Here is a 55715-nt window from a genome sequence, read left to right as displayed (position 1 = left end):
GCTGGGCGAGGTGATCGGCTGGTTTATCGGCTGGGACCTGCTGCTCGAATACATAGCCATTGTTGCCGTGGTGGCCATCGGCATCTCAGGCTATTTCGACGCGTTCCTCTCCGGACTGGGCATCCACATGCCCGTCTGGATGACCTCCACCCCGGATGAGGGCACCGGCGGCATCGTCAACATCCCCGCCATCGTCGTCTGCCTTATCGTGACGTGGATCCTGTCCCGCGGGACCAAGGCTTTCGGCCGGTTTGAACTCGTGGCCGTCGCCATCAAGGTGCTCCTGATCCTGTTCATCATTGGGTTGGGCGTCTTCTATATCGACACCAACAACTACAACCCGTTTATGCCCAGCGGGTTCGGGCCCGTCCTTGCCGGCGCCGCCACCGTCTTCTTCGCAGTGTTCGGCTACGACGCCATGAGTACCGCGGCGGAGGAAGCCACCGATGGCAAGAAGCACATGCCGAAGGCCATTATTCTTTCCCTGATCATCGCCATGCTGCTCTATGTTGCGGCCACTCTGGTCCTTACCGGCATGCAGAACTACAAGGACATCGACCCCAAGGCGGGCTTCGCCTCAGCCTTCACCGGAGTGGGCCTGCCCGTTATCGCGACGATCATTTCGGTGTTCGCCGTCCTGTCCATCCTCACGGTGATGCTGACCTTCCTCCTGGGCGTCACCCGGGTCTGGTTCTCGATGAGCCGCGACGGCCTGCTGCCGGGCTGGTTTGCCAAGACGGACCGCCACGGCACCCCGCAGCGCGTCACCTGGATTGCCGGCGTCGCCTCCGCCCTGCTGGCCGGGGTGTTCCCGATCAAGGCCGTCGCGGACCTCACCAACATCGGCATCCTCGCCGCGTTCGTCGTCGTCTGTTTCTCCGTGATTGTCTTCCGCTACAAAAAGCCCGACGCCCCGCGCACCTTCCGCCTGCCGCTGATGCCGTTCATTCCGGCCTTCGGCGTGCTGGCTTCAGGATTCCTGATGCTGCAGCTGCACTGGGAGACCTGGGCGCGGTTCGGTGTGTGGCTCGTGATTGGCCTGGCCATCTACTTCTTCTACGGCAAGAAGCACTCCCTGATGAACCCCAACAGCCCGCGCCACGAGGAGATTGTGGAGATGCACCGCCCCCTCGCCTGACCCCGCCCTCCCACCCATGGACGCCCTCTCACTTTCTTCGGGAAGTGAGAGGGCGTTTTTCGTTTTCCGGCCTTAAGTCAAGAGATCGTCTGCGGGGGATGGTTGGGTGCAGCGGGGAAGGGGCTGGGCGCGGCCGGACTAGGGAGGTTAGGGGTTTGTCGTGCCCCGAAAAGCATTGGGTTTTCTAACCTGTATTGCTTAGCAAACATCGCTTTATCTTAAGTGATTGCAAGCTCATACTGGTGAATAAGACCCCTTCACACCAAGGAAAGAACGAGCAATCATGACTCACACTGCAACGGAAATCTCCGGGCGAACTGACGTCCCGCAGGCCCGTGCCCTCGCGGCGGAAACCATCACCCTGGTGCGCCGCTGGCTCACCGAGGCCTCGAAAGTTCCTGTTGACGCTTCGGCCGAGCAGCTTGCTGGTGTGCTGAAAGACCCGAACGGCCTCGACTTCACCGTGGGGTTCGTCGACGGCGTGGTCCGCCCCGAGGACCTGAACGTCGCCGCCCGCAACCTTGCCGCCCTCGCCCCCAAGGTGCCGGCCTTCCTGCCCTGGTACATGCGCAGCGCAGTGCAGCTCGGCGGCACCATGGCACCGGTCCTGCCGCAGGTTGTCATCCCGATCGCCCGCCGGGTGCTCCGCGAAATGGTGGGCCACCTGATCGTGGATGCCACCGACGCCAAGCTGGGCCCGGCCATCGCCAAGATCCGCAAGGACGGCGTCAAGCTCAACGTCAACCTCCTGGGTGAAGCCGTCCTGGGCGAGCACGAGGCCTCCCGCCGGCTCGAGGGAACCCACACCCTGCTGGCCCGCCCGGACGTGGACTACGTCTCCATCAAGGTCTCTTCCACCGTCGCCCCGCACTCCGCCTGGGCCTTCGACGAGGCAGTGGAGCACGTCGTCGAGAAGCTCACCCCGCTCTTCACCCGTGCCGCATCCTTCGCCGGGGCCGGCAACAATGCAGGGAACAAGGCCAAGTTCATCAACCTGGACATGGAGGAATACAAGGACCTGGACATGACCATCGCGGTCTTCACCCGGATCCTGGACAAGCCCGAGTTCAAGAACCTCGAGGCCGGCATCGTGCTGCAGGCCTACCTCCCCGACGCCCTCGCAGCCATGATCCGCCTCCAGGACTGGGCCGCGGAACGCCGTGCCAACGGCGGCGCCGCCATCAAGGTCCGCGTGGTCAAGGGCGCCAACCTGCCCATGGAACAGGTGGAAGCTTCCCTCCACGACTGGCCGCTCGCCACCTGGCACACCAAGCAGGATTCGGACACCAACTACAAGCGCGTCATCAACTACGCGCTCCACCCGGACCGGATCAACAACATCCGCATCGGCGTGGCCGGCCACAACCTCTTCGACATCGCCTTCGCCTGGCTCCTGGCCAAGCAGCGCGGCGTGGAAGCCGGCATCGAGTTCGAAATGCTGCTGGGCATGGCGCAGGGCCAGGCCGAAGCCGTCAAGAAGGACGTTGGCTCCCTCCTGCTCTACACGCCCGTGGTGCACCCGGCCGAGTTCGACGTCGCCATCGCCTACCTGATCCGCCGCCTCGAAGAGGGCGCCAGCCAGGACAACTTCATGTCCGCGGTGTTTGAGCTCAGCGAGAACGAGGCGCTCTTTGAGCGTGAGAAGCAGCGTTTCCTTGCCTCCCTCGACACGCTCGACGACGAGATCCCCGCGGCCAACCGGCAGCAGAACCGCAGCCTCCCGCCGCAGCCCCTGCCGCACGATTCCTTCAAGGACACCCCGGACACCGATCCTTCCCTGCCCGCCAACCGCGCGTGGGGCCGCGCCATCCTGGACCGCGTCCCCACGTCCACCCTGGGCAACGCCGCCGTGGAAGCCGCCACCATCACGGACGCGGACACGCTGAACAAGGTCATCGACACCGCCGTTGAAAAGGGCAAGGCCTGGGGTGCGCTGTCCGGTGACGAGCGCGCCGAGATCCTGCACCGCGCCGGCGACGTCCTCGAAGCCCGCCGCGCCGATCTCCTTGAGGTCATGGCCAGTGAAACCGGCAAGACCATCGACCAGGGCGATCCCGAGGTCAGCGAAGCCGTCGACTTCGCGCACTACTACGCCGAGTCGGCGCGCAAGCTGGAAAAGGTCGACGGCGCCACGTTCGTCCCAGCGAAACTCACCGTCGTGACCCCGCCGTGGAACTTCCCGGTCGCCATCCCGGCAGGGTCCACGCTCGCGGCACTCGCCGCCGGCTCCGCCGTCGTGATCAAGCCCGCGAAGCAGGCCCGCCGCAGCGGCGCCGTGATGATCGAGGCACTCTGGGAAGCCGGTGTGCCGAAGGACGTGCTGACGATGGTTCAGCTGGGCGAGCGTGAGCTCGGCCAGCAGCTGATCTCCCACCCCGCGGTGGACCGAGTGATCCTCACCGGCGGTTACGAGACCGCTGAGCTGTTCCGTTCCTTCCGCAGGGACCTGCCGCTCCTGGCCGAGACCAGCGGCAAAAACGCCATCATCATCACCCCCAGTGCGGACCTTGACCTCGCCGCCAAGGACGTGGCGTACTCCGCGTTCGGCCACGCCGGCCAGAAGTGCTCTGCCGCTTCTCTGGTGATCCTGGTGGGCTCGGTGGCCAAGTCCAAGCGGTTCCACAACCAGCTGATCGACGCCGTCACTTCCCTGAAGGTGGGCTACCCGCAGGACCCCACGAGCCAGATGGGCCCCATCATCGAGCCCGCCAACGGCAAGCTTCTCAACGCCCTCACCACCCTGGGCGAAGGGGAATCCTGGGCTGTTGAACCGCGCAAGCTTGACGAAACCGGCCGGCTCTGGAGCCCGGGCGTGCGCCACGGCGTCCGCCGCGGATCCTACTTCCACCTCACCGAATTCTTCGGACCGGTCCTGGGCGTGATGACCGCCGAAACCCTCGAAGAGGCTATCGCCATCCAGAACCAGATCGAGTACGGCCTCACCGCCGGCCTGCACTCGCTGAACCCGGACGAGCTCGGCATCTGGCTGGACTCCATCCAGGCCGGCAACCTCTACGTGAACCGCGGCATCACCGGGGCCATCGTGCAGCGCCAGCCGTTCGGCGGCTGGAAGAAGTCGGCAGTCGGAGCGGGCACCAAGGCCGGCGGACCGAACTACCTGGCCGGCCTCGGCGACTGGACCAGCAGGGCCAGCACCGCTGATGCCCCGATCGCCAACGCTGGCGTCCGCCGGATCTCCGCCGCGGCCGCAAGCGCCCTGCAGCCGGGCGAACTCGGGTCGCTGCAGCGCGCCCTGGCGTCCGACGCCCAGGCCTGGGCCGATGAGTTCGGCACGGCCAAGGACGTGTCCGGCCTGAGCGCGGAGCGCAACATCTTCCGCTACCGGCCGCTGCCCGTCACCATCCGCCTATCCGAAGGCGCCCCGGTGGCTCACCTGGCGCGGACTGTCGCCGCCGGCGTCCAGGCAGGTTCGGCCCTGACGGTATCCACCGCCGTCGAACTTCCCGCCCAGCTGCGTGCAGTCCTCACCGGCCTGGACATCACCGTCACGGTGGAGTCCGACGCCGGCTGGCTGGCTTCAGCGGCCCGCCTCGCCAAGGCGGGCAAGCTGTCCGGAGCGCGGATCCGCCTGATCGGCGGCGACGCCACCGCGCTCGCCGAAGCCATCGACGGGCGCCCGGACGTGGCGGTCTACGCCCACCCGGTGACGGAGGCCGGACGGGTTGAGCTGCTGCCGTTCCTGCACGAACAGGCCATCAGCATCACTGCCCACCGGTTCGGCACCCCGAACCACCTCTCGGATTCGCTGATTTAGTCGACCAAAGCAAGCATTAAACGCGAAAAGTCCCGGGAGCCACGTGGTGGCTGCCGGGACTTTCGTTGTTGTTGGATGGCCCGCACGGAGGCGGCGGGCGGAGACCGTTGGAAGTTACCCCAAGTACCAGCCTGGGGGAGTCCACGACGTCGGAACGGAGTGGGCGGAGAAATCTTCGCAACGGGTGCAGGTGTAGGCGACTTCGCCCAGGGTCCTGACCGCCCCGTCACGCCGGTAAACCGGAGGGACATATGACTCAAGGTAGATAAATTCGTCCGTGCCGCACTTGTCGCACGTGGGCTTGCCTACGTACTCGGCGGCGTGGGTGATGCCGGCGCCGTAGCTGGAATGATGCGTGACCAGCGGGCGAACGGTGTTATGTCGGGGCGCAAATGCTGGGTGTAAATGGGTGTTCTCGGCTGTCGTCATTGGCTGCCTATCCCGAGTGCGGCCGCCCCATGGGCCGCGGGCGCACTCGTAATGTTGAACCGGCCACTGCTTGACCCATGGAAAAACCAGCATAGAGGAGGCCGGGTTTTTTCTCAATGGTTTTTAGGAAATGTGGGTGTGGTCAGGCGGACTTCTTGAGCGTCCGTCCTACAATGGCCTGCGTCAGGGCATCGATCACCTCGGCGTTGGCCAGCGGGTTGCGGATCAGGGTGAAATCAACGTCACCCACTGGCGGCAGGTCGAACGTGCGTGTGATGATTTTCAGGTCGTCGGGGACCAGCGAAGTGGGCATCACGGCGACGCCGATGCCGGCCCGGAGTGCCGCCAGGACGCCGCTGATCTGGCGGGTGGTGCAGGTGATCCGCCAGGTCCGCCCGCGGGATTCGAGCGCATCGATGGCCAGTTTCCGGCTGAGGCTGGGGGAGGGGTAGGCGATCAGCGGCACCGTCTCCCCGGGCATAAGGGACGTCTGCTCCAGCCCCACCCAGGAGAACGTGTCGTGCTGGACCACCGTGCCGTCCTTCACGCCGGCCACCCACTTGACAAAAACCAGGTCCAGTTGGCCCGCGTTGAGTTTCTTATACAGCTGGTCGCTCTGGCCCACGGTCAGTTCAAGGTTGATCTGGGGGTAGACCTGCCGGAACTCACGCAGGATCCGCGGGAGTCCGGTAATAGCCAGGTCATCGGCCGTGCCGAAACGCAGCCGGCCGCGCATGGCAGAACCGGAGAAGTAGCGGGTGGCAGCATCGTGGGCCGACAGGATGCTGCGGGCAAAGCCTGCCATGGCGTCGCCGTTGTCCGTCAGGCGTACATCGCGGGTGTCCCGGGTGATGAGGATGCGCTTTGCCGCCGTCTCCAGCTTGCGGACGTGCTGGCTGACCGTGGGCTGCGCCAGGCCCAGCCGCTCGGCCGCCTTGGTAAAGCTCAACGTCTCGGCCACGGCCAGGAAGGAACGGAGCTGGGCTGGTTCGAACATGGTGGACTCCTTCTGGCTACCACTGCCTGTCGTCGCAGGTCCGGCTCCCGTGCCATTATGTTTCGTAATAGTAGTTATAGACCCAATAGGTCTACATAATCACTTGGAACCAGCCTAGCGTGGGAGCATCCCAACCGGCCCGCTTCCCTGAGGACACATCCGTGGCACCCCCACCGCCAACGTCGGCAACCGTCAGCCAGCCCGTCATCGATTCCGCTTCCGCCACCGCAGCCTCCGCCCGAACCCAGCCCATCGCCGTCGTCAGTGAACACCTTCCCTGGCGGCACACCTTTATCTCCCTGAAGGTCCCCAATTTCCGCATCTTCGCGATCGGTCACTTTGTGGCCGTGGTGGCCCTGTGGATGCAGCGGATCGCGCAGGACTGGCTGGTGCTGGAACTCTCCGGCTCCGTCACCGCCGTGGGCATTACCGTGGCGCTGCAGTTTATGCCGTCACTCCTGCTGGGGCCGTGGGGCGGCATGATGGCCGACCGGTTCGCCAAGCGGAAGATCCTGATGCTGTGCCAGAGCCTGGCGGCGATTCTCGCGGCAGCCCTCGCGACGCTGTCCCTCACCGGCGCCATTCAGGTGTGGCACGTATACGTCATCGCGCTGGTGCTGGGCCTGGTCACGGTGCTGGACCAGCCCGCGCGCCAGGTTTTTGTCAACGAACTTGTGGGTCCCAAGTACCTGCGCAACGCCATCAGCGTCAACTCCACCACCTTCCAGCTGGGCGGGCTGATCGGCCCGGCACTGGCCGGACTACTGCTTACCGCCGTTGGTGCCGGTTGGGCCTTCGCCGCGAACGCGCTGGCGTGCTGCTCCACGGTGACCATGCTGCTGCTCCTGCGGAAGGACCAGCTGTTCGTCAGCACCCCGGCCCCCAAGAAGAAGGGCATGCTGCGGGAAGGGCTCCGGTACGCGCTCAGCAAACCCACCATTTACTGGCCCTGGCTGATGGCCGGGTTCATCGCCGTCTTCGCCATGAGCCTGCCGGTGCTGCTCGCCGCCTTCGCGGACCACGTGTTCGACGTCGGTGCCGGCGGCTACGGGCTGCTCAACGCACTGGTGGCGCTCGGGGCCCTCGCCGGTGCCGTCGCATCAACCCGCCGCCGGCAGCTGCGGCTCCGCTCCGTGGTGTTCTGCGCCGGAATGTACGGCCTGATGCTGTGCCTGGCGGCGCTGGCGCCGTCCATGCTCTGGTTCGGCGTGGTCATGGTCCTGTCCGGGTTCTGGTGCCTGATGTTCCTGACCGGCTCCAACCAGCTGGTCCAGATCAGCTCGAACATGGGCATCCGGGGACGCGTGATGAGCCTGTACATCATGGTGCTGATCGGCGGGCAGGCCATCGGCGGCCCCATGCTCGGCTGGATTGCCGAGCACATTGACCCGCACGTTGCACTGCTGGTGTCCGGCGGGGTGCCGGCGCTCGCCGCCGTGACCGTCGGCGTCGTCCTGGCCCGGAAAGGTGCGCTGAAGCTTCGGGTGGACCTCAAGGACCGCCGCCACCCGGTGAGGATTGTCAGCCGGGTGGCCGCGGCCTGAAGGGCTGCGGCAGACTAGGCGGACCGGTCCAGAAGAGCCAGTGCTTCCCGGACCGGCGTGTACGGAACTCCCGGCAGCCTGGTGCGTTCCGGGGCTGCATCGAAGGACATGTCGGCGGCCCCGAGATTGACGGCTCCACCCAGGACGCGGCCCCAGGGTGGCGCTACCCACCGGGCCCCCGCCGCGGCGGCCCGAAGCAGCGGAAGCGGAACATGGACTGTCCGGCCGCGGCCGTTGCGTTCGATCAGGAGGCCTGCCAGCTCGTTCAGCGGCATATTGTCCGGTCCGCCGACGTCCACCGCCTGGTTTTTCAGGCCGCCCCGTAGTGCCAGCACTACCGCGCCTGCCAGGTCCACGGCGCTGACGAAGTTGACCGGTTTGTCTCCGCGCCCGAAAACCACAGCAACGCCGCTCTTGCGAAGCGATTCACCCATGATTGCGGCGTAAGTTTCCAGGATGGTGGTGGGACGCATGATGGTCCACGCCAGGCTGCCGGCCATCAGCCGTTGCTCCGCCGCGTACTTCATCCGCGCCAGTTCCATGGGGTGTGAGGCAGACGCCCCATGCATCGAGAAATGGATGAACTGCCGGACGCCGCCCCGCTCGGCGGCTTCCATCAGGTTGATGTTGCCGTCGCGGTCCACGGCCGGCGGTGTGCTTCCGGATTGCGGGCCGAAACCACTGATGGCGGAGACGACGGCGGTGCAGCCGCTCAGCGCGCGGGTAACGTCCGCAGGGTTCCCGGCATCCCCTATCGCGACGTCCAGCCCGGCCTCTCTCAGTGGCGCCGCGCGGTGGCTGCTCCGGGTCAGGATCCGGAACGGCATTCTTGCCGCCTGCAGCGCCTGAACCAGGACGCCGCCAAGGGTTCCCGTGCCGCCTGCGAGCAGAATCATGGCTGGACCTTTCCGCGGCCGATCGGCTTCACAGGGGGAGCGTAGATCCTGTGCACCCGGCAGTCAACGGCCCGAACCTTGCAAGGACCTACGCCGTAGGAGCCTCAACGGGCAGGTGCGGGTATTCGGTCTGCCGCTGCTGGAACTCCAGCACGTCCGGGTTGCGGACTTCACCGTCGCGGATTTCGATCGCCCGGGCGATGGTCTCGTTCGAATCCCATGCCTCCGGCCCGCCGATGATCGTCTCCAGGAACGGCAGGAGCGCCTGGCTGATTTCCCAGCTGGAGGAATTCCAGAGGTAGGACGGGCTGTGGTCCACCGCGTAGTAGTTGATGTGGTCGCCGATAGTGAACATCGGCTCGGCGAACGTGGTGGAACGTGCCCAGCTGAAGCCCATGCCCTCATCGCACGAAACGTCCACGATCAGGCTGCCCGGGCTGAATGCTGCCAGGTCCTCGGTCCGCAGGTAGGTGAGCGGGTTGTTCGGGTCCTGCAGCGTGCAGTTGACCACGATGTCGCTTTCGGCCAGGAACGGTGCCAGCGGAACCCGGCCACGCTCGGTGATGACCTGGCTCAGGAAGGGGGCTTCGGCGTCGTGATCAAACTGCACGATGTTGACCGAATGGATCGGGGCGCCCACCGCGGCGACTCCGCGGTTGGTCAGCACCTGGACGTCATGGATGCCGTGCGCGTTCAGCGCGGTCACGGCGCCGCGGGCAGTAGCCCCGAAGCCGATCACAACGGCGCTGAGGCGGCGCCCGTAGTCACCGGTTGAGCCCGTCAGCGAGAGAGCGTGCAGCACCGAACAGTATCCGGCCAGCTCGTTGTTCTTGTGGAACACGTGCAGGCCAAAGCCACCGTCGCTCGCCCAGTGGTTCATGGCTTCAAAGGCAATGAGGGTGAGCTTCTTATCGATGGCCAGCTGCGTGATGGCGCGGTCCTGGACGCAGTGCGGCCACCCCCAAAGGACCTGCCCATCTCGCAGTTCGGCAAGGTCTTCCGGCTGCGGTTTGGGCAGGAGTACGACGTCGGCCTCCGCCAGCAGCGCCTCCTTGGTGGCTACTCTGCCGACGAGGGTGGAGAGGTGCCCGTCCGAGACGCCGAAGCGCTCGCCGTAGCCCTGCTCCAGGATGATGCGCTGGCGCAGTTCCGGGGCGATGCGTTCGAAATGCAGGGGATGGATGGGGAGGCGGCGTTCGTCCGGTTTGCGGGTTGATGCCAGTACGCCCAGGGTCAGCTGGCTCTGGTGGCCACTCACTTTTTCTTGGCGGTCTTGGACGTGGTGTCCAGGGAGCTGGAAGGCGCTGCGGCTGCCCTCTTGTCGGCGCGCTTTTCCTTGATGGATTTGCCGGCTTTTTTGGATGCTGCTTGACGCGGGGACTTGTCAGCCATGATTGCTCCTGTAGCGGAACCGAAAAAGGTTCCTGACTTCTGACGATACACGGCAGCACCTAACGGGCCTGGCGGGAGTGGGCGGGTGCGGCGGTGATTGTGCCTGGGCGTTCCCGGTGTGAAAATGACGCTCTGGGCGCTGCGCTGGGCAGGCTCTGGGAACTACGGGAACAGCACCATGGGATCCATCACGATTGAAAGTACCGTCCTCATTCCCTGGGGACGTCAGGAGGTCTACGCGTTCTGCGTGGACGAGAAGGCCCGCGCCGCGGTTCCCGGGCAGGATGGTGTGCGGGTGCTTTTCGCGGACCACGTGCCGGACCGCTCCTGGACCGAAACACACGAGACCGGCAGTGAAACCATCACCATCACTTGTTCCCTGTACCCGGTGGCGGACAGCACGCGGCTGACCGTAAACGCGCTATACGCTTCGAAGGGACTGGGCCGTCTGTTTTCCGCAGCCAAGGACGGTTCATACCGCAAGCAGGAGGCTGCCCGGCTTGCGGCGCTGAAGAAGGCCGTGGACCGTAGCGTGCGGAAGGCGAAGAACGTCTAGGGGCGGCAGGATTCGCTCGCCATGGAGCGGCTGACGGGAATCGAACCCGCGTATCAAGCTTGGGAAGCTAGCGCTCTACCATTGAGCTACAGCCGCGTGGGCCCCCATGTGCGCGGGGCAAAACTTAGCTTAGCGCAGATGCGTCCCCGCGCCGGCAACGGTGCCCACGGTGCGGACCGTGTCTGCCCCAAATCCTGCCGCGCGGCGTCATCCAGTAACTCTTCAATAACGTCCCCGCCTGTGGCTAGGTGCAGGACAAACCTCTGGCTACTGTGAACCCGTTAGCTGCAGTGTCATGGGGGTGGGGCGGGCTATCACCGCTGGCCTGATGCTAACCGAAGGATTCCCATGGCATTCGCAGAACACGAGGTACTCATCCCGCGTGACGCCATGGACGTGTACACCTTCCTGATCGACGGTACGAACCTGCCGCAATGGCGCACGGGAATTCGGAGCATCAGCCTGGCCTCAGGCGCCGCCAGGACCAAGGGAGCGGTATACCGGCAGACGGTGCTGGGCCGGTCCGGCCGGCCGGTTCCAGCGGACTTTGAAATCACCGAGGCCAGGCCCGGTGCCGAAATCCGATTCCAGGTCACTGCTGGCCAGACACGACCCTCCGGCGGGTATTACCTCAGTACCGAACCGGAAGGAACCCGTGTGCGGTTCGCGCTCGAGTACCAGCCCAAGGGACTCCTCGGCCTGATGAAAACCGGCATCCAGCGGGCCATGAAGGCCGAAGTAGCCCAGCTGGAGCGCCTTAGGGACCTGCTGGCCATCCGCTCGGCCGCTTAGGTTTCCGGCGGCGTTACTGCTCCCCCCTTGCTACTGCGCCAGCCGCTGGCCCGCCCAGCTGCCGGTGATGTTCGACGGCGACGCAAGCGTTCCGCCGCTCAGGTCCCAGTACTGCACTGCGTCGTTGGCCCGGCGCAGGGCCACCCCGGTGGAGTTCAGGGCGGTGACGTCGCGCAGCGGCCGGATCCCCGTGACGTCAGCCCACCCAGTGGCAACCGTGGTCCGCGCTTCGGCGCGGGGCGCCGGGGTCCCTGCTCCCCGGTAAAGCACCACGGTGCCGTCGGACCTTCGCGCCAGGAGGTCCTGGAAGCCGTCCGCGTCGTAGTCCACCATGGCCAGGCGAGTGGCCGATACTGCGGTGGCCATCAGGGTGCGCGAGGACATGTCGGCCAGGCCGACGTTCGGGTAAAGGTAGATGTTGCTGCCCTCCAGGGCGACCAACTGGGGGAGCCGGTTGTTGGCGCACCAGCCGCCAACGGCCAGCGTCATGCTCGCCCAGCCCGACGCGCCCAGCGTCACTCCGGACCCAAAACCTCCGCCGACAAGTCCGCGGTGGAGCGTCAGGCGGCCATCATTCCATTGGGTCAGGAGGTCATAAGCGCCGTCCCGGTCCCAGTCCGGGGTGAAGACCTCCTTGGCCGTTCCGAAGCCGGAACCGATGACCTTGGCTGCCCCGTAACCCCGGTCACCGGTGGCGGGGCGGCTGAGGAGCTGGCCTGACGAGTTGATGGACACGAGATCGGCAGCACTGGTGATCGCCGCGCCGGCAAGGTCCTGTGTGGGCGGCATGTGCTTGACGGCCGGATCGCACACGCTGGGCGCGGCCGGAGGGAAGACGTTCCCGTCGGTGGGGCCGCTGCCGGGCGAGGTGACGGTGCCGGCCGGGAGGGTGGTGTAACCAAAGAAGTTCACCACGCCCCACAGGGTGTACCGGCTGGGCGAGGTCTGCCAATTGCCGTCCGTGTAGGTGATGCCGGCGCCCATCACGTTGAAGCGCGGGTCGAGGAGCATGGCGTTGTGGCCCGGGGAGGTTTTCCACCATTCCACCAGCTGTGCGGCGTCCCTGTCCCAGCGGACGGCGATGACCTCACCGGCGCCGTTGGTGGGGCTGAGCGCCCGCGGGTCGGTCCAGAAGTTGGCACGGTGTTCAATGACTTCCCGCGACGCGATGTTGTTGGACCAGTCCTGCGCCAGGCCAGCCACCGTGGCGTGGTACTTCACCGGCGCCAGGCCCTTGGACGCCCGGTATTCGTTGATCTTATTGAAGACTGTCAGTACGGCAGCCGTATTGCTGTCCGGCACGAGGGCTTCCGTGGCGAGGCGTTCGGTGGTGGGGGCTTCAGCCGTGAGGGCTTCAGGGACCGCGGCTCCTGAAGCCGGAATTGATGGCTGGGCCAGTTCGGCATCCGGCGCCCAGAGCGGCGGTATGGATGCAGGCTCGGGCGGCGTGGAGTTTTCGGTTGCTGCGCCGGGTCCGCTGGGAGTCTGCGTTGAGTCAGGAGAGACGGTGCCGGACGTGGTTGGTTCCCCCGCGGGTGACGCCGGAGTGATCTCCGGTTCCACGGCCGGGGCGAGTGGAGACCCGGTACCGCTGCCGGCTCCGGGTGCCCCGCCGTCGTCCGCTGTTCCTGCGGGACCCAGGGTTACGGTCCGCGGCCCTGTGGCGCTGGCTGCGCCCACTGAAGGCTGGTGCGCCGGCGGGCTGGAATACAGGCCAGCGGCCGGGGACACCAATGCGAAGGCGCACAGCATTGCCACAACGGCGGGCGCCGCAAATTTTCTCAAAACCAACCCCAGATCAGTTCAGTTCAGTTGTACCAACCGGGAGACCATCCGGCGGCTGTCACTGAGGCAACATTAGCCCCAGTAAGTGACTGCAACAACGAAAGAATGTGCGCTGTGGACAACGCATAGTAATTTGGGAGGCGTGCTGATCAGTGACCGCGATATTCGTGCCGAAATAGACTCCCAACGCATCGTCCTTGAACCCTACGAATCCGCGATGGTCCAGCCATCTTCGGTGGATGTGCGGATCGACCGGTTTTTCCGTCTCTTTGACAACCACAAGTACGCCCATATCGACCCCGCGGAAGACCAGCCCGAGCTGACCCGCCTGGTCGAAGTGGAGAGCGGTGAGCCCTTCATCCTGCACCCCGGCGAGTTTGTGCTCGGCTCCACCTACGAGACCGTCACCCTGCCGGACGACATCGCGGCCCGCCTGGAGGGCAAGTCCTCCCTGGGCCGGCTTGGCCTGCTGACGCACTCCACGGCCGGGTTTATCGATCCAGGCTTTTCCGGCCACGTGACGCTGGAACTGTCCAACATGGCCACCCTGCCCATCAAGCTTTGGCCGGGAATGAAGATCGGCCAACTGTGCTTTTTCCGGCTGACCTCGGCCGCCGAATACCCCTACGGCTCCGGCGACTACGGCAACCGCTACCAGGGTCAGCGCGGTCCGACCGCCAGCCGCAGCCACCTGAACTTCCACCGCACGGAGATTTAGCGGTCTTCCCATCGAGGGGTGACATCTCGGCGCTAAACGCCCTTGTTAGCGCCGAGAACTCGCCACTCGCTGCGGAAGTGAGGCCGGACTCCTCCTCCACACTGTGGATAACCGGCCTGGGTCGCGGTGGCTGTGCCAACAATGGGTCATGCGGCAGCCTTCAGCCCTCCCTGACCACCTCGCGGGACGATCGTTCACCCAGGCCCAACAGGTCCAGGCCGGCGTACCGGCAGGACGTGCGTGGCGAAGCGATCTTCGTGTGACCAGCCGGGGCGTGCGCGTTCCGTGGGGCGAAGGGCAGCCACTGCGCCACACCTGCACTCTGCTGTCCGCGCTGACCCCGGGCGCAGTCTGTTGCCTCGCCACGGCGGCGCAACTGTGGGGCTGCCCTCTGTCGCTGGAACTTCAGGATGACCTGAAGATCCATTTATCAATGGTGGGCGGCGGTACCCGTCCAGTGCGAAAAGGGGTGGCCGGTCACCGGTTGTCCCTCCGCCCACAGGATATGGCAATGCTCGACGGCGTCCCGGTCACCTCGCCTGCGCGGACGTGGCTGGACCTGGCCTCGGTCCTGGGCCTGGAGGACCTGGTGGCCGCAGGGGACTACTTCATCTGCAGCCAAGCCAGGAGCTTCGGGCCAAGGAAGGAAGCGTTCTGTTCGCTTGAGGACCTGCGGGAGCAAGTGCAGTCCACCCCGGGTGTCCGGGGAATCCGTGCGGCCCGGCAGGCTTTGGAACTGTGCCGGGTGGGCGCTGACTCGCCACCGGAGACGCGGCTGCGGTTGGCGATGCGACGGGCCGGCCTGCCGGAGCCAGCCCTGAGCTACGTGGTGCTTGACCGCACGGGAGGGGAACTGGCCTGGCCGGACATGGCGTTTCCGAAGTTCAAGGTGGCCGTCAACTACGACGGGCATCACCACCTGGAGGCCCGCCAGCGCGAATCCGACATCCGCCGGGACGAGTCCATTGCCGCCGTCGGCTGGCACTCGGTGACACCAACGGCCGGCCACGTGCGGACCTGGGGCTTCGATGGATGCGCGCACCGGGTGCTGGATGCCCTGGTCCGGGCAGGCGGGCGGAGCGAGCGGCGACATCTCAGCGCTTAGACCGGCGCTTAGTGCCGAGAAGTCGCCACTCGATGGGTTGGCAGCGTGCGCAATGGGTGGGCTGGATGCATGGGCTTCGGGGAGGCGGCCTCGGCCTGCGCGAATTTACGCGCGGGCCGGTTCTGCAGCCGGGGGCCGGAGCGCCTTGACCACAGGCTCCACGTAGCGGGCGGCCAGTGGCCCGATGATGGCCATGAGCAGGACGTAGGCGGTGGCAAGAGCCGCGAGTTCGTCCGGGACCACGCCGGAGGCCACGGCCAGGCCGGCGATGACGATGGAGAACTCACCGCGGGCTATCAGGGCCGCCCCTGCGCGGAACCGGCCAGGGCGAGCGATGCCTGCCTGCTTGGCGGCCCAGATGCCGGTGAGCATCTTGGTGGCGGCGGTGATGACAGCCAGGATCAGCGCCCAGCCGAGGACGGGCGGGATGGAAGCAGGATCCGTGTTGAGCCCGAACGCCACAAAGAAAATGGCGGCAAACAGGTCCCGCAGGGGCTCCAGGATGCGCGTGGCGTTGTGGGCAGTGGCGCCCGAGATGGCGATGCCGAGCATAAACGCGCCCACCGCCGCCGAGACCTGCATGGCCGATGCAAGGCCGGCCACCAGCAAGGCCAAGCCAAGCAGGTTGAGCAGGAACACCTCGGAGTTTTCGCTGTGGACTGCCTTGGACACATGGTGGCCGTGCCGCAGGGCCACCATCAGGACGATGGTGACCACACCCAGGGAAATGGCCACAGTGGTCAGCCCGCCCAGGAAGCTCACACCGGCGAGGGTGGCAGTGAGGATAGGCAAGTAGACGGCCATGGCCAGGTCCTCGAACACCAGGATGGACAGCACCACAGGCGTTTCCCGGTTGCCGAGCCGGCCAAGGTCCGTGATGACCTTCGCAGCGATACCGGAGGACGAAATATACGTGACGCCGCCCATGACCATGGCGCCCACCGGGCCCCATCCCAATAGGAACGCAATCGCGGCGCCCGGCAGGAAATTCAGCACCAGGTCAAGAACACCGGCCTGCCAGGATCTGCGCAGACCGGTGAAAAGCTCGGCAGCCGTATATTCCAAACCGAGCATAAGCAGCAGGAGGATCACGCCGATTTCGCCGGAAAGATGGGCGAATTCCTTCATGCCTTCAAGCTCAACCACGCCGCCCGCACCGAAGGCGAGTCCGCCAACGAGGTATAGGGGGATGGGTGACATTCCGATCCGTCCGGCCAGCCTGGCCAACAGGCCAAGGCAGAACACAACGGCCCCCAGTTCAATGAGGGTCAGGGCCAGCGGGTCCATAGTGCTCAGCCGTTGCGGAGGATATCGGCCGCCGAGTCGAGGCCTTCTTGCGTTCCCACTGCGACGAGCAGGTCACCGGAATGAAGTACGACGTCGGGTCCCGGCGACGGGAGCACCTCGCCTTCCCGCATGATTGCCACAATGGAGACACCGCAGCGGGTGCGGATGCATGCCTTTCCCATGGGCTGGTTCTGGAACGGGGAATCCGGGGCAATGGAGAACTGCCGGGTCACGATGCCGGGCACGTCCCGGTGCTCTTCCGTCAGCTTCATGGCCAGGTGCTGCCCGCCCAGGAGGTTGCCCAGGGTGGCTGCTTCATCCCCGGTCAGGGGAATGGAGGCCTGGCAGGTGTCGGGATCATCCCAGGTGGAAACGATAAGTTCCGTCTGGCCTTCCCGCAGCTCCACGACGCCAATGCGGCGGCCGGAAGCCGTCATGAAATCCTTCCGCCGGCCCAGGCCGGGGAGGTCCGTCTCGTCCACGTTCATACGTCCAGCCTAGTCTCCGCAGGCCGGTTTAGGGTGGCGTGAGTGACCCGGCGAAACACCGGGCCGCCGCGAGGGCTGACGGCGCCGGGAAGCCGTGTCGGAAGCGGTGTCTGGACGCGGTGCCTGCGGAAGGCGTTAGGACGCAGGGACCAAGGCGATAGAGGTCTTGTTCGGCGGCTTCACCGGCAAGAGGACCAACAGGCCGGCGAGCAGCACCACCATGATGCCCAGGATTCCCCAGCGTTGGGCCTCGCCGGGAGCAACCAGGGGCGTGGCAACCGTGATGCACAGGGTGAACAGCGCCGGCGCCAGGAAGCTCACGGCACGGCCGGTGGTGGCGTACAGGCCGAACAGTTCGCCCGTCTCGCCGCTGGGAGCCAGCCGGGCCAGGTAAGCCCGGGACGAGGACTGGGCCGGGCCCACGAAGAGGCAGAGGAACAGGCCGAAAACCCAGAAGGTGGTGCTGCCGGCCCACGCGGATCCGAAGAAGACGTAGTCGACGTTGCCGAGAGCCAGGATCATGGTGCCGGCGATCAGCAGCCCCACGAGGGAGCCCATGATCACGGCCTTGGGCCCCACCCGGTCGTCCAGGAAGCCACCAATGATGGCGCCCACGGCCGCCACCACATTGCCGAAGATGGCGAAGAAGATGACCTGCGACAGTTCGAAGCCGAACGTGCCGGCTGCGATGATCCCGCCGAACGTGAAGACTGCCGCGAGGCCGTCGCGGAAGACGGCACTGGCGAGGAGGAAGTAAATGGTGTGCGGGCTGGTGGCGTAGATGGCCTTGATCCGGCGGACCAGCAGGCCGTAGGAGGTCAGGAAGCCGAGCGGTTTGGCCCGGGCCGGCCGCGGAAGTTCCGGCACCGCGAACAGGACCGGCAGGGCGAAGATGAAGAACCACAGGGCGGAGAACACCGCCACGAGCCGGATGTTGAGGCTGTCTTCGGTGGAGGCGCCGAACCAGTCGAAGCTCGGCTGCACAAAGAGTTGCAACACAATCAGCAGGGCCACAATCCCGCCGAGGTAGCCCATGCCCCAGCCAAACCCGCTGACCTTGCCGATATTTGTCGGCGTGGAGATCTGGGCCAGCATGGCGTTGTAGTTGACGCCGGCGAACTCGAAGAACACGTTCCCCAACGCAATCAGGGTGACGCCCAGCAGCAGGAACTCAGGGCGGGGGAACACAAAGAAACACAGCCCGGTCAGGATGGCCACGGCGGCCGTGTTGACCCCCAGCCAGAGCTTGCGGCGCCCGCCGTTGTCCGAACGCTGCCCTGTTACGGGAGCGAGCAGCGCGATGGCGAGGCCGGCGATGGCCAGGGCGCCGCCGAGGACGGCCGAGGCCTGGTCCTCACCGCCGAAGGCGTTGGACGTGAGGTACACGGTAAAGACGAAGGTTGTCATCACTGCGTTGAAGGCCGCCGAACCCCAGTCCCAGGCAGCCCAGGCGAGCACGCGCCCCTTGCCGGCGGGTTGGTGTCCGGACGCGAGTTCCGACGACGGCTGCGTGGCCTCAGGGGGAGCGCTGGCGGTGTTCATAGGCTGAATGCTATCCGCCCGTGGCGAACACCGCGGGCATAGTACGCCGGACACTCGGCAAAATCGAGCCGCCGGCGGTCATGGGCCGGGAAAATCGCCGAAATGACTTGATAAACTGTGGCCACCGAACCTAACGATTGACCGCCTGCCCTAACTTTTTGACAAATGAACGCCTGACGTTGCGGAGAAAACAGTGATCACAGTCCTTGCCGTGCAGTTTACGGTGGCTGCTGTGGCGCCCCTCCTGTTCAGGCTTTGGGGCCGTAACGCCTTTTACGCGCTGGCCGCTGTGCCCGCTGCGTCCTTTGCCTGGCTGCTGTTCCAGCACGGTGCCGTGTACTCCGGTTCCGGGGCTGTCACCGAGGTCATCCCGTGGATTCCCGGGCTGGAACTGGAGTTCGCCTTCCGGCTGGACCCGCTGGCCTGGGTAATGTCCCTTCTTGTCCTGGGCGTTGGTGCCCTGGTGCTGGTTTACTGCGCGCGGTACTTCAGCAAAAAGGACCAGGACCTGGGCGGCTTCGGGGCCCAGCTGCTCGCCTTCGCGGGCGCGATGTTTGGCCTTGTGGTGGCGGACGATCTTCTCCTGCTGTTCATCTTCTGGGAACTCACCACCATCCTGTCCTACCTGCTGATCGGCTTCGCCCGCACCAGGCTGGCTGCCCGGCGCTCGGCGCTGCAGGCCCTGATGGTCACCACCGCCGGCGGCCTGGCCATGCTGGTAGGCCTGATCATGCTGGGCCACACCGCCGGAACGTACCGGATCTCCGCGATCCTGGCGGAGGCTCCCACCCTCACAACAGGACCAAGCAGCGCGATGGTCGCCGCCGCCGTCGTACTTATCCTTGTGGGTGCCATCAGCAAATCCGCGCTGGTTCCCTTCCACTTCTGGCTGCCGGGAGCCATGGCGGCTCCCACCCCGGTCAGTGCCTACCTGCACGCCGCGGCGATGGTGAAGGCCGGGATCTACCTGGTGGCCAGGCTCGCGCCGGGATTTTCGGACACCGCATATTGGCAGTCCATAGTGCTCGGACTGGGCCTGGCCACCATGCTGGTGGGTGGCTACCGGGCGCTCCGCCAGACTGACATCAAACTCATCCTGGCCTACGGCACCGTCAGCCAGCTGGGCTTCCTGGCCATGGTGGTGGGCCTCGGAACGCCGGATGCTGCCCTTGCCGGCCTGGCAATGCTCCTGGCCCACGGGCTGTTCAAGGCCACCCTGTTCCTGGTGGTGGGCATCATTGACCACCAGTCCGGAACCCGTGATGTCCGCCAGCTCTCCGGCGTCTTCCGCTCGTCCCGGGCGCTCGGCATCGTGGCCGGCATCGGCGCCGCGTCGATGGCCGGTGTCCCGCTGCTGGCGGGTTTTGTGGCCAAGGAATCGGTGCTGGAAGCCTTTGTCCACCACGCTTCGGACGGGGACTCCTGGAGCATGGCGGTGCTGGCGGGCATCGTCCTGGGCTCCATCCTGACCTTCGCCTACAGCGCCCGCTTCATGTGGGGGGCATTCGCTGTCAAGCCCGGCGTCGGGCCCACACCGTTCAAGGCCGTCAGGCCGTCTTTCCTGGCCGCCCCTGCCCTCCTCAGCATCCTCAGCATCGTTTACGGCCTGTGGCCCGCCCCGGTGGACGCGTGGATCCAGCCTTACGCGGCACTCTTTGCCTCCACCGCGGCCGACGCCGGCACCCCGGCCGAGCAGGCAGGGCACCTTGCGCTGTGGCACGGGCTGACCCCGGCCCTCGGGCTCACGGCGCTCACGTTCGCGCTGGGCCTGGCCATGCACTTTGGCCGGACCCTGGTGGAACGCGCGCAGTCCCGGGTGCCCGGCTGGATCGACGGCGACCGCATCTACCAGCTCAGCATCGGCGCGCTGGATGACACTGCAGTCTGGGTCACCGGCCGCACGCAGCGCGGTTCGCTGTACTTCTACCTTTCGGTCATTCTCTCCATGGCGTTTGCCCTGCCGCTGACCACCATGCTCGTGGCAGGCAAGCCGATTCCGGAGAACCTGTACTTCATGGACCCCTACTCGCCGCTCCAGCCGGTGGTGGGCGCGGCGATTGTGATCGGCGCGCTGGCCGCGGTCAAGGCCAACAGACGGTTCCTCGCCGTGCTGATGGTGTCTGTGACGGGGTATGGAATCGCCCTGATGTTCGCGCTCCAGGGCGCGCCGGACCTGGCGCTGACGCAGATGCTGGTGGAAACCATCATCCTGGTGGCCTTTGTGCTGGCCATGCGCAGCCTCCCCGCCGAGCTTCGCGACCGTACCGGCGGCAGGTACCGGGTGGTCCGCGTCATCATCGGCGCCGCTTTCGGCGTCACCATGGTCTTTGCCGCCATCTACTCAATGGGCGCCCGGGTGGCCGTTCCGGTGTCCCTGGAGTTCCCGCGGCTTGCCTATGAGGGCGGCGGCGGACTGAACGTGGTCAACGTGACCCTGGTGGATATCCGGGCATGGGATACCTTCGGGGAAATTTCCGTCCTGGCCCTCGCTGCCACCGGCGTCGCCAGCCTCATCTTTGTCCGCGGCCGCGGCGACCGGCTGAAGCTTTCATCCACCGTTGCCGAGGGCAGCGTTGGACGGCAGTCCGCGCTGGATCCGGGTTCGCGGGAAGCCGCGGCGCTGGCCATCAGCCGGAAGTTCGCCGCCTCGGCCCGGGACGCCTGGATCGTGGCGGGGCGGACCCTGGCACCTGAGCGGCGCTCCATCATTTTCGAGGTGGTCACAAGGCTGATCTTCCACTCCCTGATCATCTTCTCCCTCTACCTTCTCCTGGCCGGACACAACCTGCCGGGCGGCGGATTTGCCGGTGGCCTGACGGCGGGCCTGGCCCTGACCATCCGGTACCTGGCCGGCGGGCGCTTCGAGCTGCGGGAGGCCACGCCTGTAGGCGCCGGTACGCTGCTGGGGATCGGGCTCGCGACGGCGGCGGCGTCGGGTGTGGTGCCGCTGCTTCTGGGCGGACAGGTGTTCCAGTCCGCCATTATCGAATTCTGGCTGCCGGTGTTCGGCGACATCAAGTTCGTCACCTCCACCATTTTCGATATTGGTGTGTACATCGTGGTGGTGGGCCTGGTCCTGGACGTGCTGCGCAGCCTCGGCTCCGAGATCGACGAACATTTCGAGGAGCAGGCGGCCGCGCCTGCCGAGGAAGACTCCGCAGAGGAATGCTCAGCCGAAGAGGCCCTTGCGGAGAACGCCCTTGCCGGGAACGTTCTGGCCGCTGCCGGCCCCGCCGAGGGGAACGAACCCTCGGGCATGTCCACCGAAACCACTGCGAAGGGCCAAGGATGAGCGTCAACCTGACCCTGCTGATCGTGATGGGTGCACTGTACGCGTGCAGCATCTACCTGATCCTGGAACGCAGCCTGACCCGGGTGCTGCTGGGGCTGATGCTCCTGACCAACGCCACCAACCTGCTGATCCTGACCACCGGCGGCTACGCCGGCCTGGCACCGTTCTTCAACAAGGACACCGGGGCCGACGAGTACGCCGACCCCCTCCCGCAGGCCCTGATTCTCACGTCGATCGTCATCTCGTTCGCCGTCACAGCGTTTATGCTCGGCATCATCTACCGCACCTGGGTGCTGGCGCGCCAGGACGAGATCCAGGACGACGTCGAGGACCGCCGCGTCGCCGCGACGCCAAGGTTCGACGCCGAGGACGACGCCGAGATCCCGGCAGAGACATCCGAGTTTCCCCTGACCATGCTCGGCAGCGACGGCAGCGGTATTTCCGATCATGCAGACCACGCACAGTCCGGCGAAACGGTCGTAGCGGGTGCCAAGAAAATTCCTGCCACGGATGCCGCCGCCGAAGAACAACCCGGCTCACGGAACGTGACCCCTGGCCCCGAAGGAGGTGTGAAGTGAACATCGCAAGCTTTGCCCCGCTCGCCGTCCTATTTCCCATCCTCGGCGCCGCCCTGACCTTCCTGCTGTTCCGGAACTCGCGTGCGCAGCGCGCCGTGAGCATCGCCGTGCTGTCGCTGACGCTGCTGCTGGAGTGCGTCCTGCTTGCATCGGTCTGGGACGGCGGTACCGCCGCCGTGAACATTGGCGGCTGGCTGCCGCCCTGGGGCATCACGATGGTGGTGGACCAGTTCTCCTCCCTCATGCTGGTAGTGTCTTCCGCCGTCAGCCTCGCGGTGCTTGTCTACGCCACCGGGCAGGGCATGGCCGACGGCGACCAGGACGCCCCGGTGTCGATCTTCCACCCCACGTTCCTGATCCTCGTGGCCGGCGTGTCCAACGCGTTCCTGTCCGGGGATCTCTTCAACCTCTATGTCGGCTTTGAGATCCTCCTGACCGCAAGCTACGTCCTGATGACCCTGGGCGGTACCGGGCCACGTATCCGGGCGGGCGTCACCTATGTGGTGGTCTCCGTGGTGTCCTCGGTGCTGTTCCTGATCTCGATCGCCATGGTCTATGGGGCTACCGGAACCGTGAATATGGCCGACCTCGCCATCAAACTCGCTGACCTGGACGAGGGAACGCAGACCCTGCTGCATGTGATGCTGCTGGTGGCCTTTGGCATCAAGGCGGCCGTGTTCCCGCTGTCCTTCTGGCTGCCTGACTCCTATCCCACCGCGCCGGCTCCGGTCACGGCGGTCTTCGCCGGCCTGCTGACCAAAGTCGGCGTGTACGCGATGGTCCGGACCGAAACACTGCTGTTCCCGGGTGACAGCCTGAACACGCCGTTGATGGTGGCGGCGTTGCTGACCCTGGTGGTGGGAATCCTGGGCGCCCTGGCCCAGAGCGACATCAAGCGTCTCCTGTCCTTCACCCTGGTAAGCCATATCGGCTACATGGTGTTCGGGCTGGCGATGTCCTCCGTGGCCGGGCTGGGCGCCGCCGTGTTCTACGTGGCCCACCACATCACCATCCAGACCAGCCTCTTCCTGGTCACGGGCCTGATCGAACGGCGTGGCGGCAGTTCCTCGGTGGACCGGCTGGCGGGCCTGGCCAAGCTCTCGCCCGTGCTGGCACTGCTGTTCTTTGTGCCGGCCATGAACCTGGCCGGCATCCCGCCCTTCTCCGGATTCCTGGGCAAGGTGGGGCTGATCCAGGCCGGAATCGAACTGGGCACGCCGCTCGCCTACGCACTGGTGATCGGCGGCGTAGTCACCAGCCTGCTGACGCTCCTGGCCGTCGCGAGGGTCTGGAACCGTGCCTTCTGGCGCAAGCCCTCGGATGCCGAGCATCCTGACCCCGTCCTGCTGGCCGTGCCCGAGGAATCGGACACCGGCAGCCGGGCGGGCCGCAGCAACGTTACGCTGCTGCCCCGCACCATGGTTGGCTCAACGCTCGGCCTGGTGGTCCTTGGTGTGTCCCTCACGGTCTTCGCCGGGCCGCTGTTCCGGGTCGCGGACCAGGCAGCGGAGGAAATGCTGGACAGGTCTTCCTACATCCAGGCTGTGCTGGGTGAAGACACCGAAGTGCCGCCTCTGGCGCTGAAGTCCGGAGGGGGCAAATGAGCCGCCGGCGGATTTCCCTGCGCCAGGAGCTTCCGCTGCTGGTTTGGCTGGTGATTGTCTGGGGCGCGCTCTGGCAGGACTTCAGCCCCGGTAACCTGCTCTTTGGTGCCCTGCTCTCCGTGCTGGTGGCGCGCATGTTCTACCTCCCGCCGGTTGAACTCAGCGGCCGCTTCAACATCCTGCACGCCGTTCCCTTCGCCCTGCGGTTCCTCGCCCGGGTGGCGGCAGCGAGCGTCGAGGTCATGTACCTCGCCGCCGTCCGCGGACCGAACGTGATTAACGCCGTCGTCGCTGTTCCACTGCGCAGCCACCAGGACCTGATGGTCACCGCCGTAGGGCACGTGATCTCACTGATCCCCGGTTCCCTGGTGGTGGAAGTGGACCGTTCAACGTCCACCCTGTACCTGCACGCGCTCAATGTCAGCACAGCCGAGGGCGCGGAGAACCTCCGCAACGAAGTCCGCACCATCGAAGCCCGGCTGATCAGGATCATGGGCAGCCGGGAAGAACTGGAACTAGTCCGGCAGGAGGCCGCAGCATGATGCAGACTGTCCTGACTGTCACGGCAGTCATTCTTTCGCTGGCTGCTGGCGGCGCCATCATCCGGATTGCGCGCGGCCCTTCGCTGCTGGACCGGGTGCTGGCCTCCGATGTCCTGCTGGCCATCCTCGGCGCGGCGCTGTGCATCGACATGGCCGTCAACCGGCACCTGAACAACCTGATGCTGCTGGTGGCGCTTTCCGTCGTCGGTTTCATCGGCTCTGTGACTGTTGCCCGCTTTGTGGCCGACCGGCGGGAGCAAACCCATGAGTCCTGAGGCGAGTGTTGTGGATAACGTCATCGATACCGTGACGGCGGTGTTCCTAGTGGTGGGTGCCCTGATGTCCCTGGCCGCCGCCATCGGCCTGCTGCGCTTCCCGGACCTGCTGAGCAGGATGCACGCGGCAACCAAGCCGCAGGTGCTCGGGCTGTTCCTGCTGCTCGCGGCCATCGGCCTGCAGATGCGGACGTGGTGGGTGTGGCCGGTGCTGCTGGTGGCGTGGATCTTCCAGCTGCTGACCGTACCCGTGTCCGCGCACATGGTGGGCCGCTCCGGCTACCGCACCAAACACCTGCACCGTGAGCTGCTCAGTTCCGACGACCTGGAAGCCGTGGTGCAGAAGGCGGCACAGTCCTCCCGCGAGAACGCGTCCGACGGCGACAGCCGGGACTGAGCTGTCAGTAACCGCCGGGGTAATCACCCGGCGGTTACTGACTGGGGCGTGAGCCTGTCTGGCAGCTCGGCTAGACGATGTCCTGGCTCTTGGCGAAGCGGGTGATGGCCCGCTGCGTGCCGCGGTTGGCGAGCACCTGGATGATGGTGCTGACCGAGGCTGAAATCAGCGCGAACGTCAGCGCCGAGTGCAGGCTGGTGGGGGTGTCTTCGTCCTTGCCTGTGGGCGGCTTGCGGCCGGTGGACTTTTCCCAGATGGCGTTGACCACCTTGGTGCCGACAAATCCGGCGCCAAGGCTGACTCCTGTGCCGAGCAGCTTGATGAACAGGTTCATGTGTTGAACTCCTTGTGGGCGGATCGGGGACTGCCTTTAGCCTAACGTCATCGGGCCGGGGGGCCAGCACCTAGCTGTACTTGGCCATGAGCTTGGTGACATCAGTCTTGAAGTGAGGAGGGCCCCCGGGGCTTAGTGGAGGTATCTGACATCTTCACGGCCACGGAGGTCCTCATGTCCCACGCTAATGCCCGTCTGACCTTTCATGGGAGATTTCTTCTCGTTGAAAGAGTGATCGGTGATCATCGGCCCGTTGCCCACGTCGCGAAGGAACTGGGTGTCTCCCGGCAATGCGCCCACGGCTGGGTGAAGCGGTTCCGGGCGGAGGCTGAGGCCGGTCTTCTCGACAGATCCAGCCGCCCTCACCGGACCCCGTCCAAGACCAGCGCCGAGCGGGAGGCCGCGGTCATCGCCGCCAGGACGGAGTTAAAGTGCGGGCCGGCGCGGTTGAGCCGTGCCACCGGGGTTCCCGAACGAACCATCTCGCGGATCCTCACCCGATGCGGGCTCCCACCTCTTGCTGCCTGCGACCCCGTTACCCGTGCCCTCATCCGGGCCACACGGTCAACGGCGGTCCCTTACGAACGCCAGCGCCCGGGAGAGCTGACCATGTGGACGTCAAGAAACTCGGAAGGATCCCTGACGGCGGGGGCTGGCGCGCCCATGGCCGCTCGGAGAAGGTCCGCGGGCGCGGCATTGGATTCGACTACATCCACGCCGCCATCGATGACCACACCCGCCTGGCCTACGCCGAAATCCACCCGGACGAGAAAGGCCCGACCGCGGCGGCATTCCTCCTCCGAGCCGCCGGGTTCTTCAAAGCGCAGGGCATCAGGACAATCGAACGCATCATCACCGACAACGCCTTCGCCTACCGGAAGTCCGCCGCTTTCAAGGCCGCCGCGGCACAGCTCGGCGCCGAACAGCGGTTCATAAAACCTCACTGCCCGTGGACTAACGGCAAGATCGAGCGTTTCAACCGGACCCTGGCAGCCGAATGGGCCTACGCCAAGCCATTTACCAGCAACATCGAACGAGCTGCGGCACTTGACCCGTGGCTGAACTACTACAACACTGAACGCATCCACGCCGCCATCAAAGGCACCCCGATCACGCGAGTGTCACTAACCTAATGGCCGGGTACACCTAGCCCGTCCGCATCGACGTCAGGATTTCCCGCAGCGCCTCCACTACGAGGTCGTGGTCCTGCTGCTGGGGCAGGCCCGAAACCGTCACCGTGGCCACCGCACCGACTCCCTTGACGTAGAGCGGGAAGCATCCGCCGTGGGCTGCGTAGGTGGACTCGTCGTACCAGCCCTGGTCCTCGATCCGGCCGCCCCGCAGCCTGCCTTGCAGGCCCACCAGCAGCGACGGGACCTCATACCGTGCGGCCGTGCGCTGCTTCGCCCGGATCCAGTGCTCGTTATCGGGTGTGGCGCCGTCCAGGGCAACGTGGAACAGGACCTGGTCACCCTTGGTGATGTCGATGGCGATGGGCAGCTTCCGGGTCTTGCCAAGCTCCACCAGCAGCAGCCCCAGGTTGAGGGAATCGTCCTTGGTGAACCGCGGGAACTGCAGTTCACCCACCTCGGCCTCGATTCTTGCTATCAGGGCTTCGAGCGCCTCCTTGGGCTGGCTCTCGCCGGAGTCGGGATCGAACACGGTCATACGGGGGGATTCGGCTGTCATGGCCCACAATCTACCCCGCCTGCGGTGTAAACTGGACACGCCCATCAGGGCAGATTTATTTACGACAGGGGAGCGCCGCCGTCGGTCACTGCAGCAATGCAGCCGGTGGAAGGGCGCTGAGAGTGCGGACATCCGCAGACCCTCGAACCTGATCCGGTTAGTACCGGCGCAAGGGAGTCGAGCTTCTCAGAGTGTCCGGATCCGGGCGGCGCAGGCCGTGCCGAAACCGCGAACTCTCCCCTCTTGTACCTCAGGAGGCAGAAATGACAACAGTAGGCACGAAGAAGACCGGCTATACCTGGCGCGTTGTGGACATCGTGGTGGCGGCATTGATCGCCATCGCAGGCGGTGTCATCTTCTGGGCCTGGTCCCAGGGTGCGGCGCTGTTGTCCGCGCCGATGAACGCCACATACCCGCCCCTCACCGGCCTGATCGCCGGCGGCTGGATGATTCCCGCCGTCCTGGGCATGCTCATCATCCGCAAGCCGGGCGCGGCCCTGTTCTGCGAGGCGGTTGCCGCCACGGGCGAACTCATGATGGGTTCCCAGTACGGCACCACCGTTTTGATCTCCGGCGTCCTGCAGGGCCTCGGCGCGGAACTGGTGTTCTTCCTGCTGGTCTACGGCAACTTCAAGTACAAGTCCTTCCTGCACCAGAAGTACAACCTCATCACAGCCCTGTTGGCCGGGGCCGCGGCAGGACTTTTCTGCGGCCTGAATGACTCCTTTATGCCGTGGGGCTGGAACATCGCGTACGAGCCCGGCGACAAGCTGGCCTACATCGTCTTTTGCGCCATCTCCGGCGCCGTCATTGCCGGCGCCGTGTCCTGGGCTGCCACCCGCGGCCTGGCCAAGACCGGTGTGCTGAGCGCCTTTGCCTCCCGGAAGGCCGCCTCGGAGCCTGTCTTCAACTGATGGCGGCTTCCGACGCCGGCGCTTCAGGAGTGCGTCCCGCTGCGGTATCCGCCCGTGGCTGGGGCTGGCGGCACGCCGGCCGTGCCGCGCCCGCCATCCAGGAGCTTGACCTGGACATCGCGCCAGGGGAGCGCGTGCTGCTGCTGGGCCCCTCCGGTGCCGGCAAATCAACGCTGCTGCACGCGCTCGCCGGCGTGCTGGGGGATGAAGAGGACGACGCTGACGAGACCGGTTCGCTGCTGATCGACGGCGTTGCGCCGCGCAGCCAGCGTGGCCGTGCCGGACTCATGCAGCAGGATCCGGAAACACAGGTGGTCCTCTCGCGGCTGGGCGACGACGTCGCCTTTGGTGCCGAAAACCTGGCCGTTCCGCGGGACGAGATCTGGCGGCGCGTGGAGGAGGCGCTTGAGGACGTGGGGCTGCGCAGTGCCGGAGGCGCGGGGGGCGGTGCCGGCGCAGGTGCCGCCGCCGGGCTCCCGCTGGACCACCCGACGTCGGCCCTGTCCGGCGGCCAGAAGCAGCGGCTGGCGCTGGCGGGCATCCTTGCGATGCGGCCCGGGCTGATTTTGCTGGACGAGCCGACCGCGAACCTCGATCCCGCCGGTGTCCTGGAAGTCCGGGATGCAGTGGGCCGCTGCCTCGACAAAACCGGCGCCACGCTGGTGGTTGTCGAGCACAGAGTGTCCGTCTGGAAGGACCTGGTGGACCGGATTGTGGTCCTGCAACCGGGTTCGGCTTCCAGCTCAGGCAGCACTCCCGGCAGCTCGTCCGGCGTGCTCCTGGACGGCCCGCCGGACCAGGTGCTCGCCGAGGCTCGCGACATGCTGATCCGTGCCGGCGTGTGGGTGCCGGGCTACGTCCCGGCCACCCGCCCCCGTGCCGGAGATAACGGTGACAGTTCCGCCGTTGACGGGCAGCTGCTGCTGGCCGCCGAGAAAGTTGCCGTCTCCCGCGAGCGGCCACGCCGCCGCGGCTTCCGCACTATCCCCCCAGTGCCGGTGCTCACGGGCATCACCGCCCAGGTCCGCGCCGGCCAGGCTCTCACGGTCACCGGTCCCAATGGCGCCGGCAAGTCCACCTTCGCCCTGACCCTGGCCGGCCTTTTGGCTCCGGTGTCCGGAAAGGTGTCTGCCGCCGTCGAGCTTTCCGATGGTGCGGGAATCGATCCCTTCACGTGGAAAGCCAAGCAGCTGATTTCCCGCATCGGAACCGTGTTCCAGGAGCCCGAGCACCAGTTCGTCACGGGCCGGGTGCTGGACGAGCTGATGTTCGGTCCGCGTCACCTGGAGCATGGCGAGGAGCGGGTTGATGAGCTGCTGGAGCGGCTGCGGCTGACGCATCTGGTGGACGCCAACCCGTACACGCTGTCCGGCGGTGAAAAACGACGGCTGTCGGTGGCCACCGTCCTCGCGGCCCACCCGCGGGTGCTGGTCCTCGATGAACCCACGTTCGGCCAGGACGCCAATACGTGGGCCGAGCTCGCGTCGTTCCTGTCCGAACTGCTCGACGCCGGAACCTCCGTGGTTTCGGTGACCCACGACGTAGAGTTCAGCGCCGTCTTGGGCGGCACCGAACTGCGCCTGGGCCCTGCCTCATTGGGCGGCGCCCGCCAGGAAGCAGGGGCGGCATGAGGGACACACTCACCCTCCGGGGTAACTACGCGCTGCTGACGCGCGCCAATCCGCTGGCCAAGTTCGGCGCAGTTTTCCTCATCACGCTGGTGCTGGCACTGTCCATCGACTGGGTGTCCGCCTCAGTGGCACTCGCGGCTGAGCTGGCGATCTTCCCGCTCGCCGGGCTCACGCTGCGCCTGCTCTGGCAGCGCGGCTGGCCGCTCATCCTTGCGGCAGCGGTGGGCGGCTGGAGCACGGCAATCGTCGCGGCGGACAGCGGTGCTGTACTGCTCGACGTCGGGATCTGGTCCATCAGCGAAGGTTCCCTTCAGCTGGGGCTCGGTTTTATGCTGCGCGGACTCGCGATTGCCCTGCCGGCGATCCTGCTGATGACCTGTACGGACCCCACTGACCTCGCCGACGCCCTGGCGCAGAAGGCCCGCCTGCCGCACCGGTTTGTGCTGGGCACCCTGGCCGCGATGCGGCTCGTGGGACTCCTGGCCGAAGAATGGCAGACCATCGGCATGGCGCGGCGGGCCCGCGGTGTGGGCTCACACGGCAGCCCGCTGCAGCGGCTGCGGGCCACTCTCGGGCAGGGGTTCGGGCTGCTCGTCCAGGCGATCCGCCGTGCATCCCGGCTCGCCGTCACCATGGAAGCGCGCGGCTTTGGCACCGGTCAGCGCACGTGGGCCCGGGAATCCACCTATTCGCTGCTGGACGTCTGGGTGGTGCTGGGCGGTGTGCTGATCGCGGCGGTCGCGGTGGTTGCCGCTGCCGGGATGGGGACCTGGAACTTCGTCTGGCGGTAGCGGGCCAGGGACGAGGCCCGTGGGCTGGGCCGCATGTTCTGGTTCCGGGTCAGCGGGAACGCAACGGCTCGGACCGGTCGAAGCCCTCACGAGTCAGGAACCCCAGCTGGGCTTCCTTTTCTGCCAACTGGACGATGGGTCCGAGCTCGAAGCAGGTGGCCTCGAGCCGGCGCAGGGCCTTGGCGTTGCGGGCATCCGGCTCCACGATGATCCTGTCCTTGCCCGGCACGGAGAACATGTAGCGGACGAGCGATGCGCCGAGTCGCGGTGTGAAGTGAGGGACGGGCCGGGTGGACGGAGCCAGCAGCAGATGCATGCCGATGTCTTCCTCGCGGGCCGGGTAGACCTCGCCCACTGGGTCGTGCAGCGGCTCGTAGGTCTGGAAGAGCGCCATCGGCTCGCCGTCGAGCAGGACCAGGAAGGCATGGTGCGTGTCCAGGGAGTCGAGGAACTCGTAGATTTCCAGCACGTCCCCGCGCGAGTGCTCGGTCATGCCCCAGAACCTGGCCCGCGGCTGGGTGACCCATCCGTAGATGAGTTCGAGGTCTTCTGTGGGGACCAGCGGCACGATCCGCAGCGCCCCCCAGCCCTCGAGCTCTTCGGCGTGGACAGTGGCACGGACGGCGAAGTCCTGGGTGCTGGCGGTCATGGTTTCCTTAGGGGGCCGGGGGTCTGCTGAGGTTTCGGGGGTGGGCGTGGCGTCCGGGGTGGGCGGAGTGTCCGGGGTGAGCTGCGTCCAGTCCGTGACCACGGGAATCAACTCCCCGGCGGCCCACAGCGGCAACTGGTCCGCGAAATGGGGGTGCTCCGGGTTTCCCGCGGCGCCGAACGGGACAACCCAGCGGCTCTCCTGCCGGTGGGCCAGGTCCCACACATAACGGGCAACCGGTCCGCGGAAGCTTCGGTCCTCGACGCCGGGCAGGCTTTCGGTGGACAGCACACACCCGGTGTCACCGGCGAGCGGTGCCGTGGGGATGGCGTTGGCCAGGGCGCCTGGGAGTTCATGCACGGCCAGGAGCTGGTGGCGCCCGCCCCAGCTGTCATCGCGCGCCCCGGCCTCGTCCCGCGCCGCCTCGTCCCGCACAGCTTCCTCCAGTGCCGCTTCCTCCAGTGCCGCAGCCGCCTCGATGGCCGGGCTGATGCCGAGTTCCGGCCCCCGAACCAGCAGGGTTTCGAGGGCGAATCCCACCCGCGACGCCACCGACAGCCATGGCCCAAACAACGGCGCGTAGCCCGTGGGCGCTCCAAGCGGGGCCAGGGCGGGATGACGGGCAATGCGGCGGACCAGCATGCCACGCCACGTCGCGAAGCCGGCCGCCTCCGTGCTGCCGGCATCCATGCGCCCATCCCAGCCCAGGAGCCGCGCACGGAGGGTTTCCGCCTCGGCAGACAGCGAGCCGGCATCAAGGGTTTCAAGCAGCGCGCGTCCTTGGGGCCAGGGCCCCAAGGACGTGTCTGAGTGGATAGCCTGCATGCTGTCCGCCGTCAGTGGCCCGGGGTGGGCTTCCAGGAGCTCGCGGATGCGCCGGGCGCGGTGGGCAGGCGCGAACTCCATGCCAAGGGCGTCCCCACCGCCAGCATCGCGGTCGTTCGCGCTGACGGCAAAGCGGGTCACTTCGGAACTGGGCAAGGCTGCATATATGCCGGTCCAGGCATGTTCGGATGCGGTCGCCGGCACGGGCGTGCGGCGGTTGGCGTGGTTCCGCTCTGGCACCAGCCCGGCGAGGAAATGGCGTACGGTGCCCGCGGTGTCGGCCGCCACAACGCTGTTGACCGGCTCCACCCACTTAGCCAGTGCGCCTTCCACGTCGGCTACGGACCGGCTCTGCAACAGCGGCAGGAGGGCCTCGAAACCCAAGCGCGCCTCCACCCGGGCCGGAAACCGCAGGCTGAGGGCGCCGCCGTCGGGTCCTCCGGCAATGACGGGACCGCGGGCGGTCTCGATGATTTCGACCGCCACGGGGCTGCCGCCGCGGACTTGGAGGGTTTCCGTACCCACGAGGGCGGGTTCCCAGCCGAGCGGGCCGCGCGCCTCGATGCCGGACGGCGCAGGGCTTCCCGGCGCAATGCCTGCCTGCATGGTGCCGGATGATGCAGCCCCTGCCGGGACGCGGCGTAAATGCTCCTCGAAGAGGTCCTGGTAGTCGGCCATGGCGTTGGTAATGGCCCAGGCCGTGTGTCCGGTGTGGCCGAAGTGTGGCAGCCCGGGCACGCCGGGGAACGCGAAGCCAATGGCGTCGAACTCGGGGCACGCGAGCCGCACCTGCTGGTACACGCCGGGCAGTTCCAGGAGGCGGTGGGGGTCGCCGGCGATGAGCGGCTTGCCGCTTGCTGTCGCCGAGCCGTGCACGGCCCACGCATTGCTGCCGGACCACACGGGGGCCTCGATGCTGAACAGGCCGACGGCCTCGGGGCCCAGTGTCTTGCCGACGTGCGCACGGAAGAGTTTGTTGGGGAACGTGGAGAACAGAATGTGCTGGACCAGGAACACACCCAAGGGCGTCCATGGGTTCCAAGGCTCGGGCGCGGTGCCCGATTCCTTGAATTCGGACCCGCCGCGTAACCCGTCGGTCAAGGCCTGGTTGATTCCCGCCACGTAACTTTCGCACCAAAGCCGGGTGGCGTCGTCGAGCCCTTCGAAGCAGCGGCGGGCCGTGTCATCCAGCCTTGCCTGCCGGGCGAAGCGGTCCCAGTGCAGGCCGTCGGCACCCAGCATTTCGGCGGTGCGGCCTTCCGAGCGCCAGCGTTCGAGTTCGATCTGCCACGAGCGGTCCGTTGCCGCGTTAAGACCCTGGAGATGGGCGAGCTGGTCGGTGGACTCGGCCCACAGATGCGGAATCCCCCAGCGGTCGCGGTACGTGCCGGGGCCACCTGCCGGGGCGGGCCGGTGCGGCGGGGCAGGCGTCATAGTCACGGGCCACTTTCGAGCTTAGGTTAGGCTTGCTTTAGTTCAAGATAGGTGGCCCAGGCCCGGTTCTCAAAATCGGGGCGGTTCGTGAAGGAGTGTTGCTTGAAGCGCAGCTGGGAAGGCGTTGTCCTCAAAGTCATGGGCGCCAAGGACTTCCGGCTGGAGGTCACGGGGCGCGAGGAGATCACTCCCGACTTCCTGCGGCTACATGTACGGGACGGTGGCCTGCTGGCGGGTAGTGACCTGCACGCAACCATGTGGATCCGCCTGTGGTTCGACGACCGCGGCAAGGGGCACCAGCGCGCCTATACCCTGGTGGATGCGGACCCGGAGGCCGGTACGTTCAGCATGGATTTCGCGATGCATGACGGCATTGCCGCCAACTGGGCGCGCGGCGCACGGCCCGGCGACACCATCGAGGCCACCGTCCAGGGCAGCGCCTTCGACTTCCCGAAGCCCCTCCCGCGCCGCATCTGGATGGTGGGCGACCCTGCGTCCGTTCCCGCCATCAACTCCCTGCTGGACGAGCTGCGGATCATCGACGCTGTAGCCGGCCGCGTCACGCCGGTGACCGTGTGGCTTGAATACCAGCACGACGCCGATTCCTCGCTTGGGCTGCGGACCCGGGCGTCCGACGTCGTGCACTGGATCCCGCGCAAACGCGGCGGCGCCGCGCTGGTGGAAGACGTCATCGAAGCGCTGAACGCGTCGACGGTGGCCGCGGACGAGGACTACTTCTGGGTGGCCTGCGAGGCCTCAAGCGCGCGTGCCGTCACCAAATACCTCCGCAGAAGCCTGGGTGTGGATAAGGCGCGGATCAATGCCCTAGGCTACTGGCGGGCAATGTAGTTGGATATCCGCCATCAGTGATAAATATCGCATGAGCCGGGTAGGGGCCCCCTAATCCGGGCTTGGGAGGATGAAATCTCCCCCAAATAGCTCATCCGTGATATTTTTTATCCATGAGTCAGGAAACCGCCGAGCACATTGCTGCCACGCTCAAGGACGCCCGAATGGAAAAGAGCTGGACCCAAGGCCAGCTTGCCGAGGCGTTGGGAACCAGCCAAAGCGCCATCGCCCGGATGGAGCAGGGGAAGCAGAACCTCAGCCTCAAGATGATCCAGCGGCTCGAAGCGATCTTCGAGCGCAGCATCGTCAAGGTGGGCAAGCCGCAGATGACGCACCTGCGGATCGAAGGCGGCCGGACCCTGTCCGGGGCTGTGGATGTCAACAGCAGCAAGAATGCCGGTGTGGCCTTGCTCTGCGCCAGCCTCATCAACCGCGGCACCACCGTGCTGCGCCGTCTCGCCCGGATCGAAGAGGTCAACCGGATCGTTGAGGTGCTGACCAGCATCGGGGTGGAATGCACCTGGCTTAACGACACCGACCTCCAGCTCCGCCGCCCCGCAGTTCTGGACCTTGCCGCCATGGACGTGGACGCCGCCCGCCGCACCCGCAGCGTCATCATGCTCCTTGGCCCGCTCCTGGATGAGTCCGCCGAGTACCGGCTTCCTTACGCCGGTGGCTGCGATCTGGGCACCCGTACCGTCGAGCCGCACATGCAGGCCCTGCGCCAGTTCGGGTTGTCCGTGGAAGCGACTGCCGGTTATTACACCGTGCGGGCCCCGCAACCGGATGCCGAGGACCGCTCCTTCGTGCTGACCGAGCGCGGTGACACCGTAACCGAGAATGCGATCATGGCCGCGGCCCACCGCCGCGGAACCACCGTGATCCGCAATGCCAGCCCCAACTACATGGTCCAGGACCTTTGTTTCTACCTGGAGATGCTCGGCGTTAAGATCGAGGGCGTGGGTACCACCACGCTGAAGATCACCGGGCAGCCGAATGTCGACGTTAACATTGAATACTTCCCGTCCGAGGACCCCATCGAGGCGATGAGCCTGATCACCGCGGGCATTGTCACCAACTCGGAGGTGACCATCCGGCGTGTCCCCGTCGAGTTCATGGAGATCGAGCTGGCCACGCTGGGGCAGATGGGCCAGCAACTGGAGATCTCCGGGGAGTACATGGCGCGCAACGGCCGCACGCGGCTGGTGGATGTGACCACGAAGCCTTCTGAGCTGCGGGCGCCGGAGGACAAGATCCACCCCATGCCGTTCCCCGGGCTGAACATCGACAACCTGCCGTTCTTCGCGGTCATCGCGGCCAACGCCCACGGCCAGACCATGATCCACGACTGGGTTTATGAGAACCGCGCCATCTACCTCACGGAGCTCAACAGGCTCGGCGCCCAGGTGCAGTTGCTGGACCCGCACCGGATCTACATCAACGGACCCACCAAGTGGCGCGCCGCCGAGGTGGGCTGCCCGCCGGCCCTCCGCCCGGCCGCCTGCCTGCTGCTGGCCATGCTTGCCGCGCGGGGCGTGTCCGAGCTGCGCAACATCTACGTGATCGAGCGTGGTTACGAGGATCTGGCCGAACGGCTCAATACCATCGGCGCCAAGGTGGAGTACTTCCAGGACTAGGCGCCGGCGCCCGGCCGGCAGCGTTCGAACTCCGGCCTTTCGGATCGGGCTGCCGCGGCCCCGCCCGGTTGACGCACAATATAAGCATGCGAACATTCGGCGTCGAGGAAGAACTCCTGATCGTTGATCCGGATTCGGGGCTGCCGCTTGCGCTGGCGGACGCCCTGCTTGCGGAGCATCGGCTGGCGGCCGACGACGCACCGCCAGACCAGCATGCGCTGGAAACTACGGACAAAACGGCCTACGACGACGACGAAATGGGCTTGAGTGCCGAGCTGAAGCTGGAGCAGATCGAGACCCAGACGCGTCCGTGCCTCGAGTACGCCGAGTTGCTGCCGCAGATCCGCGCGGGCCGCCTGCTCGCGGACCAGGCAGCGCAGAAGTACGGTGCCCGGGTGGCCGCGCTGGCCACGTCCCCGTTTGGTTTGGCGAGCCACACCACCCCCGACCCGCGGTATGCGCGCATGCTGGAGCGGTTTGGCCTGACCGCGCAGGAACAGCTAACGTGCGGCTTCCACGTCCACACTTTTATCGAGTCCAAGGACGAAGGCGTGGCCGTTCTGGACAGGATCAGGGACAAGCTGGCCGTCCTCACCGCCTTGAGCGCCAATTCGCCGTTCTGGATGGGGCTGTCCACGGGATTCGAAAGTTACCGCACACAGGCCTGGAACCGGTGGCCCACGTCGGGTCCGTCCGCCATCTTCGGCACCTACTCCCAGTACCGGCGGGTGGTGAGGCGCCTGCTGGACAGTGGAGTGATGCTGGACGAAGGCATGATCTATTTCGACGCCCGGCTGTCCCGAAACCACCCCACGGTGGAGGTCCGGGTGGCCGATGTCTGCCTCCGGGCCGAGGATGCTGCCCTGATCGCAGTGCTGGTGCGGGCCATGGTGGAGTCCGCCAGCAGGGAATGGCGGGAGGGGGTGGAGCCCGCGCCGGTGCCCACAGTGCTCCTGAGGATGGCGGCCTGGCAGGCGAGCAGCAGTGGCCTGGGCGGCGAACTGCTGGACTTCGGCACCTTCCGGCCTGCCCCGGCAGTGGACGTGGTCCGTTCCCTCGTGGATTACCTGGCGCCCGTGCTCGCGGAACAGGACGAGCTGTCCCTGGCCCGCCAGGGTGTGGAGGAAATTATTTCCCGGGGCACAGGCTCCGCCGAGCAGCGCCGGGTCCGGGACGCGGCGATGGAATCAGCCCCTGACGACGGCGGGCTGGGTGCCGTTGTTGCCCACGCCGTGGGCCTCACGATGCGCGGGACGTCAGGGATGGCGGAGGCTGATGACGCCCCGGATTTGCTGCGCGTACGCCAGGTCTGACCTGTCATCCACAGCCAGCACTGAAGCCGGGGGGAGCAAGCCGGACTGGAACACGGTGCTGGTCTCCTACCTGCGGACACAGCCGGACGTCACCGGGTTCGTCTGGTTCAACTTCAACAAAGAGACGGACTGGCGGATCAGCAGCAGCACTGCCTCAGCCCAGGCTCTCGCCGCGGCGCTGGCTGCCCGCCGGTAGCCCGGTTTCCGCCTGCCGGATTTCCGCATACCGCATCAGCTGGGCCCCCACTGCCGCCTCCACGAGGTAAAAGACGAACGGCGGGATGTCCTTGGTGCCTGCCAGGATGCTGCCGAAGACAGGAACGCTGGCCACCGCCGCAACACCGGTCCAGGGGTTCAGCGGCAACAACAGGAGTCCCGGCCCCAAGGCCGCGAGGGCGCCGATGTGCAAACCTGCATAGGTCAGGAACGGCCAGCTCGGACCCCTGCGGTAGGCGAACTTCTCCAAGTCGGAGGCGCGCTCAGCGAGAGCAACAATGAATAGGGGTGCGCCGGCGAGCAGGGCGGCCGCTGCTCCGGAAGCGAGGGTCTTCGAGGGGCCCGACCTGATGGCCTGGGCAAACCGGACGAACCCGACCGGTACCGCCGCGGTGCCGGCCGCTGCCAGGAACTGCCCGGCCACCCAAGGCCCGCGGCTTCGCTGCAGCATCGCCAGCCTGGCGGCAGGGTCCTTGGTGGCGTGCACCATCCCCACGAAGGAGACCCCCACACCCCAACAGCAGCTCGCGGCAACGATGACCGTACCGGCCCGTTTGTAGGGTCTGTTCTTGTAAGGTCTGGTGGCGCTAGTTCCTTGCATGGCTGGCTCCAGGTCCGGCAGATGCGGTGGCCCAGCGGCATCGCGGAGATGACCTTGAAACTACGCCGCAGCACCCCGCAGGTCAACAAGACCGCAGTCAACACCCCCCGGCCACGGCCGCCGGTTAAACAGCCCGCACATCATCAGCCTCCGGGCCCTCAGGCCCCCACCGCCAGCCGGATTCCCAGCGTCAGCATCACCACAGCGACGAGGCCGTCGAGGATGCGCCACGAGGAAGGCCGCGCAAAGAAGGGCCGCAGGACCCGCGCCCCGAAGCCCAGGGCGCTGAACCAGGCAAGGCTGGCGGCGATCGCGCCCGCACCGAACCACCACCGCAGGTCCTGCGCCTGCTGGTTGGCCACAGACCCCAGCAGCAGGACCGTGTCCAGGTAGACATGCGGGTTGAGCCAGGTCAGGGCCAGGACGGTGCTGAGTGCGGCGCCGAGGCCGACGGCGGGCTGCCGCCCCGATGCCGTCAAGGTTCCGGGACGCACTGCGCGTCGCGCCGCCATGACGCCGTAGGCCACGAGGAAGGCGGCTCCGGCAAACCGGACCACGTCCACGATCACCGGGTTCGACTGCAACAGCGCCCCCACCCCCGCAATGCCTGCGGCGATGAGGACCGCATCGGAGACACTGCAGATGACAACGACGGCGGCCACGTGCTCGCCGCGGATGCCCTGCCGCAGCACAAAAGCGTTCTGGCTGCCGATGGCCACGATCAGAGCGAGCCCCGTCCCGAAGCCCAGTGCGGCAGGGGCGAGCAGTCCTATGAAATCCATATCTTCCACGGTAGGGCGGGGACATATGATTACTCCAGCTAAATATTCTTAGTTCTATTAAGGAAATCTAATGAAGACTTTCCAATTGGAGCAGCTCAGGACATTCGCCGCGGTTGTGGAGGAGGGCACCCTTGAAGCGGCGGCCCGCAGCCTGTACGTCACGGCGTCGGCCATCTCGCAGCGCCTCAAGGCGATGGAGGACGCGGCAGGCCAGATCCTCTTGCAGCGCACCAGCCCCGTCCGGCCGACCACCGCCGGCGAGGCCGTGCTGCGGTTCGCCCGGCAGGTCCGGCAGCTGGAGTGGGACGCCCGGCAGGAGCTCGGCGGCAGCGGGGCCACGCCGAACGCTCCCATCCCGCTCGTGGTGAATGCCGATTCCCTGAGCACCTGGTTCTTGCCTGCGCTGGCAAGCCTTCCGGCGGACCTCGGCGCCTGCTTTGAGCTGCGCCGGGAGGACGAACAGCATTCCACCCGGCTGTTGCGCACGGGTGCGGTGATGGCCGCGGTGACGGCGACGCCGGAGCCGGTCCAGGGCTGCAGCGTGGAGGCTCTGGGTTCCCTGCGGTACCGGGCGGTAGCAAGCCAGGGTTATGTGCGGCGTTGGTGGCCGGACGGCCCCGAGTTCGTGGCCGGCAGCCAGGCGCCGGTGGTGGATTTCGACCGCAAGGACGATCTCCAGGCCGGTTTCTTCCGCACCATGACCGACGCGGACCTGACTGCGCCGCGGCACTATGTGCCGTCGTCGGGCGAGTTCGCGCAGGCCATCAGGTTAGGACTGGGGTGGGGGCTGCTGCCCGAGCAGCAGTGCCTGGCCGACCTCCGGAACGGACACCTCGTGGATCTGGCCCCCGGGAACCCCGTGGATGTCGCGCTGTACTGGCAACGATGGAAGATCGATTCTCCGGTGCTCAACCAGTTGACAGGCGCGGTGCGTGAGACGGCGGCCCGGCAACTCCGCCAGCCCGGAGCCTGACCCGGTCCGCAGCACGGCGCGGACGCGGCAGATAGCTTGGGACGTAGCGCGGCACAGACCGGCGGTACCGGCTGAACTCCACCGGGAATGCGGCCGCCAAGGCCTCCTCTTCGCGGAGCACCTGGTGGTGGATGGCAGCAGCCGCCACGGGAAGTGCCGCCAAGGTCCACGAATCATCGCGCAGCAGGCCCACACCCAGGTGCGCCAGCGCCCACCCCACATACATCGGGTTCCGCGAAAGCGCGTATGGCCCCGTGGTCACCAAGGAATCGGGATCCGCCAAACGGGTGCTGCGGGCGGCAAGCCAGGCCCAGGAGACCACTGCTCCGCTGGCGGCAAGCGAGGCCACCCCGGCCGCCCGCACCAGGGACGGCGCCAGTCCGGTGCGCAGCGGAACAGCATGCTGCAGTACCACGCCGGCCGCGATACCGGCCAGGTTCTCCACCGGCAGCGGGATGTTGGACAGCAGCCGCTCCCAGTCCGGAAGTCCAGTCATCCGCTGCCCTTCCGAAAAGACCCGCGGCAAGGCGCGCCGTCAGACCTGCTTCAGCGCCTGTTCGAGATCGCCGATGAGGTCGTCCACGTCCTCCAGCCCCACGGACAGGCGGACCACGCCGTCCGTGAGGCCGATGGCCGCGCGGCCCTCCGGGCCCATGGCACGGTGGGTGGTGGTGGCCGGATGGGTGATCAGCGACTTGGCGTCGCCCAGGTTGTTGGAGATGTCGATGATCCGCAGTGCGTCCAGCAGCGCAAAGGCGGCTTCCTTGCCGGAGTGCCCACCGGTCGCCGCCAGTTCCAGCGTGAGGACGGTGCCGCCAGCCTTCATTTGCTTGGCCGCGAGCTCGTACTGCGGGTGCGACTTGAGCAGCGGGTACTTGACCCAGCTGACCGCCGGCTGCTGTTCGAGCCACTCGGCCAGCCGCAGCGCGGAGGCGGAAGAGTGGTTCACGCGAAGTGACATGGTCTCCAGGCCCTTGGTGAGGACCCAGGCGTTGAACGAGGACAGCGCTGGGCCGGTGTGCCGCATCAGCTGCTTGACCGGGCCGTCGATGAATTCCTTGGTGCCCAGGATGGCCCCGCCCATGACCCTGCCCTGGCCGTCGATGTGCTTGGTGCCCGAGTACACAATCACGTCCGCGCCGAACTGTCCGCAGCGCTGGAGCAGGGGAGTGGCGAAGACATTGTCCACCACCACGGTGGCCCCGGCGGCGTGCGCCAGTTCGCTGACCGCGGCGATGTCCACGATTTCCTGCATCGGGTTGGACGGTGATTCGAAGAACACCGCGGTGGTGGGCTCGGACAGGGCGGCGCGCCACTGGTCCAGGTCCGGGCCGTCAACAAACACCGTCTCCACGCCCCAGCGCGGCAGGATCTCGTTCAGGATCACAAAGCAGGAGCCGAACAAAGACCGCGCGGCAACCACGCGGTCACCGGCAGCCAGCAGGGCACCCAAGGCGGTGAAAACCGCTGACATGCCCGACGCCGTCGCGAAGCACGCTTCGGTGCCTTCGAGCAGCCGGAGGCGCTCCTGGAAGGTGGCCACTGAAGGGTTGCCGTACCGGGAGTAGACAAACCGTACGTCTTCGCCGGTGAAGGCGCGCTCGGCTGCGGCAGCGGACTCGTAGACGAAGCCCGAGTTCAGGAAAACCGGCTCGGTGGTCTCCTGGAAGTTGGTGCGGTCCAGCCCACCGCGGACCGCTTGCGTGTCGGCGCTCCAGCCGGCGGCGTCTTCGTTGAATGTCACTTAACGACTTCCGAGGTTGGTGGGCAGGCCGCTGTTCTTCCAGCCATTGACGGTGCGCTCGCCGTAGCGGTCCGGCTCGCCTTCGAAGCCCTCCAGGACGTTGTAGGAGGTAAAGCCGGCCTGCGTCGCTGCTATCGCCGCGGCGACGGAGCGTTGGCCGGAGCGGCAGATGAACAGCAGTTCGGTGCCGCTGTCCTCGGGGGCCTGCTGCGTGAGGTCGGTGATGAAATCGGCGTTGGGAATGCCGCCGGGGAACGTCCACGGTATGAACAGGGGATCGTTGTCCGTGGCTTTGGTGTCGGGGATGCCGATGTGGGCCCATTCGCCTTCAGTGCGGACGTCGACGAGGATGGCGCCCTGCTCCAGCTTGGCCCAGGCTTCCCGCGGGGTGAGGTCTCCGGCGTAGCTCATGCGTGGCCCTCGCCGTCGAACTCGATGTCATCGCTTGTCGACAGGTCATCCACGGCGGTGGCCACGGCGGCGTCAGCGGTGGCGATGGCAGACGGGAGGATGAGTGCCTGCGCAACGATCACCTGGCCGCCGTTGGACGTTGCTGCCGGGCTGCCGTGCAGCACGTAACCTTCGGCCAGGGCGGTGGAAATCCGTTCACAGAAAGACCTGTCGTCCGGACCGGTGACAAGCCGGTACGACAGTTTCTCTTCAGGGGCAGGTGCGTCAGACACGACGGATCTCCTTCTCTCACGCTTGCAGCTCGAATGGGTCGATATGCCGAGTATTCACCTGAGGCACCCCGCCGCGAAAGGGAGGGTTGCCGACCGGCCAGTCAGGGCTTGGCGCCGGTTCTCATTACTCCCCAAAAACGTAACATCCGGCCCGCCCGGCGGCACCGCCGCCGTCGTCATGTTCCGTAACCAACACGTGCTTCCGTGACCTGTGCCCCGGCGCGACAATCGAGTCATGGGGAAAAGCGGCGGGAATTTTCTGGCGGGCGCCTGGCTGCGCACCCTTGCCGTCGCGCTGTGTGCCGTCCTCATGATGCTGGGCCTCAGTGGTTGCCGGAACATTTTCGCGCTGCCGCCGTGCATGCCGCCCGAATTCACCGTCACGCCGTCGGAAGCGCAACCGGGGGACCGGGTGACGGTCAGCGCCCCGGACACAAAGTGCGATGCGCGCTACGGCCAGGACGCACAGGTCGCCGTGGAGGTCCTGGATAAGTCCGGCACACCCGTACTGAAAGAGCTCGCACCCATGACCGACGACGGCGGCTTCACTTTCGTGTTCACCGTCCCGGCAGGAATGTCCCCGGGAAAAGCCGGGGTCACCGCTTACCCGTACAACGTGGACTGGTGCGACGACACCGGGGTGAACAACCGCGCGGCACCCGGGCCGCAGACCCTGGTCCAGGTCTCCTGTGCGCAGCGCCTTGTGCCGCTGATAATCCGGGGCGCCTGATCCGGACGGCCCCGGACAGCTGACGGTGCCGGGGTGGCCCGGTATGACTGCGAGGACCGATAGCGCGACCCGCTGCCGGCCGCACTCCTTGACGGTCCGGCAACGCCCGGCGTCAGGCCTTGAGGATCAGGGCCTCGCCCTGGCCGCCGCCGCCGCACAGGGCTACAATGCCCGTGCCGCCGCCACGGCGTTTCAAGGCAAGCGCCTGGTGCAGCACGAGGCGGGCCCCGGAAGCACCCACCGGATGGCCCAAAGCGATGGCACCGCCGTCGGCGTTGATCCTTTCGGCGTCGATCCCCAGGTCCTTGGCGGACTGCAGCACCACCGACGCGAAGGCTTCGTTGACCTCAATGAGGTCCAGGTCAGTGACGTTCAGCCCCTCGAGTTTCAGCGCGCGCTCGATGGCGCGGGACGGCTGGGAGTGCAGGGAGCCGTCCGGCCCGGCAGTCTGGCCGTGGCTGCCGATCTCCGCAATCCAGCTGAGTCCGGCGGCTTCCGCCGCGGCCTTGCTGGCCACCACCACGGCGGCCGCGCCGTCGGACAGCGGTGAGGATGACCCGGCGGTGATGGTGGCTGAGTCCGCCGCGGAGAAGGCGGGTTTAAGCGAGGCAAGGGCTTCGGGCGTCGTGCCCGGCCTGATCCCTTCATCAGCATCAATCACGACGGCGGGGCCGCGGCGCTGCGGGACCTCCACGGGAGCGATTTCCTCAGCCAGGATCCCGGCCGCCCGGGCGGCTTCCGCCCGTTGATGGGAACGGGCCGCGACGGTGTCCTGGTCCTGCCGGCTGATGCCAAGGCGGGCGTTGCCGGCGTCTGTGGCGGAACCCATCAGTTCGCCGGAGCGGGGGTCCTGGAGGCCGTCAAAGTTCAACGAATCCAGCAACGGAGCATCGCCGATGGCAACGCCACCCCGGAGCCGGGGCAGCAGGTGCGGGGCATTGGTCATGGATTCCTGGCCCGCCGCAACAATGAAGTCGGCCTCTCCTGCGCGGATCATCCGGGCGGCGTCGATCACGGCGGTCAGGCCGGACAGGCACAGTTTGTTGATGGTGACCGTGGGCACGTCCCAGCCGATGCCGGCGGCGAGGCTGGCCTGACGGGCGGGCCCCTGGCCGGCGCCCGCCTGAATGACCTGCCCCACGATCACAGCCTGGATCTGCTCCGGAGCCACGCCGGTTCGCTCCAGCGCCTTCCGGATGGCGTGGGCACCGAGTTCGCTGGACGACAAACCGGAAAGCCCGCCGCGAAATCTCCCGAACGGAGTGCGTGCGCCGCCCAGGATGACAGGGACGTGAGTGTCGTTGCTCATGGCTGTGCCTTCCGGCTACTCGAAGGAAGCCCGACGGCGGTCCGACAACCTCGTGTTCCAGACATCCGGTTTGGTGACCTGGAAACGGCGGCCGGTCAGGGCTTTGGCGGACAGCCGGATGTAGCTGTCCTTGGGCCCCGGCTGCCAGGGTTCCAGGTTCAGGGCATCCACGGCGTCCTTGTCGGCCTGGTCCTGGATCACGTCGGTGTCCCCGCGTGCCACCACGCTCCAGGCCTCTTCCGTGTGGGGGTCGTAGCCGTCAATCTCGAGCGCGGCGGGCCGCGCCGCCTCGGCTCCCCACAGTTTGGAGCCGCCAGCGCTGCGGAAAACGATGCTCCGCCGGTGCACGACGTAGTTAACCGGAAAAATTTCCGGATGGCCGTCCACCACAAGGGCCAGGCGTCCTACAGTGTCGCCTTCAAGCAATTCCCAGCATTGGTCGAAGGTCAGGTTGTCAGCGTGCTGCGTGTGCGAGTTCATGGACCACACGTTACGGATGATCCGGCCGTTCGAACAGGTGCTGGCCGAGGGCATCAAGGATGGGAAGCTGGCCCTTGACAAGCTTGGTGCGGGCCTCGGCGGCGGTGACCCACCGGGCGTCGTCTATTTCCGGAAAGTCCTGGATGGTCCCCGAGCCTTTAGGCCACTCCAGCGGAAACGTGTTGCTCACGATCCGGCCAGGCTCGAAGCCGGACTCCGCCGTGAAAACCGTGATGACTTTCCCGGACGGCTGCCGGAATGCGCCCAATGGAAAGTAGTCCACGGCCGGTGGCGGTGTGCCGATCTCTTCGGTGAACTCGCGCCGGGCTGCCGCCAGGGGATCTTCGTCGGGCTGGTATTCGCCCTTGGGAAGCGACCAGGAGTGGGCTTGCTTGCCGGCCCAGAACGGTCCGCCCATGTGTGCTAACCAGATCTCCAGCCCACCTGCCGCGCCGTGCCGGTAGAGCAGGATTCCCGCGCTGCGAACGGTCATCGCGTCTACTGGACCCCTGCGTACAGTGCGTTGAGTTCGGCAGTCAGCTGCTTCTGCAGGGCCGGCGTGCCGATCTCCTTGCCGTCAATGTGGTTCACGGGCGCCAGCAGCCTGATGCTGGAAATCAGCCACACGGCGTCGGCGTCCAGCAGGTCCTGCGGCTCCAGCGGACCGTAGCCCAGCTCCCAGCCCGCCGCTTTGGCGGCGGTGAACAGCGCACCCTGCGATGTGCCGGGGAGGATCCCGGTGTCCAGCTGGGGCGTGATGAGCCGGCGGATCGTGCGGGCGCCTGCGCCGTCGTCGGCTGTTTCCACATGCGCCAGCAGGACAGTGGACGTGGGGCCCTCCAGGACCCGGCCGTCGGTGGACAGGAAGATGACGTCGTCGGCGCCTTGTTTGTGTGCGTGCCGCAGGGCCGCCATGTTGACCGCATAGGACAGGGTCTTGGCTCCAAGCAGCAGCCACGGCGCCCGTTCGGCGACGTCGCTGTCGTAGCCGCGGTCCAGCAGGATGACGTCAATGCCGGCCTCGCGCTGGCGGCGGCCCAGGGCGCCCACCGGTGAAACCTGGACCCAGCATGTGGGGGAGTCCGCGCCTTCGGGGCCCCGCGTGGCCACGAGCTTGACCACCACTTCGTCCTCGGCGGAGGAACGCGCCGGGTGCTGGGTACGGTGCTGCGCCACGCCGGTTGCGATGGCCGCGCGCCATTGCTCCTGCGCCGGGATGACCAGGTCGAGGGTCTCCGCCGAGCCGCCGAGCCGGTCAAGGTGGGCCTGCAGCTTCCTGACGTCCCCGCCTACCGCGAGCATGGATTCGAATATCCCGTCGCCGCGCGTGGCACCCTGGTCCGTGGCCAGCAGCTGTGGCTGCGAAGCGTCGGCCAGCCGCCCGGCCGGGAACGCGGGGTCAAGGAAAACGAGCACCACGGGCGCAGGAGAAGTCATGGCTCCAGCTTAGTCGGGCCCGGCGCGGCTAAGCTGTGGTCATTGCCCGGCCGGAAACCGTCCGCCGGTGCGCACACCCCGGGGGTTTTCCAGTGCTGTGGCCGATTTCGCTTGCCGGTACCGCGCCGACATGGATTGTGGTGGTGCTCAGCATTGCGGACCTGGTGATCCGGGTCCTGGCCGTGGGCATCATCCCCGGCAACAGGCGCCCCACCACTGCAATGGCCTGGCTGTTGGGCATCTTCTTTGTCCCGTTCCTTGGCCTTGCGCTCTTCCTGCTGTTCGGCAACTTCAAGCTCTCCAGCCGCCGCCGCCAGCAGCAGGAGACTGTCAACGCGCGGGTGCGCGCGGGCATATCGTCGCTGGCCGACGTCGAAAGCGATTACCCCGGCCCGGAATGGGTCAAATCCGCCGGTGAACTGAACCGCCGGCTGGGATCCCTTCCGATGGTGGACGGCAACTCCGTTGACCTCATCCCCGGGTACCCCGACTCGATCTTCGCCATGACCGAGGCCGTGCGTGAGGCCAAGAAATTCGTCAATGCCGAGTTCTACATCATGAGCACGGACCACATCACCGATGAGCTGCTGACGGCGATGGAAGAAGCCGCCGAGCGCGGCGTGGAGGTCCGTGTGCTGTTTGACCACATCGGCACACTCCGGGTCAAGGGGTACCGCAACCTCCTCCGACGCCTCAAGGCAAGCAAGATCCAGTGGAAGCGCATGCTGCCCCTGCTGCCCATCCACGGCCAGTGGCGCCGCCCGGACCTGAGGAACCACCGCAAGATCATGGTGGTTGATGGAGAGCTCGCCTTCACCGGTTCGCAGAACCTGATCGAGCCGTCCTACAACAACCCCAAGCACCGCAAGGCCGGCCGCGAATGGGTGGAGCTGATGGCCCGCCTGCGGGGGCCGATCGTCACCACACTGAACGTGGTGTTTGCCACGGACTGGCTGAGCGAAACCGACGAGAACCTGGAACACCAGCTGCAGCTCCCGACCAACCCGGAACCTGGCAACGTCACAGCGCAGGTGGTGCCCAGCGGGCCCGGGTTCATCACGGAAAACAACCTGCGCCTCTTCAATACGCTGATCTACTCCGCGCAGCACCGGATCTCCATCTGCAGCCCGTACTTTGTCCCCGATGACTCGCTGCTTTACGCCATCACCACCGCGGCCCAGCGTGGCGTGGACGTGGAGCTGTTCGTCTCCGAAAAAGGCGATCAGTTCCTGGTCCACCACGCCCAGCGCTCGTACTACGAGGCCTTGCTGGAGGCCGGCGTCCGGATCTACCTCTACAAGGCGCCTTTTGTCCTGCACGCCAAGCACTTCACCATTGACGATGAAGTGGCGGTCCTGGGCTCAAGCAACATGGACATGCGGTCCTTCTCGCTGAACCTGGAGGTCTCGGTGATGCTGCTCGGCGAGGAGATCGTGAACAAGATGCGCGCCGTGGAAAATACTTACCGGGACATTTCCAACGAGCTCAAGCTCGAGGACTGGCTGCAGCGCCCCCTGGCCGCCCGTTACATCGATAACGTGGCGCGGCTGACGGCGACCGTCCAGTAGCCCGGGACCCGGCCGGCCTAGCCGCCGGGGAAGTCCGCGCCCAGTGTGGAAAGCACACCGTGGGCCTTCACCCGGATCTCGTCGTACTCCTCGTCCGGCACCGAGTCGGCAGTAATGGCACCGCCGACGCCGAGGGTGAGTTCCGCCGTCACCGCTTCTTCTCGGCCGTCCCCGGCCGCGCCCTCTCCGGAGTCGGTCACCAGGGTGCGGATTGCCACCGCCAGGTCCGTTGCGCCGTTCAGGGAAAAGTAGCCGATCGCGCCGGAGTACAGGCCGCGCGGGCCGTCCTCCAGCCGGTCCAGGATGGCCATAGTGCTGATCTTCGGGGCCCCGGTCATGGAGCCGGCCGGGAAGCACGCGGCCACCGCCTCGGCCCGCGGCGCACCGGGCATCAACTGCGCGTCGATGGTGCTCACCATCTGGTGCACCGTGGCATAGCTTTCGATCTCACACAGCCTGCTCACCGTCACGGATCCGGGCTCCGCGAAATGGCTGAGGTCATTGCGCAGCAGGTCCACGATCATGATGTTCTCCGCGCGGTCCTTGAGCGATGCCGCCAGCTCGTCCCGCAGTTCCCTGTCCTGGACGGGATCAGCACCCCGGCGGCGGGTTCCCTTGATCGGTTCGGCGCGCATGCCGCCGTCGGACGTTATGCGCAGGAACCGCTCCGGTGAAGTGCTGGCCACGGTCAGCCCGCCAAACCGCAGGTAGCTGGCGAACGGCGCCGGGTTCTTGGCCCGCAGGGCGAGGTAGGTGGGCCAGGGCTCCGTGGCGGCGGCCGGCAGGCGGGCCGTGAGCATGGTGGTGAGGCACACTTCGTACGAGTTTCCCTCGTGGATTTCGTGCTGGGCGGCCGCGATTTTCTGCTTGTAGGACAGTGCGGTGTCGCGGCTGCCGAACGCCGGCCCCGCGGAACGTACGACGCCGGTGCCGCCGGCGTGCGTGCCAGTGGTTTGGGTGCCGGTGGTTTGGGTGCCGGCTGTTTGGGCGCCAGTGCACTCGCGGACGGCGGAGCGGGCGGCCTCCAGCCAGCTGTCCGCGTCGGGGGCCTCCAGGGCAAGCAGCCAGACCGTGCCGTCGATATGGTCCAAAACAACAGCCCGGCCCGCGAAGATCAGCGCCGCGTCGGGAGTCTTCGCCGCCACGTCAGAGCCGCCGGTTTCTCGCTTGAGCTCATAGCCCAGGCAGCCCAGCCAGCCGAGGGTGAAGTCACCGGGGTAGCCGTCCGGCGTGCGGACTGCCCGCCGTCCCCAGACCGTGTCCAGCCAGCGGAAAAACGGGCCGGGAACCCTTGCCGTCGCGGAGCCGGCGGTGACCACGGTTTCGCCGGAGCGGTGCGTGACGTACTGTCCGTACGTCCCGCGATCGTCCGCGAGGATGCTGAAGCGGCTGCGTTCGGTAGCCGGGGACTTCTCTGGCGGGGGACCGGAAGGGGCGTTGGAGGAGTCCAGCCAGACGGCATGGCCAGAGGCACCATACAGCGCCCCGAAGAGGGCGGCAGGGTCCGGCCGGGAGTCCAGCCGCTCGGCCCGGAGCCTGAGGCCGCGGCGCGCGGCCAGTTCCGGGACCAGCACCGGCCCGAGTGCGGGAAGGTAGGAGAGGGCCTGCAGGACGTCCGTGGGGGCGGACCCGTCGGCGTGGTTGAGTACGCGGATATCCGCCTGGCCCGGGACATCGTCGTCGGCAAGCCAGTCGTTTTCCTGCGCCGCCCACTGCTCCCAATACGGCTCATACGTGCCGCCATCGCGGTCCAGCGCCCGCGTCCGGCGAACATCGTCCGGGGAGTCGGCCCAGACCACGGCGCTGAGCAATCGCCGTGCCTCCGCGGCCGCCGCACCCACTCCCTCGATGATCACGATCTCCGCGGGCAGGGTAATCCGGATGTCGCCGTCGTAATGGTTGGCCCAGTCCCAGCTCGTCCAGGTGGCCGCTTCGCCCCTGCTCAACGGGGCGAGGACGGTGGAAATGTAGCGCTCAATGCCCGCAGTGAGGCCGTTCCAGCCCGGGTAAATGTCCTCAAGATGGAACAGAGAAACCTTGTGGTGGCTCCGCAGCCGCGCAGCGAGTTCGATGGCAAGAGTGGTTTTTCCTGCGCCGGATCGCCCGTCAACGGCGATGATCACAGGTGCAAGGGTCATGAAATAGAGCGTACCTGCTGCTGCATCTGCTCCTTGTGCAGGGATGCACGGCGGAGCGCTTCGCCGACATAATCGACGATGCCCGGCACCGCACCGTGGATCTGGTGCCAGACGGCGTCGAAGTCCGCGTGTCCGCCGTACCAGGGATCCTCGATGCCCTGGTCCAGCAGGTCACTGCCGGAAACCAGGGGGTCGAAGCTTCGAAGCATGCGGACCTTGTCCATGGATTCCTGGTCCGGAGCCGCGTCGCGCAGCCAGGCATAGTGGTCAACATCGAGTGCCAAAATCAGATCGCGCTCGCGGAACCAGGGCGCCTGCCATTCGCGGGCAACGTGGTGGTGCGAACCCAGTTTGGTGATGGCCAGCCGGCGGGCCGCCCGGTGATCGATGGGCCGCCCCGCCTCATAGCCGGTGGTACCCGCAGAGTCCACGCTCACCTCATCGCCCAGCCCTTTGGCCCGGAACGCTGCAACAAGCATTATCTCGGCCATCGGTGACCGGCAGATGTTTCCTGTGCACACGGTGATGATCCGGTAGGGCCTCGTCACTGAGTTCATGGTGCTAAGCATGCGCGCTCCAGACGTTCATGGCTAGGAGTTATTCAGGAGTCTTTACAAATTTGTGAATCTTCATCACAGTTTGGGTCACGCGTGGGCCGGCGAGGTCCAGGCCTAGTGGATCAGGGCGAGGAGAACGCCCACCGCGACGAAGAGGAGCCCGAAGATCCGGTTCAGGATCGTCTGGCCATGGGCGTTGTGGGTAAATCGTTGGAAGGACTTGGCGGCCAGGGCGAAGAAGAACCACATAACCAGGATATCGATCACCACCACGGTGGAGGTGAGTACCACGTACTGCGGCAGGAGCGGCTGTCCCGGGCGGATGAACTGCGGCATAAACGCGAGGAAAAAGATGATGGCCTTGGGATTCAGGAGGTTGACCCAGAGGCCGCGCCGGAACATCGGCCAGGCGGGCTCGTTCCGGAGTGCCGCGGCCTGTTCCTGGTCCAGATCAGGTTTGCTCAGGAACTGGCGGATGCCCAGGTAGACCAGATAGGCGGCGCCCGCGTAGCGGATCACGTTGAAGGCCACCGGTGAGCTGGCCACCAGCACGCCGACGCCCAATGCCACGATCACCACGTGGATCACCAAGGCTGCCTGCTGGCCCAGGATTCCCCAGACGGAGCGGCGGAAACCTGAGGTCAGGGAGTTGCTCATGGTGTTGATCGCACCGGCTCCCGGGGTGAAGCTGACCAGGACGCCGGCGCCCGCGAGAGCGAGCCAAAGGGAGAATTGCACTTCCCAAGTTTAGTGGCAGTCCGGAACAGGTGCTCACGGGTCACGGACCCCCTGGGCTGCAACTGCCGTGCTTTGAATGCACCCAGTGGGACATAGTGCACGGGAGGCCGAGGTGGTAGCGGTCAAAGTAGTAGTGCGGCCCGTTTGACATGTATTCGGCGCCGTCAAGGCCAAAATGCCCGATCATGAGGAACCCGCGCTGAATGGCAAGTGTTCGCAGCGCCTCTGCTTCTTCAAGAATCGGCGCGTCGAAGGCCGGGCACTCCGGCCAGGCCCCGGCATGGGCGATGGCAAAGTAGCGTGTCCTGTCCGTATTCAGTTGGCGCAGGATGGAGTCGAAGTGGGGCTCCAGCCGCCCGCCGAATTGATGACTGACAACCTGAATGTCCGCGAACTGCATGTTGGCGTCCAGCTCAATGACAACGAGCTTGGGCAGGACATTGCCTTCGGGTGCTATCAGTAAACGGGCAAGAATCTGGAGGTCAAAGCCTGCTTGAATGATCATGGTCTGACGCTATTTGGGCGCAGCGGTGAGCGGCAGGGCTGAATTTCCCCATGTGGAAAAGTCCGGCCAGGTCAGCGAGTGCGCCCGGGAAGCGGGCAGTTCACGCCCGGGCGATGACCTCGCCGTTCGGAATCAGGAACCAGCCGTCGTCGGTGGATCCCCAGCGGTGCCAGCCCGCGGAGATCCTGGCAAGGTCAGCGGCGTTGGCAAAGCCGTACTCCAGCGCCTGGTCCGCGAAGGCCGAATGCAGCACCCGTTCACCCCACACGCGCGCCTGCCATCTGCGCTGCTGCCCGGTGGCGTAGAGCCAGTTACTGCTGGTGGGCGCCACATCGGTGAAACCAGCGGACTGGGCCCAGGAAACCAGGCGGCGGCCGGCGTCGGGCTCGGCCCCGTTGCGGCGGGCGATCCGCTGGTACAGGTCCATCCACTCGTCCAGTTCAGGAAAGGACGGGTACCAGCTCATGCCGTGGAAATCGGCGTCGCGCACTGCCACGATCCCGCCCGGCTTGGCCACCCGCCGCATCTCCCGCAGCGCCTCCACCGGATCGGTCAGGTGCTGCAGCACCTGGTGGGCGTGGACGACGTCGAACATTTCGTCCTCGAAGTCGAGGTCATAGATGTTGCCGGCCACGAAATCCGCGTTGGCCACACCGCGCTCGGCGGCGAGCGCGGTGGCCTGGGCGATGATGTCCGGCGACCTGTCCAGCCCGGTGACCTTTCCCGGCGCCACCAGCCCCGCGAAATCGCACGTGATGCTCCCTGGCCCGCAGCCGACGTCGAGCACGGACGTTCCGGGCGTCAGATGGGGGATGACAAAGGCCGCGGAATTCTCCGCGGTCCTGGAAGCGTGGGCGCGGACCACCGACTCGTGGTGGCCGTGCGTGTACACATCGTCGTCGGGGGGCTGCTGCGCACTCATAGACAAACGCTACCGCCGCAGTGTCACGAATGGGAGGACCGCCGTCGTGCATTCCACCCCAACTAAGTAGCGCTAACTGTCCTTTTGGGGCCTCCAAACGCCAGATAGGGCTACTTAGTTGGGGGTAGGTGCGGGTGAGGCCGGGCCGCCGTCGGATGCTTCCTGGCGGGCCGCGATAGTGGCCTCCACCATGGCGGTCATAAAGCGCGTGACCAGGTCCAGTTCCTCGGGGGAGAAGGCCGCCATGGCCGTGCCCATGTGGCGCGAGAGCGGCATGAACATGGCCCCGCCGTCCCGGAACGCCTTGGGCGTCATGCGGAGCTGGACCTGCCGCCGGTCCGTGGCGTGCCGCTCGCGGGTCACATGGCCCGAGCTGTCCAGCCGGTCGATGAGGGCGGTGGTGGCCGGCGAGCTGAGGTGCAGTTCCTTGCGAAGGACGCCCGGCGTGACAACGAGGCCCTTGGCGGTGTGGCGCATGATCACGGCGAGCGCGTTCAGGTCGGTGCGGTGCATGGCATTCCGGCCGCCGGCGGTATCCACATAGCGGTTGGCCTCAAGGGTGAAGTCCTGCAGCAGCCGGACCAGGGACTGGGGCCCGGAGTCCGGCGGGCGCTGGAACGACTCGTCCGTCATGTGCCGCCTCCTCTGCTCGCTGCTGTGGTCCTGGCTCTGGCCAGGCGCTGATCCTCGCGGGTGCCCTGACGGATATTACTCCAGCACTGCCGCGCGGACGCTTTCCTGCCGGGAAATTCCTGGATGCCACTTATCGCGACGGCACTTTCCGACCGCGGGATATATCTCCATGATGGAGATAGTCTATGATGGAATCAATTCTACCGCGCCCATTCCGAACCCTGAAGGAATCATGAAAACCAGTCCCCTACATAGCGCACGGGTTCCGTTCTGGCTGCGCTGGCTCCTTCCTGTACTGCTGGTGCTGACATGGCTGGCCATCGCCGGCGTCGGCGGCCCCACCTTCGGCCGGCTGGACGAGGTCTCGTCCAACGACCAGGCCTCCTTCCTCCCTGCCAGCGCCGAAGCCACCGCAGCCCAGGACTGGCAGGCGAAATTCCGGGATTCGAACGAAGTTCCGGCCGTCATCGTCATCGAGGGTGCTGAGCCATTCACCCCGGCCCAGCTGGGCGAGGCCGCCGCGCTGAAAGCCGAGCTTGAAGGGCTGGGGATCGGCGGCGCCGTGATCGGCCCAATCCCGTCCGAGGACGGCAAAGCCGTGCAGTTCATCGCCCCCATCGATTCGTCCGGCGAGGTGAAGGAGGCCGTGAAGGAGCTGCGCGACACAGCCGCCGAGGCCGCTCCCAACGGCATGCAGACCTTCGTCACGGGGCCGGCCGGCCTGGCCGCGGACCTGACCAGCGCGTTCGCCGGGATTGATGGCATCCTGCTGCTGGTGGCCCTGGGTGCCGTCTTTGTGATCCTCCTGATCGTCTACCGCTCCCTGCTCCTGCCCGTCGCGGTGCTGCTCACCTCAGTGTTTGCGCTGTGTGCCGCCATCCTGCTCGTGTTCGGCATGGCACAGCTCGGCTGGATCCAGCTGAACGGCCAGAGCCAGGGCATTCTGTCCATCCTGGTGATCGGCGCGGCCACGGATTATGCGCTGCTGTACGTGGCGCGGTTCCGCGAAGCCCTCACTCACACCAGGAACCGGACCGCCGCCGTGCTGACGGCGTGGAAGACATCCGTGGAGCCGATCGTGGCCTCCGGAGCCACGGTCATCATCGCCCTGCTCTGCCTGCTCTTCTCCGACCTGAACTCCAACAAGGGCCTTGGGCCGGTGGCTGCCGCCGGCATCCTCTGCTCGCTTTTCGCCGCACTCACCTTGCTGCCCGCCCTGATGGCACTCCTGGGCCGGGCCGCCTTCTGGCCGTTCCGCCCCAAGCTGGTCCCGGAGGATCAGCGGGAACCCGAACTTGTCACCGGCCTGGAAGGGCAGAAGGGCATCTGGCGCGCCACCGGTTCGCTGGTTTCCCGCCGTCCGCGCACCGTGTGGATCGCGTCCGTCCTCCTGCTGCTGGTCGCGTCGGCCGGCATCCTGCAGCTCAAGGCAAACGGCGTCCCGCAGACGGACGTCATCCTTACGGCATCCAATGCGGTTGACGGACAGGACGCACTGGCGCGGCATTTCGACGCCGGCAGCGGCAGCCCCGCCGTCGTGGTTGCGGACGAAAGCAAAGCTGAAGACGTACTCGCGAAGGTCAAAGCGGCCGACGGCGTGGGGGATGCCTACCTCCTGGCCGCCGGAAGTGTGCCCATCACCGGGGCCCCCGGCACTCCCAGCGACCCGGACGTCCGCGAGGGCAAGGTACTGATCAATGCCACGCTCAATTACGCGGCGGATTCCATTGAGGCCAAGGACGTCGTCAAGGCATTGCGTGAGGATGTGAAGGCGGTTGACGCCAGTGCACTGGTGGGTGGCGTGACCGCAACCGCACTGGATACCAACACCACCGCACAGCGCGACCTGGTGATCATCATCCCCGTGGTTCTCGTGGTGATCCTCTTTATCCTGATGCTGTTGCTGCGCTCGGTGTTGGCGCCGGTCCTGCTGGTCCTCTCCGTGGTGCTGTCCTACGGCGCGGCCATGGGCGTCTCTGCCCTCGTCTTCAACAACCTGCTGGGTTTCCCCGGCGCCGACGCGACGGTGCCGCTGTTCGGGTTCGTCTTCCTGGTTGCCCTGGGCGTGGACTACAACATCTTCCTGATGAGCCGGGTGCGCGAGGAGTCGCTGAAGCACGGGACCCGGCCGGGAATCCTGCGCGGACTCGGCGTGACCGGCGGAGTGATCACCTCCGCCGGCGTGGTGCTGGCAGCCACCTTCGCGGCACTGGGCATTATCCCCATCATGTTCCTGGTGCAGCTCGCCTTCATTGTGGCCTTCGGCGTGCTGCTGGATACCGTCCTGGTGCGCTCGCTGCTGGTCCCCGCCCTGGCGTACGACATCGGTCCGCGCATCTGGTGGCCAAGCAAGCTGGGGCGGCCGGAGCTGGACGCGGCCGAACAGCGGGACACCGCCCCCGACGTGGAGCTTGAAGCCGAGGGCGCCGGCCGCCGGTAGGGCGGACCGGGGGCAGTTCAGCCCTGCGCCCGCCACCAGGCCGCAGTGGCCGCGGCTGCTT

General features: G+C 66.5%; 51 protein-coding genes, 1 tRNA gene, 2 pseudogenes and 2 riboswitches (2 of these 56 only partly in view). Of the genes and pseudogenes, 25 read left to right on the top strand and 29 right to left on the bottom strand.

The genetic code is table 11. From position 1 onward, the window contains the following. On the top strand, positions 1–1138 hold the 3' portion of the coding sequence (locus J2808_RS16380) for an amino acid permease (RefSeq protein ID WP_309818713.1). It extends 326 nt beyond the left edge of the window; only the last 1138 of its 1464 coding nucleotides appear in the window; its start codon lies beyond the left edge, outside the window; its stop codon occupies positions 1136–1138. Between the two features lie 283 nt (positions 1139–1421). Beyond that, positions 1422–4913: a bifunctional proline dehydrogenase/L-glutamate gamma-semialdehyde dehydrogenase gene (locus J2808_RS16375; protein ID WP_309818711.1), complete on the top strand. Its 3492-nt coding sequence runs from the start codon at positions 1422–1424 to the stop codon at positions 4911–4913. A 571-nt stretch (positions 4914–5484) separates the two neighbouring features. Here the strand turns inward: J2808_RS16375 and J2808_RS16370 are convergent. Beyond that, entirely contained in the window at positions 5485–6339 is an 855-nt protein-coding gene (locus J2808_RS16370; RefSeq protein WP_309818710.1) for a LysR family transcriptional regulator, read from the bottom strand. 161 nt (positions 6340–6500) lie between these two features. Here J2808_RS16370 and J2808_RS16365 point away from each other — a divergent pair, with 161 nt between their 5' ends. Continuing rightward, on the top strand, positions 6501–7883 hold the full coding sequence (locus tag J2808_RS16365) for an MFS transporter (protein ID WP_309818707.1): 1383 nt from the start codon (positions 6501–6503) through the stop codon (positions 7881–7883). 14 nt (positions 7884–7897) lie between these two features. Here the strand turns inward: J2808_RS16365 and J2808_RS16360 are convergent, their stop codons facing one another. The 3 genes from J2808_RS16360 to J2808_RS16350 all read right to left on the bottom strand — a co-directional run bounded on the left by J2808_RS16360 (position 7898) and on the right by J2808_RS16350 (position 10171). Beyond that, positions 7898–8779: an SDR family oxidoreductase gene (locus J2808_RS16360; RefSeq protein WP_309818704.1), complete on the bottom strand. Its 882-nt coding sequence runs from the start codon at positions 8777–8779 to the stop codon at positions 7898–7900. 88 nt (positions 8780–8867) lie between these two features. Next, complete coding sequence (locus J2808_RS16355; RefSeq protein ID WP_309818702.1) at positions 8868–10037, bottom strand: N(5)-(carboxyethyl)ornithine synthase; 1170 nt, start codon at positions 10035–10037, stop codon at positions 8868–8870. Continuing rightward, positions 10034–10171, bottom strand: coding sequence for a hypothetical protein (locus J2808_RS16350; RefSeq protein ID WP_309818700.1), 138 nt, complete (start codon positions 10169–10171; stop codon positions 10034–10036). The genes J2808_RS16355 and J2808_RS16350 overlap by 4 nt, the downstream gene beginning before the upstream one ends. A 178-nt stretch (positions 10172–10349) precedes the next feature. Between J2808_RS16350 and J2808_RS16345 the strand changes: the two genes are divergently transcribed. Further along, complete coding sequence (locus J2808_RS16345) at positions 10350–10727, top strand: hypothetical protein (RefSeq protein ID WP_309818698.1); 378 nt, start codon at positions 10350–10352, stop codon at positions 10725–10727. A 22-nt stretch (positions 10728–10749) separates the two neighbouring features. Here the strand turns inward: J2808_RS16345 and J2808_RS16340 are convergent. Beyond that, positions 10750–10823: transfer RNA gene (locus J2808_RS16340), tRNA-Gly, on the bottom strand. 252 nt (positions 10824–11075) lie between these two features. Here J2808_RS16340 and J2808_RS16335 point away from each other — a divergent pair. Continuing rightward, complete coding sequence (locus J2808_RS16335) at positions 11076–11519, top strand: SRPBCC family protein (RefSeq protein ID WP_309818696.1); 444 nt, start codon at positions 11076–11078, stop codon at positions 11517–11519. Positions 11520–11549: 30 nt separating this feature from the next. Here J2808_RS16335 and J2808_RS16330 read toward each other — a convergent pair whose 3' ends face one another. Continuing rightward, the gene (locus J2808_RS16330) at positions 11550–13304 is read right to left on the bottom strand and encodes a CAP domain-containing protein (protein ID WP_309818694.1); all 1755 of its coding nucleotides are present in this window, start codon (positions 13302–13304) and stop codon (positions 11550–11552) included. A gap of 142 nt (positions 13305–13446) precedes the next feature. On the opposite strand from J2808_RS16330, the gene dcd reads away from it, so the two are divergent. Together dcd and J2808_RS16320 are read left to right on the top strand one after the other, a co-directional pair. Beyond that, positions 13447–14022: a dCTP deaminase gene (dcd, locus tag J2808_RS16325; protein ID WP_309818693.1), complete on the top strand. Its 576-nt coding sequence runs from the start codon at positions 13447–13449 to the stop codon at positions 14020–14022. Positions 14023–14170: 148 nt separating this feature from the next. Further along, a complete protein-coding gene (locus J2808_RS16320) occupies positions 14171–15127 on the top strand; it encodes a hypothetical protein (protein ID WP_309818691.1) in 957 nt (318 codons plus the stop codon). Positions 15128–15232: 105 nt separating this feature from the next. Here the strand turns inward: J2808_RS16320 and J2808_RS16315 are convergent, their stop codons facing one another. The 3 genes from J2808_RS16315 to J2808_RS16305 all read right to left on the bottom strand — a co-directional run bounded on the left by J2808_RS16315 (position 15233) and on the right by J2808_RS16305 (position 18444). After that, the gene (locus tag J2808_RS16315; protein ID WP_309818689.1) at positions 15233–16414 is read right to left on the bottom strand and encodes a cation:proton antiporter; all 1182 of its coding nucleotides are present in this window, start codon (positions 16412–16414) and stop codon (positions 15233–15235) included. Between the two features lie 5 nt (positions 16415–16419). After that, positions 16420–16902, bottom strand: a complete 483-nt coding sequence (locus J2808_RS16310; RefSeq protein WP_190990410.1) for a cation:proton antiporter regulatory subunit — start codon at positions 16900–16902, stop codon at positions 16420–16422. 135 nt (positions 16903–17037) lie between these two features. Next, on the bottom strand, positions 17038–18444 hold the full coding sequence (locus J2808_RS16305) for an MFS transporter (protein ID WP_309818685.1): 1407 nt from the start codon (positions 18442–18444) through the stop codon (positions 17038–17040). Positions 18445–18637: 193 nt separating this feature from the next. Between J2808_RS16305 and J2808_RS16300 the strand changes: the two genes are divergently transcribed. From J2808_RS16300 to mnhG, 6 genes are read left to right on the top strand one after another with little or no spacing between them, the layout of a single operon-like run. After that, positions 18638–21736: a Na+/H+ antiporter subunit A gene (locus J2808_RS16300; RefSeq protein WP_309818683.1), complete on the top strand. Its 3099-nt coding sequence runs from the start codon at positions 18638–18640 to the stop codon at positions 21734–21736. Further along, positions 21733–22314 (top strand): Na(+)/H(+) antiporter subunit C, encoded by a 582-nt coding sequence (locus tag J2808_RS16295; protein WP_309818682.1) that lies wholly within the window; start codon positions 21733–21735, stop codon positions 22312–22314. Before J2808_RS16300 ends, J2808_RS16295 begins: the two co-directional genes overlap by 4 nt. Next, the gene (locus J2808_RS16290; protein ID WP_309818680.1) at positions 22311–23918 is read left to right on the top strand and encodes a Na+/H+ antiporter subunit D; all 1608 of its coding nucleotides are present in this window, start codon (positions 22311–22313) and stop codon (positions 23916–23918) included. The genes J2808_RS16295 and J2808_RS16290 overlap by 4 nt, the downstream gene beginning before the upstream one ends. After that, positions 23915–24460: a Na+/H+ antiporter subunit E gene (locus J2808_RS16285; protein ID WP_309818678.1), complete on the top strand. Its 546-nt coding sequence runs from the start codon at positions 23915–23917 to the stop codon at positions 24458–24460. Before J2808_RS16290 ends, J2808_RS16285 begins: the two co-directional genes overlap by 4 nt. Next, a complete protein-coding gene (locus J2808_RS16280) occupies positions 24457–24735 on the top strand; it encodes an MrpF/PhaF family protein (protein ID WP_309818676.1) in 279 nt (92 codons plus the stop codon). Before J2808_RS16285 ends, J2808_RS16280 begins: the two co-directional genes overlap by 4 nt. Beyond that, positions 24725–25132 carry a monovalent cation/H(+) antiporter subunit G gene (gene mnhG / locus J2808_RS16275; RefSeq protein WP_309818674.1) on the top strand — a complete coding sequence of 136 codons (408 nt, stop codon included), beginning with the start codon at positions 24725–24727 and terminating at the stop codon, positions 25130–25132. Before J2808_RS16280 ends, mnhG begins: the two co-directional genes overlap by 11 nt. Positions 25133–25202: 70 nt before the next feature. Here the strand turns inward: mnhG and J2808_RS16270 are convergent, their stop codons facing one another. After that, positions 25203–25466, bottom strand: a complete 264-nt coding sequence (locus J2808_RS16270) for a DUF4235 domain-containing protein (RefSeq protein WP_309818672.1) — start codon at positions 25464–25466, stop codon at positions 25203–25205. 174 nt (positions 25467–25640) lie between these two features. On the opposite strand from J2808_RS16270, the pseudogene J2808_RS16265 reads away from it, so the two are divergent. Further along, positions 25641–26599: pseudogene (locus J2808_RS16265) on the top strand (IS481 family transposase). 13 nt (positions 26600–26612) lie between these two features. Here J2808_RS16265 and J2808_RS16260 read toward each other — a convergent pair. Further along, positions 26613–27155 carry a heme-degrading domain-containing protein gene (locus J2808_RS16260; RefSeq protein WP_309818670.1) on the bottom strand — a complete coding sequence of 181 codons (543 nt, stop codon included), beginning with the start codon at positions 27153–27155 and terminating at the stop codon, positions 26613–26615. 56 nt (positions 27156–27211) lie between these two features. After that, positions 27212–27348: riboswitch (TPP riboswitch) on the top strand. Positions 27349–27418: 70 nt separating this feature from the next. On the opposite strand from J2808_RS16260, the gene J2808_RS16255 reads away from it, so the two are divergent. From J2808_RS16255 to J2808_RS16245, 3 genes are read left to right on the top strand one after another with little or no spacing between them, the layout of a single operon-like run. After that, positions 27419–28069, top strand: a complete 651-nt coding sequence (locus tag J2808_RS16255; RefSeq protein ID WP_309818668.1) for an ECF transporter S component — start codon at positions 27419–27421, stop codon at positions 28067–28069. Next, entirely contained in the window at positions 28069–29700 is a 1632-nt protein-coding gene (locus J2808_RS16250; protein WP_309818666.1) for an ABC transporter ATP-binding protein, read from the top strand. Before J2808_RS16255 ends, J2808_RS16250 begins: the two co-directional genes overlap by 1 nt. After that, positions 29697–30491 carry an energy-coupling factor transporter transmembrane component T family protein gene (locus tag J2808_RS16245; RefSeq protein WP_309818665.1) on the top strand — a complete coding sequence of 265 codons (795 nt, stop codon included), beginning with the start codon at positions 29697–29699 and terminating at the stop codon, positions 30489–30491. The genes J2808_RS16250 and J2808_RS16245 overlap by 4 nt, the downstream gene beginning before the upstream one ends. Before the next feature lie 49 nt (positions 30492–30540). Here J2808_RS16245 and J2808_RS16240 read toward each other — a convergent pair whose 3' ends face one another. Next, positions 30541–33399 (bottom strand): GNAT family N-acetyltransferase, encoded by a 2859-nt coding sequence (locus J2808_RS16240; protein ID WP_309818791.1) that lies wholly within the window; start codon positions 33397–33399, stop codon positions 30541–30543. Between the two features lie 102 nt (positions 33400–33501). Here J2808_RS16240 and J2808_RS16235 point away from each other — a divergent pair, with 102 nt between their 5' ends. From J2808_RS16235 to J2808_RS16220, 4 genes and pseudogenes are all read left to right on the top strand, one after another. Continuing rightward, complete coding sequence (locus J2808_RS16235; RefSeq protein WP_309818663.1) at positions 33502–34248, top strand: siderophore-interacting protein; 747 nt, start codon at positions 33502–33504, stop codon at positions 34246–34248. 113 nt (positions 34249–34361) lie between these two features. Then, positions 34362–35885 (top strand): UDP-N-acetylglucosamine 1-carboxyvinyltransferase, encoded by a 1524-nt coding sequence (locus J2808_RS16230; RefSeq protein WP_309818661.1) that lies wholly within the window; start codon positions 34362–34364, stop codon positions 35883–35885. Between the two features lie 86 nt (positions 35886–35971). Then, on the top strand, positions 35972–37198 hold the full coding sequence (locus J2808_RS16225) for a glutamate--cysteine ligase 2 (RefSeq protein ID WP_309818659.1): 1227 nt from the start codon (positions 35972–35974) through the stop codon (positions 37196–37198). Position 37199: 1 nt separating this feature from the next. Next, positions 37200–37394 (top strand): annotated as a pseudogene (locus J2808_RS16220) (beta-mannanase); the annotation flags it as partial. Here J2808_RS16220 and J2808_RS16215 read toward each other — a convergent pair. Together J2808_RS16215 and J2808_RS16210 are read right to left on the bottom strand one after the other, a co-directional pair. Continuing rightward, complete coding sequence (locus J2808_RS16215; protein ID WP_309818657.1) at positions 37353–38015, bottom strand: hypothetical protein; 663 nt, start codon at positions 38013–38015, stop codon at positions 37353–37355. The pseudogene J2808_RS16220 and the gene J2808_RS16215 overlap by 42 nt on opposite strands. 158 nt (positions 38016–38173) lie before the next feature. Further along, complete coding sequence (locus J2808_RS16210) at positions 38174–38797, bottom strand: LysE/ArgO family amino acid transporter (protein ID WP_309818655.1); 624 nt, start codon at positions 38795–38797, stop codon at positions 38174–38176. 70 nt (positions 38798–38867) lie between these two features. Between J2808_RS16210 and J2808_RS16205 the strand changes: the two genes are divergently transcribed. Continuing rightward, positions 38868–39770 carry a LysR family transcriptional regulator ArgP gene (locus J2808_RS16205; RefSeq protein ID WP_309818653.1) on the top strand — a complete coding sequence of 301 codons (903 nt, stop codon included), beginning with the start codon at positions 38868–38870 and terminating at the stop codon, positions 39768–39770. Here J2808_RS16205 and J2808_RS16200 read toward each other — a convergent pair. The 4 genes from J2808_RS16200 to J2808_RS16185 are packed head-to-tail and all read right to left on the bottom strand — an operon-like array spanning position 39706 to position 42197. Beyond that, complete coding sequence (locus J2808_RS16200) at positions 39706–40266, bottom strand: methyltransferase family protein (protein WP_309818651.1); 561 nt, start codon at positions 40264–40266, stop codon at positions 39706–39708. The genes J2808_RS16205 and J2808_RS16200 overlap by 65 nt on opposite strands. Before the next feature lie 39 nt (positions 40267–40305). Continuing rightward, on the bottom strand, positions 40306–41514 hold the full coding sequence (locus tag J2808_RS16195; protein ID WP_309818649.1) for an O-succinylhomoserine sulfhydrylase: 1209 nt from the start codon (positions 41512–41514) through the stop codon (positions 40306–40308). Then, complete coding sequence (locus J2808_RS16190; RefSeq protein ID WP_309818647.1) at positions 41515–41925, bottom strand: rhodanese-like domain-containing protein; 411 nt, start codon at positions 41923–41925, stop codon at positions 41515–41517. Continuing rightward, a complete protein-coding gene (locus tag J2808_RS16185) occupies positions 41922–42197 on the bottom strand; it encodes a DUF1737 domain-containing protein (protein ID WP_309818646.1) in 276 nt (91 codons plus the stop codon). Before J2808_RS16185 ends, J2808_RS16190 begins: the two co-directional genes overlap by 4 nt. A 13-nt stretch (positions 42198–42210) precedes the next feature. Beyond that, positions 42211–42326, bottom strand: a riboswitch (SAM riboswitch). 106 nt (positions 42327–42432) lie between these two features. On the opposite strand from J2808_RS16185, the gene J2808_RS16180 reads away from it, so the two are divergent. Continuing rightward, positions 42433–42927, top strand: coding sequence for a hypothetical protein (locus J2808_RS16180; protein WP_309818645.1), 495 nt, complete (start codon positions 42433–42435; stop codon positions 42925–42927). A 112-nt stretch (positions 42928–43039) separates the two neighbouring features. Here J2808_RS16180 and J2808_RS16175 read toward each other — a convergent pair whose 3' ends face one another. The 4 genes from J2808_RS16175 to J2808_RS16160 are packed head-to-tail and all read right to left on the bottom strand — an operon-like array spanning position 43040 to position 46153. Beyond that, entirely contained in the window at positions 43040–44236 is a 1197-nt protein-coding gene (locus tag J2808_RS16175) for an acetyl-CoA C-acyltransferase (protein WP_309818644.1), read from the bottom strand. 15 nt (positions 44237–44251) lie between these two features. Further along, a complete protein-coding gene (locus J2808_RS16170; protein WP_309818643.1) occupies positions 44252–44716 on the bottom strand; it encodes a pyridoxamine 5'-phosphate oxidase family protein in 465 nt (154 codons plus the stop codon). Positions 44717–44726: 10 nt separating this feature from the next. Further along, entirely contained in the window at positions 44727–45209 is a 483-nt protein-coding gene (locus J2808_RS16165; RefSeq protein WP_309818641.1) for an NUDIX hydrolase, read from the bottom strand. Between the two features lie 5 nt (positions 45210–45214). Next, entirely contained in the window at positions 45215–46153 is a 939-nt protein-coding gene (locus J2808_RS16160) for an aminodeoxychorismate lyase (protein WP_309818639.1), read from the bottom strand. Positions 46154–46248: 95 nt separating this feature from the next. Here J2808_RS16160 and cls point away from each other — a divergent pair, with 95 nt between their 5' ends. Continuing rightward, complete coding sequence (gene cls / locus J2808_RS16155; protein ID WP_309818789.1) at positions 46249–47721, top strand: cardiolipin synthase; 1473 nt, start codon at positions 46249–46251, stop codon at positions 47719–47721. A gap of 17 nt (positions 47722–47738) precedes the next feature. On the opposite strand, the gene J2808_RS16150 is transcribed toward cls, so the two are convergent. The 6 genes from J2808_RS16150 to J2808_RS16125 form a co-directional block, all read right to left on the bottom strand. Further along, positions 47739–49859: a chorismate-binding protein gene (locus J2808_RS16150; RefSeq protein WP_309818637.1), complete on the bottom strand. Its 2121-nt coding sequence runs from the start codon at positions 49857–49859 to the stop codon at positions 47739–47741. Then, complete coding sequence (locus J2808_RS16145; protein WP_309818634.1) at positions 49856–50416, bottom strand: low molecular weight protein-tyrosine-phosphatase; 561 nt, start codon at positions 50414–50416, stop codon at positions 49856–49858. The genes J2808_RS16150 and J2808_RS16145 overlap by 4 nt, the downstream gene beginning before the upstream one ends. 114 nt (positions 50417–50530) lie before the next feature. Continuing rightward, on the bottom strand, positions 50531–51154 hold the full coding sequence (locus tag J2808_RS16140; RefSeq protein ID WP_309818633.1) for a LysE family transporter: 624 nt from the start codon (positions 51152–51154) through the stop codon (positions 50531–50533). Positions 51155–51194: 40 nt separating this feature from the next. Continuing rightward, positions 51195–51659 (bottom strand): hypothetical protein, encoded by a 465-nt coding sequence (locus tag J2808_RS16135; RefSeq protein ID WP_309818631.1) that lies wholly within the window; start codon positions 51657–51659, stop codon positions 51195–51197. A gap of 100 nt (positions 51660–51759) precedes the next feature. Then, the gene (locus J2808_RS16130) at positions 51760–52581 is read right to left on the bottom strand and encodes a methyltransferase domain-containing protein (RefSeq protein WP_309818628.1); all 822 of its coding nucleotides are present in this window, start codon (positions 52579–52581) and stop codon (positions 51760–51762) included. A gap of 114 nt (positions 52582–52695) precedes the next feature. Further along, entirely contained in the window at positions 52696–53214 is a 519-nt protein-coding gene (locus J2808_RS16125; protein ID WP_309818625.1) for a MarR family winged helix-turn-helix transcriptional regulator, read from the bottom strand. A gap of 232 nt (positions 53215–53446) precedes the next feature. On the opposite strand from J2808_RS16125, the gene J2808_RS16120 reads away from it, so the two are divergent. Beyond that, positions 53447–55654 carry an MMPL family transporter gene (locus J2808_RS16120; RefSeq protein ID WP_309818624.1) on the top strand — a complete coding sequence of 736 codons (2208 nt, stop codon included), beginning with the start codon at positions 53447–53449 and terminating at the stop codon, positions 55652–55654. A 17-nt stretch (positions 55655–55671) separates the two neighbouring features. On the opposite strand, the gene J2808_RS16115 is transcribed toward J2808_RS16120, so the two are convergent. Then, positions 55672–55715: the final stretch of an NAD-dependent epimerase/dehydratase family protein gene (locus tag J2808_RS16115; RefSeq protein WP_309818622.1), read on the bottom strand. Its footprint extends 886 nt past the window's final position; only the last 44 of its 930 coding nucleotides appear in the window; its start codon lies off the right edge, out of view; its stop codon occupies positions 55672–55674.

The sequence above is a fragment of the Pseudarthrobacter sulfonivorans genome (assembly GCF_031454915.1).
GTDB classification, from domain to species: domain Bacteria; phylum Actinomycetota; class Actinomycetes; order Actinomycetales; family Micrococcaceae; genus Arthrobacter; species Arthrobacter sulfonivorans_C.
Note: the sequence above shows the minus strand (reverse complement) of the source record. Positions and strands in the feature narration are given on the sequence as shown.

What these genes read in the sequence shown, in the direction of transcription:
- J2808_RS16190 (WP_309818647.1), bottom strand. Translation starts at nt 41,925, where the DNA reads ATGAGCTACGCCGGAGACCTCACCCCGCGGGAAGCCTGGGCCAAGCTG.
- J2808_RS16350 (WP_309818700.1), bottom strand. Translation starts at nt 10,171, where the DNA reads ATGGCTGACAAGTCCCCGCGTCAAGCAGCATCCAAAAAAGCCGGCAAA.
- J2808_RS16125 (WP_309818625.1), bottom strand. Translation starts at nt 53,214, where the DNA reads ATGACGGACGAGTCGTTCCAGCGCCCGCCGGACTCCGGGCCCCAGTCC.
- J2808_RS16230 (WP_309818661.1), top strand. Translation starts at nt 34,362, where the DNA reads ATGAGTCAGGAAACCGCCGAGCACATTGCTGCCACGCTCAAGGACGCC.
- J2808_RS16280 (WP_309818676.1), top strand. Translation starts at nt 24,457, where the DNA reads ATGATGCAGACTGTCCTGACTGTCACGGCAGTCATTCTTTCGCTGGCT.
- J2808_RS16180 (WP_309818645.1), top strand. Translation starts at nt 42,433, where the DNA reads ATGGGGAAAAGCGGCGGGAATTTTCTGGCGGGCGCCTGGCTGCGCACC.
- J2808_RS16335 (WP_309818696.1), top strand. Translation starts at nt 11,076, where the DNA reads ATGGCATTCGCAGAACACGAGGTACTCATCCCGCGTGACGCCATGGAC.
- J2808_RS16165 (WP_309818641.1), bottom strand. Translation starts at nt 45,209, where the DNA reads ATGACCGTTCGCAGCGCGGGAATCCTGCTCTACCGGCACGGCGCGGCA.
- J2808_RS16205 (WP_309818653.1), top strand. Translation starts at nt 38,868, where the DNA reads ATGAAGACTTTCCAATTGGAGCAGCTCAGGACATTCGCCGCGGTTGTG.
- J2808_RS16210 (WP_309818655.1), bottom strand. Translation starts at nt 38,797, where the DNA reads ATGGATTTCATAGGACTGCTCGCCCCTGCCGCACTGGGCTTCGGGACG.
- J2808_RS16245 (WP_309818665.1), top strand. Translation starts at nt 29,697, where the DNA reads ATGAGGGACACACTCACCCTCCGGGGTAACTACGCGCTGCTGACGCGC.
- J2808_RS16270 (WP_309818672.1), bottom strand. Translation starts at nt 25,466, where the DNA reads ATGAACCTGTTCATCAAGCTGCTCGGCACAGGAGTCAGCCTTGGCGCC.
- J2808_RS16255 (WP_309818668.1), top strand. Translation starts at nt 27,419, where the DNA reads ATGACAACAGTAGGCACGAAGAAGACCGGCTATACCTGGCGCGTTGTG.
- J2808_RS16260 (WP_309818670.1), bottom strand. Translation starts at nt 27,155, where the DNA reads ATGACAGCCGAATCCCCCCGTATGACCGTGTTCGATCCCGACTCCGGC.
- J2808_RS16295 (WP_309818682.1), top strand. Translation starts at nt 21,733, where the DNA reads ATGAGCGTCAACCTGACCCTGCTGATCGTGATGGGTGCACTGTACGCG.
- J2808_RS16240 (WP_309818791.1), bottom strand. Translation starts at nt 33,399, where the DNA reads ATGACGCCTGCCCCGCCGCACCGGCCCGCCCCGGCAGGTGGCCCCGGC.
- J2808_RS16170 (WP_309818643.1), bottom strand. Translation starts at nt 44,716, where the DNA reads ATGAACTCGCACACGCAGCACGCTGACAACCTGACCTTCGACCAATGC.
- J2808_RS16130 (WP_309818628.1), bottom strand. Translation starts at nt 52,581, where the DNA reads ATGAGTGCGCAGCAGCCCCCCGACGACGATGTGTACACGCACGGCCAC.
- J2808_RS16320 (WP_309818691.1), top strand. Translation starts at nt 14,171, where the DNA reads ATGCGGCAGCCTTCAGCCCTCCCTGACCACCTCGCGGGACGATCGTTC.
- J2808_RS16250 (WP_309818666.1), top strand. Translation starts at nt 28,069, where the DNA reads ATGGCGGCTTCCGACGCCGGCGCTTCAGGAGTGCGTCCCGCTGCGGTA.
- J2808_RS16370 (WP_309818710.1), bottom strand. Translation starts at nt 6,339, where the DNA reads ATGTTCGAACCAGCCCAGCTCCGTTCCTTCCTGGCCGTGGCCGAGACG.
- J2808_RS16315 (WP_309818689.1), bottom strand. Translation starts at nt 16,414, where the DNA reads ATGGACCCGCTGGCCCTGACCCTCATTGAACTGGGGGCCGTTGTGTTC.
- J2808_RS16135 (WP_309818631.1), bottom strand. Translation starts at nt 51,659, where the DNA reads ATGATCATTCAAGCAGGCTTTGACCTCCAGATTCTTGCCCGTTTACTG.
- mnhG (WP_309818674.1), top strand. Translation starts at nt 24,725, where the DNA reads ATGAGTCCTGAGGCGAGTGTTGTGGATAACGTCATCGATACCGTGACG.
- J2808_RS16175 (WP_309818644.1), bottom strand. Translation starts at nt 44,236, where the DNA reads ATGAGCAACGACACTCACGTCCCTGTCATCCTGGGCGGCGCACGCACT.
- J2808_RS16360 (WP_309818704.1), bottom strand. Translation starts at nt 8,779, where the DNA reads ATGATTCTGCTCGCAGGCGGCACGGGAACCCTTGGCGGCGTCCTGGTT.
- J2808_RS16305 (WP_309818685.1), bottom strand. Translation starts at nt 18,444, where the DNA reads ATGAACACCGCCAGCGCTCCCCCTGAGGCCACGCAGCCGTCGTCGGAA.
- J2808_RS16310 (WP_190990410.1), bottom strand. Translation starts at nt 16,902, where the DNA reads ATGAACGTGGACGAGACGGACCTCCCCGGCCTGGGCCGGCGGAAGGAT.
- J2808_RS16200 (WP_309818651.1), bottom strand. Translation starts at nt 40,266, where the DNA reads ATGACTGGACTTCCGGACTGGGAGCGGCTGCTGTCCAACATCCCGCTG.
- J2808_RS16145 (WP_309818634.1), bottom strand. Translation starts at nt 50,416, where the DNA reads ATGAACTCAGTGACGAGGCCCTACCGGATCATCACCGTGTGCACAGGA.
- J2808_RS16160 (WP_309818639.1), bottom strand. Translation starts at nt 46,153, where the DNA reads ATGACTTCTCCTGCGCCCGTGGTGCTCGTTTTCCTTGACCCCGCGTTC.
- J2808_RS16225 (WP_309818659.1), top strand. Translation starts at nt 35,972, where the DNA reads ATGCGAACATTCGGCGTCGAGGAAGAACTCCTGATCGTTGATCCGGAT.
- J2808_RS16285 (WP_309818678.1), top strand. Translation starts at nt 23,915, where the DNA reads ATGAGCCGCCGGCGGATTTCCCTGCGCCAGGAGCTTCCGCTGCTGGTT.
- J2808_RS16150 (WP_309818637.1), bottom strand. Translation starts at nt 49,859, where the DNA reads ATGACCCTTGCACCTGTGATCATCGCCGTTGACGGGCGATCCGGCGCA.
- J2808_RS16345 (WP_309818698.1), top strand. Translation starts at nt 10,350, where the DNA reads ATGGGATCCATCACGATTGAAAGTACCGTCCTCATTCCCTGGGGACGT.
- J2808_RS16375 (WP_309818711.1), top strand. Translation starts at nt 1,422, where the DNA reads ATGACTCACACTGCAACGGAAATCTCCGGGCGAACTGACGTCCCGCAG.
- J2808_RS16120 (WP_309818624.1), top strand. Translation starts at nt 53,447, where the DNA reads ATGAAAACCAGTCCCCTACATAGCGCACGGGTTCCGTTCTGGCTGCGC.
- J2808_RS16215 (WP_309818657.1), bottom strand. Translation starts at nt 38,015, where the DNA reads ATGCAAGGAACTAGCGCCACCAGACCTTACAAGAACAGACCCTACAAA.